53 protein-coding genes (1 of these 53 running past the window's edge) are annotated in these 57,671 nt (G+C 54.3%); 28 read left to right on the forward strand and 25 right to left on the reverse strand.

The window, feature by feature from the left end:
• Positions 1–162 precede the first annotated feature (162 nt).
• The 9 genes from MIB40_RS12390 to MIB40_RS12430 form a co-directional block, all read right to left on the reverse strand.
• A complete protein-coding gene (locus MIB40_RS12390) occupies positions 163–2,484 on the reverse strand; it encodes a tetratricopeptide repeat protein (RefSeq protein ID WP_249694658.1) in 2,322 nt (773 codons plus the stop codon).
• A gap of 48 nt (positions 2,485–2,532) precedes the next feature.
• A complete protein-coding gene (locus tag MIB40_RS12395; RefSeq protein ID WP_249694660.1) occupies positions 2,533–3,924 on the reverse strand; it encodes a BatD family protein in 1,392 nt (463 codons plus the stop codon).
• On the reverse strand, positions 3,921–5,579 hold the full coding sequence (locus MIB40_RS12400) for a VWA domain-containing protein (protein WP_249694662.1): 1,659 nt from the start codon (positions 5,577–5,579) through the stop codon (positions 3,921–3,923). Before MIB40_RS12400 ends, MIB40_RS12395 begins: the two co-directional genes overlap by 4 nt.
• A complete protein-coding gene (locus MIB40_RS12405; RefSeq protein WP_249694664.1) occupies positions 5,572–6,567 on the reverse strand; it encodes a vWA domain-containing protein in 996 nt (331 codons plus the stop codon). Before MIB40_RS12405 ends, MIB40_RS12400 begins: the two co-directional genes overlap by 8 nt.
• Entirely contained in the window at positions 6,560–7,099 is a 540-nt protein-coding gene (locus tag MIB40_RS12410; RefSeq protein ID WP_249694666.1) for a DUF4381 domain-containing protein, read from the reverse strand. Before MIB40_RS12410 ends, MIB40_RS12405 begins: the two co-directional genes overlap by 8 nt.
• Before the next feature lie 15 nt (positions 7,100–7,114).
• Positions 7,115–8,062 carry a DUF58 domain-containing protein gene (locus MIB40_RS12415; protein WP_249694668.1) on the reverse strand — a complete coding sequence of 316 codons (948 nt, stop codon included), beginning with the start codon at positions 8,060–8,062 and terminating at the stop codon, positions 7,115–7,117.
• A gap of 13 nt (positions 8,063–8,075) precedes the next feature.
• Positions 8,076–9,044, reverse strand: a complete 969-nt coding sequence (locus MIB40_RS12420) for an AAA family ATPase (RefSeq protein WP_249694670.1) — start codon at positions 9,042–9,044, stop codon at positions 8,076–8,078.
• 136 nt (positions 9,045–9,180) lie between these two features.
• Positions 9,181–10,713 carry an arylsulfatase gene (locus MIB40_RS12425; protein WP_249694672.1) on the reverse strand — a complete coding sequence of 511 codons (1,533 nt, stop codon included), beginning with the start codon at positions 10,711–10,713 and terminating at the stop codon, positions 9,181–9,183.
• A gap of 269 nt (positions 10,714–10,982) precedes the next feature.
• On the reverse strand, positions 10,983–11,273 hold the full coding sequence (locus tag MIB40_RS12430) for a DUF1330 domain-containing protein (protein ID WP_249694674.1): 291 nt from the start codon (positions 11,271–11,273) through the stop codon (positions 10,983–10,985).
• A 450-nt stretch (positions 11,274–11,723) separates the two neighbouring features.
• On the opposite strand from MIB40_RS12430, the gene MIB40_RS12435 reads away from it, so the two are divergent.
• The 3 genes from MIB40_RS12435 (at position 11,724) to MIB40_RS12445 (ending at position 14,824) form a co-directional block, all read left to right on the forward strand.
• A complete protein-coding gene (locus MIB40_RS12435) occupies positions 11,724–13,055 on the forward strand; it encodes an NAD(P)/FAD-dependent oxidoreductase (RefSeq protein WP_249694676.1) in 1,332 nt (443 codons plus the stop codon).
• Between the two features lie 58 nt (positions 13,056–13,113).
• A complete protein-coding gene (locus MIB40_RS12440) occupies positions 13,114–13,809 on the forward strand; it encodes an aspartate/glutamate racemase family protein (protein ID WP_249694678.1) in 696 nt (231 codons plus the stop codon).
• A gap of 154 nt (positions 13,810–13,963) precedes the next feature.
• The gene (locus MIB40_RS12445; RefSeq protein ID WP_249694680.1) at positions 13,964–14,824 is read left to right on the forward strand and encodes a substrate-binding periplasmic protein; all 861 of its coding nucleotides are present in this window, start codon (positions 13,964–13,966) and stop codon (positions 14,822–14,824) included.
• Between the two features lie 86 nt (positions 14,825–14,910).
• Here MIB40_RS12445 and pyrI read toward each other — a convergent pair whose 3' ends face one another.
• The 8 genes from pyrI to MIB40_RS12485 form a co-directional block, all read right to left on the reverse strand.
• The gene (gene pyrI / locus MIB40_RS12450; RefSeq protein ID WP_249694682.1) at positions 14,911–15,366 is read right to left on the reverse strand and encodes an aspartate carbamoyltransferase regulatory subunit; all 456 of its coding nucleotides are present in this window, start codon (positions 15,364–15,366) and stop codon (positions 14,911–14,913) included.
• A gap of 12 nt (positions 15,367–15,378) precedes the next feature.
• Positions 15,379–16,302, reverse strand: coding sequence for an aspartate carbamoyltransferase (gene pyrB / locus MIB40_RS12455; protein WP_249694684.1), 924 nt, complete (start codon positions 16,300–16,302; stop codon positions 15,379–15,381).
• Positions 16,303–16,586: 284 nt separating this feature from the next.
• The gene (locus tag MIB40_RS12460; protein ID WP_249694686.1) at positions 16,587–17,141 is read right to left on the reverse strand and encodes a TMEM165/GDT1 family protein; all 555 of its coding nucleotides are present in this window, start codon (positions 17,139–17,141) and stop codon (positions 16,587–16,589) included.
• 130 nt (positions 17,142–17,271) lie between these two features.
• A complete protein-coding gene (locus MIB40_RS12465; protein WP_249694689.1) occupies positions 17,272–19,038 on the reverse strand; it encodes an adenylate/guanylate cyclase domain-containing protein in 1,767 nt (588 codons plus the stop codon).
• A gap of 141 nt (positions 19,039–19,179) precedes the next feature.
• A complete protein-coding gene (locus MIB40_RS12470) occupies positions 19,180–22,029 on the reverse strand; it encodes an FAD-binding and (Fe-S)-binding domain-containing protein (RefSeq protein ID WP_249694691.1) in 2,850 nt (949 codons plus the stop codon).
• A gap of 3 nt (positions 22,030–22,032) precedes the next feature.
• Positions 22,033–22,722 carry a LutC/YkgG family protein gene (locus MIB40_RS12475; RefSeq protein WP_249694693.1) on the reverse strand — a complete coding sequence of 230 codons (690 nt, stop codon included), beginning with the start codon at positions 22,720–22,722 and terminating at the stop codon, positions 22,033–22,035.
• The gene (locus MIB40_RS12480) at positions 22,719–24,158 is read right to left on the reverse strand and encodes a LutB/LldF family L-lactate oxidation iron-sulfur protein (RefSeq protein WP_249694695.1); all 1,440 of its coding nucleotides are present in this window, start codon (positions 24,156–24,158) and stop codon (positions 22,719–22,721) included. The genes MIB40_RS12475 and MIB40_RS12480 overlap by 4 nt, the downstream gene beginning before the upstream one ends.
• A complete protein-coding gene (locus MIB40_RS12485; RefSeq protein ID WP_249694704.1) occupies positions 24,155–24,991 on the reverse strand; it encodes a (Fe-S)-binding protein in 837 nt (278 codons plus the stop codon). Before MIB40_RS12485 ends, MIB40_RS12480 begins: the two co-directional genes overlap by 4 nt.
• A gap of 576 nt (positions 24,992–25,567) precedes the next feature.
• Here MIB40_RS12485 and MIB40_RS12490 point away from each other — a divergent pair.
• Both MIB40_RS12490 and MIB40_RS12495 read left to right on the forward strand, forming a co-directional pair.
• Positions 25,568–26,308: an FCD domain-containing protein gene (locus MIB40_RS12490; RefSeq protein WP_249694706.1), complete on the forward strand. Its 741-nt coding sequence runs from the start codon at positions 25,568–25,570 to the stop codon at positions 26,306–26,308.
• A gap of 447 nt (positions 26,309–26,755) precedes the next feature.
• A complete protein-coding gene (locus tag MIB40_RS12495) occupies positions 26,756–28,738 on the forward strand; it encodes a VacB/RNase II family 3'-5' exoribonuclease (RefSeq protein WP_249694708.1) in 1,983 nt (660 codons plus the stop codon).
• Positions 28,739–28,829: 91 nt separating this feature from the next.
• Here the strand turns inward: MIB40_RS12495 and MIB40_RS12500 are convergent, their stop codons facing one another.
• Together MIB40_RS12500 and MIB40_RS12505 are read right to left on the reverse strand one after the other, a co-directional pair.
• A complete protein-coding gene (locus tag MIB40_RS12500; RefSeq protein WP_249694710.1) occupies positions 28,830–29,867 on the reverse strand; it encodes a DUF2860 family protein in 1,038 nt (345 codons plus the stop codon).
• A 174-nt stretch (positions 29,868–30,041) separates the two neighbouring features.
• A complete protein-coding gene (locus tag MIB40_RS12505; RefSeq protein WP_249694712.1) occupies positions 30,042–31,082 on the reverse strand; it encodes an AraC family transcriptional regulator in 1,041 nt (346 codons plus the stop codon).
• Positions 31,083–31,315: 233 nt separating this feature from the next.
• Here MIB40_RS12505 and MIB40_RS12510 point away from each other — a divergent pair, with 233 nt between their 5' ends.
• From MIB40_RS12510 to MIB40_RS12530, 5 genes are all read left to right on the forward strand, one after another.
• A complete protein-coding gene (locus tag MIB40_RS12510; protein WP_249694714.1) occupies positions 31,316–32,074 on the forward strand; it encodes an SDR family oxidoreductase in 759 nt (252 codons plus the stop codon).
• A 1-nt stretch (position 32,075) separates the two neighbouring features.
• Positions 32,076–33,065: an alpha/beta hydrolase gene (locus tag MIB40_RS12515; protein WP_249694717.1), complete on the forward strand. Its 990-nt coding sequence runs from the start codon at positions 32,076–32,078 to the stop codon at positions 33,063–33,065.
• A gap of 5 nt (positions 33,066–33,070) precedes the next feature.
• Positions 33,071–33,334: a hypothetical protein gene (locus tag MIB40_RS12520; protein WP_249694719.1), complete on the forward strand. Its 264-nt coding sequence runs from the start codon at positions 33,071–33,073 to the stop codon at positions 33,332–33,334.
• A gap of 97 nt (positions 33,335–33,431) precedes the next feature.
• Positions 33,432–34,898 carry a flavin-containing monooxygenase gene (locus tag MIB40_RS12525; RefSeq protein WP_249694722.1) on the forward strand — a complete coding sequence of 489 codons (1,467 nt, stop codon included), beginning with the start codon at positions 33,432–33,434 and terminating at the stop codon, positions 34,896–34,898.
• A 698-nt stretch (positions 34,899–35,596) separates the two neighbouring features.
• Complete coding sequence (locus MIB40_RS12530; RefSeq protein WP_249694724.1) at positions 35,597–35,797, forward strand: hypothetical protein; 201 nt, start codon at positions 35,597–35,599, stop codon at positions 35,795–35,797.
• A gap of 37 nt (positions 35,798–35,834) precedes the next feature.
• Here the strand turns inward: MIB40_RS12530 and MIB40_RS12535 are convergent, their stop codons facing one another.
• Positions 35,835–36,632, reverse strand: coding sequence for a substrate-binding periplasmic protein (locus MIB40_RS12535; protein ID WP_249694726.1), 798 nt, complete (start codon positions 36,630–36,632; stop codon positions 35,835–35,837).
• Between the two features lie 1,068 nt (positions 36,633–37,700).
• On the opposite strand from MIB40_RS12535, the gene MIB40_RS12540 reads away from it, so the two are divergent.
• From MIB40_RS12540 to MIB40_RS12555, 4 genes are all read left to right on the forward strand, one after another.
• Positions 37,701–38,270, forward strand: a complete 570-nt coding sequence (locus tag MIB40_RS12540) for a metal-dependent hydrolase (RefSeq protein ID WP_249694728.1) — start codon at positions 37,701–37,703, stop codon at positions 38,268–38,270.
• 16 nt (positions 38,271–38,286) lie between these two features.
• On the forward strand, positions 38,287–39,531 hold the full coding sequence (locus tag MIB40_RS12545) for a hypothetical protein (protein WP_249694730.1): 1,245 nt from the start codon (positions 38,287–38,289) through the stop codon (positions 39,529–39,531).
• 76 nt (positions 39,532–39,607) lie between these two features.
• Positions 39,608–39,937, forward strand: coding sequence for a hypothetical protein (locus MIB40_RS12550; RefSeq protein ID WP_249694732.1), 330 nt, complete (start codon positions 39,608–39,610; stop codon positions 39,935–39,937).
• 34 nt (positions 39,938–39,971) lie between these two features.
• A complete protein-coding gene (locus MIB40_RS12555; protein WP_249694735.1) occupies positions 39,972–40,799 on the forward strand; it encodes a class I SAM-dependent DNA methyltransferase in 828 nt (275 codons plus the stop codon).
• Positions 40,800–40,917: 118 nt separating this feature from the next.
• On the opposite strand, the gene MIB40_RS12560 is transcribed toward MIB40_RS12555, so the two are convergent.
• A complete protein-coding gene (locus tag MIB40_RS12560) occupies positions 40,918–42,198 on the reverse strand; it encodes a diguanylate cyclase (protein ID WP_264758557.1) in 1,281 nt (426 codons plus the stop codon).
• A 393-nt stretch (positions 42,199–42,591) separates the two neighbouring features.
• Between MIB40_RS12560 and MIB40_RS12565 the strand changes: the two genes are divergently transcribed.
• From MIB40_RS12565 to MIB40_RS12600, 8 genes are all read left to right on the forward strand, one after another.
• A complete protein-coding gene (locus MIB40_RS12565) occupies positions 42,592–43,029 on the forward strand; it encodes a hypothetical protein (protein ID WP_249694739.1) in 438 nt (145 codons plus the stop codon).
• A 109-nt stretch (positions 43,030–43,138) separates the two neighbouring features.
• The gene (locus MIB40_RS12570; protein ID WP_249694747.1) at positions 43,139–44,398 is read left to right on the forward strand and encodes a lysozyme inhibitor LprI family protein; all 1,260 of its coding nucleotides are present in this window, start codon (positions 43,139–43,141) and stop codon (positions 44,396–44,398) included.
• A gap of 77 nt (positions 44,399–44,475) precedes the next feature.
• The gene (locus tag MIB40_RS12575; RefSeq protein WP_249694750.1) at positions 44,476–44,850 is read left to right on the forward strand and encodes a hypothetical protein; all 375 of its coding nucleotides are present in this window, start codon (positions 44,476–44,478) and stop codon (positions 44,848–44,850) included.
• Between the two features lie 27 nt (positions 44,851–44,877).
• The gene (locus MIB40_RS12580; RefSeq protein WP_249694752.1) at positions 44,878–45,201 is read left to right on the forward strand and encodes a hypothetical protein; all 324 of its coding nucleotides are present in this window, start codon (positions 44,878–44,880) and stop codon (positions 45,199–45,201) included.
• A gap of 68 nt (positions 45,202–45,269) precedes the next feature.
• Positions 45,270–45,701 carry a GFA family protein gene (locus MIB40_RS12585; RefSeq protein ID WP_249694753.1) on the forward strand — a complete coding sequence of 144 codons (432 nt, stop codon included), beginning with the start codon at positions 45,270–45,272 and terminating at the stop codon, positions 45,699–45,701.
• 70 nt (positions 45,702–45,771) lie between these two features.
• On the forward strand, positions 45,772–46,191 hold the full coding sequence (locus tag MIB40_RS12590; RefSeq protein ID WP_319941664.1) for a YeeE/YedE family protein: 420 nt from the start codon (positions 45,772–45,774) through the stop codon (positions 46,189–46,191).
• Positions 46,188–46,607, forward strand: a complete 420-nt coding sequence (locus tag MIB40_RS12595) for a DUF6691 family protein (protein ID WP_249694758.1) — start codon at positions 46,188–46,190, stop codon at positions 46,605–46,607. The genes MIB40_RS12590 and MIB40_RS12595 overlap by 4 nt, the downstream gene beginning before the upstream one ends.
• A gap of 19 nt (positions 46,608–46,626) precedes the next feature.
• Positions 46,627–46,932, forward strand: coding sequence for an NIPSNAP family protein (locus tag MIB40_RS12600; protein ID WP_249694761.1), 306 nt, complete (start codon positions 46,627–46,629; stop codon positions 46,930–46,932).
• A gap of 96 nt (positions 46,933–47,028) precedes the next feature.
• On the opposite strand, the gene MIB40_RS12605 is transcribed toward MIB40_RS12600, so the two are convergent.
• Positions 47,029–47,289, reverse strand: a complete 261-nt coding sequence (locus MIB40_RS12605; protein WP_249694763.1) for a DUF1127 domain-containing protein — start codon at positions 47,287–47,289, stop codon at positions 47,029–47,031.
• A 218-nt stretch (positions 47,290–47,507) separates the two neighbouring features.
• Here MIB40_RS12605 and MIB40_RS12610 point away from each other — a divergent pair, with 218 nt between their 5' ends.
• On the forward strand, positions 47,508–48,926 hold the full coding sequence (locus tag MIB40_RS12610) for an aminotransferase-like domain-containing protein (protein ID WP_249694765.1): 1,419 nt from the start codon (positions 47,508–47,510) through the stop codon (positions 48,924–48,926).
• Between the two features lie 602 nt (positions 48,927–49,528).
• Here MIB40_RS12610 and MIB40_RS12615 read toward each other — a convergent pair.
• Both MIB40_RS12615 and MIB40_RS12620 read right to left on the reverse strand, forming a co-directional pair.
• Positions 49,529–50,200, reverse strand: a complete 672-nt coding sequence (locus MIB40_RS12615; protein ID WP_249694767.1) for a tellurite resistance TerB family protein — start codon at positions 50,198–50,200, stop codon at positions 49,529–49,531.
• A 135-nt stretch (positions 50,201–50,335) separates the two neighbouring features.
• The gene (locus MIB40_RS12620; protein ID WP_249694769.1) at positions 50,336–50,743 is read right to left on the reverse strand and encodes a helix-turn-helix domain-containing protein; all 408 of its coding nucleotides are present in this window, start codon (positions 50,741–50,743) and stop codon (positions 50,336–50,338) included.
• Positions 50,744–50,894: 151 nt separating this feature from the next.
• On the opposite strand from MIB40_RS12620, the gene tmpT reads away from it, so the two are divergent.
• From tmpT to MIB40_RS12640, 4 genes are all read left to right on the forward strand, one after another.
• A complete protein-coding gene (tmpT, locus tag MIB40_RS12625; protein WP_249694771.1) occupies positions 50,895–51,542 on the forward strand; it encodes a thiopurine S-methyltransferase in 648 nt (215 codons plus the stop codon).
• Positions 51,539–52,048 carry a DUF2938 domain-containing protein gene (locus tag MIB40_RS12630; protein ID WP_249694773.1) on the forward strand — a complete coding sequence of 170 codons (510 nt, stop codon included), beginning with the start codon at positions 51,539–51,541 and terminating at the stop codon, positions 52,046–52,048. Before tmpT ends, MIB40_RS12630 begins: the two co-directional genes overlap by 4 nt.
• 251 nt (positions 52,049–52,299) lie before the next feature.
• Positions 52,300–53,328: a TAXI family TRAP transporter solute-binding subunit gene (locus MIB40_RS12635; protein WP_249694774.1), complete on the forward strand. Its 1,029-nt coding sequence runs from the start codon at positions 52,300–52,302 to the stop codon at positions 53,326–53,328.
• Positions 53,329–53,474: 146 nt separating this feature from the next.
• Positions 53,475–55,628 (forward strand): TRAP transporter permease, encoded by a 2,154-nt coding sequence (locus MIB40_RS12640; protein WP_249694776.1) that lies wholly within the window; start codon positions 53,475–53,477, stop codon positions 55,626–55,628.
• Positions 55,629–55,706: 78 nt separating this feature from the next.
• Here the strand turns inward: MIB40_RS12640 and MIB40_RS12645 are convergent, their stop codons facing one another.
• The gene (locus tag MIB40_RS12645) at positions 55,707–56,570 is read right to left on the reverse strand and encodes a DMT family transporter (protein WP_249694777.1); all 864 of its coding nucleotides are present in this window, start codon (positions 56,568–56,570) and stop codon (positions 55,707–55,709) included.
• 631 nt (positions 56,571–57,201) lie between these two features.
• On the opposite strand from MIB40_RS12645, the gene MIB40_RS12650 reads away from it, so the two are divergent.
• Positions 57,202–57,671 carry the 5' portion of a HEPN domain-containing protein gene (locus tag MIB40_RS12650; protein ID WP_249694779.1) on the forward strand. Its footprint extends 22 nt past the window's final position, so only the first 470 of its 492 coding nucleotides appear in the window; the start codon lies at positions 57,202–57,204; the stop codon falls past the right edge of the window.

A 57,671-nucleotide genomic window follows, 5' to 3' on the forward strand; every position in this document is an offset into this window, starting at 1 on the left:
TGAAAGGTCTGGACCTTACTGCAAAGACGTGCCGCGATTCTGGATTCGCCTGAAAGCCAGAGTTCATCTGAATTAATCAGAGGTGCCTTAAGGCAACTCCGAATTAATCGCAGATGCCCGGGACCTGTCCTGGATGAATCAATCGGCAGGGTCGCAAGCGTTTCAGAGTTGGTTCTGCAACCGTTTCAGATAGGCTTTGACCTGCGGCGAGTTGGGGGCAATCGCGCTCAACTGACTAAGGTAGGGGGCGGCTTCGGTCAGTCCCTGTTCCTGATCCAGGTACAGAACCAGGGTCATCAGAATATCGTACTGGTTTGGCCAGCGTTGGTTGGCATGTTTCAGTAAGCTAATCGCTTGCTGGCGCTGGCCGCTGTTTTCGACAGCGACGGCATGCAGATACGCATGGCGAGGCTGTGCGTTATCGGCGTTGACCGCTTTGGCCAGATAACTTGAGGCCTGATCGTACTGTTTGCTCCGCACCAGATACAGGCCATAGGCATGCAGGACATTGGCGTCATCGGGGGCTTGTACAAGGGCCTTTTGCAGCACGGTCTGCTCTTTTTCCGGTTGCTGCGAGGTTTGATAAAGATAAGCCAGGTTCAGGCTGGCGGCGGTATAACCGGGCTGAATCTTCAGCGCTTGTTGCAGGTGTTGTCTGGCGATGCTGGCGTTACCCAGGTCCAGCGCCAGATTGCTCAGTTGCAACAAGGAAGACGGGTGGTCCATGGTCGCGCGCAACGAGGTTTGATAGGCATCCAGTTCGCGCTGTAGCGATGTCGATTGAGCCTCGGGTAGCTGCGATAGCTGGGAAGCTAGCAAGACCGCCGCTGCAAAACGAACGCTGCGTACCGGGTCTTCCAGTAAAGGGGCGGCGATACGCCAGCGCTGATCGGGGTTCAGCCCCGCCAGGCTTTCCAGCGCGGCGCGGCGCACTATGGGGTCAGCATCGTCAAGCTGGCTGAGCGCCGCTTGCAGGGAAACCCGCGATGGCACCGTGGACATGGCCACGACCAATGAGCCCCTACCAATGGCGGAGGCCTTTGGATCGGTCAGGGCTTGCTCGGCGGCTCGTACCGACAAGGGGTCCCGGTTTCTCAAGCCAGCGATGGCCAGGGCCGCAGCATCGGCTGTCGGATCACCAAACCGTCGTTGGTAAGCGTTTCGCGACCATTGCGCGTCTTTCTCCTGATGGCAGCTCAGGCAGGTATCGGGGCTGGAGGTGCTTTGCGCGGTGACCGGGTTGGGAATGTGGAAGCCATGGTCCCGTCGCCGATCGACCTGCATATAGGTGCGCTCGGGCATATGGCAGTTGACGCACTGGCTGCCTGTGGAGTCAGCTTTGTGCTGGTGATGTGATGAGTTGTCATATTGTGTTGGCAGGTGGCACTGGCTACAAAGCGCGTTGCCAGCCAGCTTGAGCCGAGTCGAATGGGGATCATGACAATTGTTGCAGGTAACGCCGGCGCGATACATTTTCGATTGCAGGAAAGAGCCCAGCACGAAGACTTCATCCTCAATCTGACCATCGGGATAATAGAGACCATCACGCAGCAGGGCGATGGAATAATTATCGTGGTAGTTATTCCCCTGCATTGGGGACAGCTGGCTTCGTCTCGAATGGCAGCCCCCGCATTGATCGATCTGTTGATTGATGTTTTTCAAGCGGTCATGGCGGTTAACCGGTTGGGCGATCGGGTTGTTGGGCTTGAACTGCCACGGCAACGCCGGCGAGCCGGATTGAGCAAACCCTGAAACCGTCGCTGCAGGGTTTTGCTGCATCTGCTCGACATGTTGCGAGGCGGGTCCGTGACAGGCCTCGCAAGCGACATTGACCTCGGCCCATTGGGTATCGTAACTGTGGTCGGCCGGGTTGTATTTTTTTTGCAGCCCGGTGGAGTGACAATCGGCGCAGCGGGCGTTCCAGTTTTGAAAATAGCGGTCCCAGAAAAAAGGGTGTTCGGCATCGATGGCGGTATCCGCTTGCAGATGAAACCAGCGTTGTCCGCCGTCGACTTTCGGGCGACTGTCCCAGGCGACATTGAGGGCCTGCAGGTGCCCGTTGTCGGTCTCCACCAGATATTGCTGCAAGGGACTGAAGCCAAAGGTAAATAACACCGGATAGGTTTTTATCTTGCCGTGACGGTTGCGGGTGCTCACCCAGTAGCGCTGGTCCCGCTTGAAGTAACGGGTTTCGAGCCCATGAAATTCCAGCACCTGACCGGAAAAATCCCCCAGCACCGATGCCTCGTTGGCCGGCAACATGGAACGAAAGTGATGGGAATTTTGCCAGTCGGCGTACTGCGACTGATGACATTGTTGGCACGAGGCAGCGCCTACGTAGCTTGCCTCGTCGCCGACAGAGGAGCGGACACCTGCGCTGGCATGGACCACAGTCACGCTGACCGAAAAGAAGGCGCAGAGCACCATCGCCAGCGAGTAAGCGCGCGCAAGTAGCGGGCGGATCAATCGATAAAGCAGGGGCATGGCAATCCTTGTGGGCGAATAACGAGTGCGAAGGCGGTAGCCGGCATCCTAACGGGGGTTCAGTGTAAGAGGGGAGCGGCTGGGTTGCCAGGGCCGATGAGAATCCTTGGCAACATGCTTCGACAACAGGTGAATAAATGAGGGGGCATCAAATTCTGTGTTGTTCTGGTCGGCAAAGGTGCGTGTCATCAGTTGCTCGAACAGCGCTTGCAGCTCGCGTGAGGAGCATTGCTGCAGCTGACTGCGCAGGGTCCGGGGCACCTCGTATGGGCCCTGATCGGCATGATCGAGCCAGTGGTAGAGCAGACGGGTGGCCAGCCGGTAGTCTTCGGCCCGGCAGGCGTTGACACATTGCCGCAACAGCCTAGCGCGCGATGGCCGGCGAGCTGCGCGGCGGTATCGTCGGTAAAGGATTATGACGATGGATGTGATCAGGGCCAGGATCGCCAAAGTCGCGGCTGGCAATGCATAACCCCTGAATAAGGCATCGGGTGGTGATGTGTCTGGTGAGGCTGCGGTGCCGGTTTGCAGGTGCTGGGCCGGTAGTTCAATCCGTTCGGCTTGCCCGCGTTGAGTATTCCACCAATAAAAACTGAGCGCGGGAACCTCGAAGCGGCCGTCACGCTCGATCAGGTAATCGATGGTTTCTACCCGTTCGGCCAGATATTCGCCCCGGTTAACCCGGTCAGTAAGGCGTGGTGCCCGGGGATAGTTGGCGACCCCTTCGACCCGCAGGGTGGATGCCGGCAGGAGCATCATGGCGGCGGTGTCCTCGGCGCGAATGCGCAGGGTGCGGCGCACGGCATCGCCCGGTTGCAGATCGCTCAGCTCGCGGTCAAAACGGTCATCGATGCTCAGGCTCGGTACCGCAATCCAGGCGGCACGATCAGCCATGGCATCCGGGGTGACCGCCAGAAAATTCAGCGGTTGGGTCTGTATTACTCCCTCGATGCGCTGCTGGTTTTCCCCTGCGATACTGATATTCACGGCGATGGCTGGAACCTGAAAACGGCCTTCGCGCTGGGGATACAGAGTGATGGCCCACTGCTGCACGGCCCAGCTTGCGCCATCGACCTGGCGGCTGGAATTGACCGCGAATTTTTCCCGTTGCAAGACCACCGCACCATCGACCTCGATCGTGCCGATACGGGTACCGCCGGCGAACCAGCGATTGGTGCTGATCTCGATGGTCAGGGTCAGCTGTTGGGAAACGGCGATGCGGTCGGCCGGATCGATCCAGCGGCGCAGCTGCACGTGGCCCTGTTGGTAGAGCTGTGCAAAATCCGGGGCGCTTGCATGAGTCGCCTCATCGTCGCTGGCTCGTGCGGTCGTGCTCAGCAGCAGTGCCGTCAGCATCATAGCAATCAACCCGGAGGCACCTGTGGCGATGCGCGGTGGTTGAGTGATCGGGAGGCGGCCAGTGGGTGCGAGGTTATTCATTCGGTTCCCTCTTGCTGCAGAGCCCGCTCCAGCTGCATCTGGAATTTCAGATGCAGAAAGCGCGAAGGGTCGGTCTGTACCTGGCGCATCCATTGCTCTTGAATTCGCTGGTCGCTGAGGATCTGCTCGGCGCTGAGCTGGGCGGTGTCTGAGGTACCGTATTCCTGTTTCTCTGCGCCGTCGGCGCGCTGGGGCTGGTCCCCCAGCTCTCTGATCGCCTTGCCGGTTTCCGGTTGCTGGCTTTCGCTCATGCGATTGATGTCGTCGATGATCTCCTGCACCCGGGCCCGATTGTGACGGGCGGCAGCGTGGTTCGGGTCGCGAGCCAGCAAGCGGTCATAAGTGGCGACGGCGAGCAGGTAATGCTGGGCCTGAGCCTGGGCCGTGGCGAGATTAAACAGCCCCCGATCGCTGTCTGTCTGGCCAAGCAGCGCAATGGCCTTGTCGAAGGATTCGTTGTAGTAATGGGCCATGGCTTGCCATTGTGGGTCATTAAAGCGTTGCGCTGCGGTCTGGAAATCGCCCTGCTCGAAGTAGTAGCGGCCCTGTTGGTCCGGGGTAAGCCACAGCTCGAGCCACCAGTGGGTGAAGGTTTGGGTGGCATGGCTGGACTCGGGCGGGTGAGCGTCAGAGGTGCCGTCGGCCAGAGCCGAAGGCGGGGCCGACAGCAGGGGCAGCACCAGTAACAGCAGGGACCATTGCAAGGTCCAGCCCTTACGAAACCAGAACAGAAACAGGGCGGCGAAGGGAAACAGCAGGTAGTAACCGGCATCTACCCAGGGATGGGTCCTGTCCTGCACCGAACGCAGGTGGCGGTCGATCAGGCGCGCTATGTGGCCCACATCCCGATCGTCCAGGGTCAGGGTCTGGTAGTGGCCACCGGCGGCATCCGCCAGTGCCTGCAACTGGTCGCGTTGCAGGGCTTGCACCGGGCTGTCGCTGGGCAGTTGGTCGGCCTCCTTGCCCATTCCCCAGACCAGTAATTGATGACCGCTGTCCTGAGTAAAGCGGGCAAAGCGGGTGGCGGTTTGGGGGCTGGCACCATCGCCCATCAGCAGCAGGGTGCCCGGGACTCTGGCATCGTGGAGCATTCGAGCAATCACCGGAATGCTGGCTTCGGGCAGTTTGCCCGGGCGGGGCATCATATCGCTGACCAGGGCATCGAGGAAGTTGCGGATAATCTCGGCGTCGTTGGTCAGGGGGATCACGCTGTGGGCACTGCCGGCGTAGACAATCAATCCGGTGCGGGCGCCCTGACGCTGTTGTAACAGGTCGCCGATCTTCTGCTTGGCGCGACTCAGGCGGCTGGGCTGGATGTCGGTCTGGTTCATGGTCTGCGACAGATCCAGGACGATCACCAGCGCGCTTTCATCCTGCACCAGGGGGCTCGTCTGACGCTGCCAGCTGGGGCCGGCCATTGCCAGTACGCCGATCAGGCTGGTGAGTATGGCCAGATTGAGCGGATTGAATCGGCGCTGCTGGTCATCCCCCTGCACCAGTGCTTGCAGCAGGTGCGGGGCGATAATGGTGCGCCATTGGGCACCGTTATCCCGATGCTGGCGCAGAAACAAGAGCAGCCAAAAGAGAGGCGGCAGGGCCAGCAGCCACCAGGGGCGTAGCAGGTGAAAGTCGCTCAGGGCGGCCAGATCAAGCATGGGATTGGGCTCGTTGCTGGCGCCACAGACGCCAGCGCTGGCTGCTAAAAAACACCAGATAGAGCACCAGTACGGCGCCCATCGGGTACTGGTGCAAAGCCTGACGTGGCCGGTAACTCAGTGATTCGAAACGCTGGGGCTCGAGCTGATTGATGCGCTGGTAAACCCGCGCCAGCTGGTGGCGGTCCAGGGCCTGAAAATACTCGCCGCCGGTGAGCGCTGACATGCGCTCCAGAGTCTCGATATCCAGCGCTTTTTCGCCCACTGTGGCGGGATCGCCGATGGCGATGGTGTAGAGGGTGATCTCGTAAGCAGCGGCCACTTTGGCTGCGTCGATCGGTGGTACCTTGCTGCCAGTGTCGTTGCCATCGGTGAGCAGAATCAACACCCGGTCCGGGCTATCGCTATTGGCGAAGCGCTTTAACGCCAGGCCGATGGCATCGCCGAGCCCGGTACTCAATCCGGCCATGCCGATATCGGTCTCCTCCAGCAGTTGCAGCCAGGTGGTCAAATCCTCGGTAAAGGGGGTCTGCAGGAAAGGGCGGTCGCCGAACACGATCAGCCCCAGGCGATCGCCGCTGCGCTGGCGGACGAAATCTCGCAGCACTGACTTGACCGCGCTGAGGCGGTCGATGCGCTTGCCCTGGGCGTCGGTAAAGTCGTCGGCCTGCATCGAGCCCGACAGATCCACCGCCACCATCAGGTCGCGCCCCGCTTTGTGCTGGACCACCGGCTCGCCCACGTATTCGGGTTTGGCCAGGGCGATCACCAGCAGCGACCAGGCGACGATCAACATCAGTCGCTGGATACGCCGTCGCTGCAGTACCACCGCGCCCTGGCTGGGTTGCTGGCGGGTGAGCTCGACCAGGCGCTGGAAGAAAGGCACCTGCAGCGAACTCTGACGTTCTTTGTGCGGGCGAAACAGGCGGTTGACCAGCGGTGGCAACAGCAGGGCAAGAAACATCCAGGGGGCCGCAAATTCAATCATGATGATGGGGTCCGCCGGGTGGACGCTGGTGGGTACGAATCCAGTGTCGGGCCATCTCGCTCAGTTGCCGGGCCTGTTGGGCGTCGATGGTCTGGTGGCTGGGCGGGGCGTAGTCGAGGGTGAGCATAAGCCGGCCCAGGTCACCGCAAAAGGGCGGGCCCGGGTACTGGGCGTCGAGAAACTCAAGCCAGCGTTCTCCGCTCAGAGAAGCCACCTGTGCCCTGGGAAAGGCCTGCAGGGCCGTGGCTTTCAATAGCAACGGAATCTGTCTGGCCAATGCTCGGGGGGACTCGGTGTGCCGGCGACACTGTTTAAGCTGGTGCAGCGCCTGTCGGCGATAACGATTGCACCACCAGTGTCGAAGCCCTTTATAGGCCAGATAACCGAGCAACAGCACTAACAGGCCGGCGAGCAGGGCCCAGCCACCGGTCTGAGGGGCCCAGGAAACCGGTGGCGGTAGCTGAACCTCCTCGATGCCGTGCAGCAGATAGTTGCCGAAGGTGGCCGGGTCTACGGGCGCTTGGTTATCCATCGCCGGTCTCCATGGTCAACGGCCTCCCAATGCCTGGCGCAGTTGCTGCTGGACTGGAGCCAGGGTATCGACGGCAATCACCGGTACGGCGTAGTGTTCGAGTTCGGCGCGCAACCGGTCCAGATGACCGGCAAAATCATCACTATAGCGTTGCTGTAGTTGGCGCTGGGCCGCGTCGACCTCCAGTTGCCAACGACCATCGCCAACCACCAGACGTTGTGCGGGCAGCTGCTGCTCAAGGGGGTCGAAAATCAGCGGAACGATCAGGTCGTTGTGGCGGGTCAGGCCTTTGATGTGTTTGACGCTGGTGGGGCTCCAGCCGCACATATCGCTGATGATCACCACCAGATAGTCGTGGCCGCAACGCCGTGCGGCGGTGAGCAGTACGGTATCCAGCTGGCTGGTGTTGATACCGGATTGGGGCTGGGCGCGGTTAGGGCGGACGGCGCTGAGGGCGTGATTCATCCGCAACCCCTGATGCAGCAGTTGCATCACCGCCCGCTGGCTACGCTGGGGGCGCACCTCGCGAATTTCATGGTCGTTAAACAGCAGCGCGCCGACCCGGTCGCCACTGGCCAGGGTGCGCCAGGCGGCGAGGGCGGCGACCTCCAGCGCTGTTACCGATTTCATGCGCTCGCGAGAGCCGAAAAACATCGAGCGCCGCTGGTCGATCAGTAACAAGATATTGCGCTCGCGTTCCTCGGTATAGGTTCGCACATGAGGGGTTTGGGTGCGGTTGGTCACCTTCCAGTCGAGGTTGCGGATGTCGTCACCCGGACGATACTGGCGCAGCTCTTCAAAATTCAGCCCCCGGCCCCGCAGGCGCGAACTGTGTCGCCCGGCGAGCACGCTGGAGAGGGGCTGGGTGGGAAGCAGGCTGAAACCATGGGCCTGGTGTTGCAGTGCGACCAGCTGTTTCAGGTTGGCGTAAATTCGGTGGTCAGCGTGCGCAGGGTTCGCCATGGTTGGAACTCGCCTAGGCCACGGCAACCTGGCGCACCAGTTCGGCAATGACCCGGTCGCTGTCGATGCCTTCGGCCAGGGCCTCGTAACTGAGCCGGATGCGGTGGCGCAGCACCGGTGCCACCACGGCGCGCACATCGTCGGGGTCGACAAACTCCCGGCCCTGCAACCAGGCCTGGGCGCGGGCGGTGCGGTCGAGCGCGATGGTTGCCCGTGGGCTGGCGCCGGTATCTATCCAGCTGGCCATGGGGGAATCGGTATAGCGCTGGGGGTGTCGAGTGGCCATCACCAGCGCCACCATATAATCCTCGACGCTCTCGGCCACATGCAGTTGGCGAATGGCCTCGCGAGCCGCGAGAATGGTTTGCGGTTCGATCTCAGGCCGAGTCTGGTCGCTCGTTGGTTGCTCTTCGGCGCGCACCAGGCGCATGATGGTGCGCTCGGCATCATCGTCGGGGTAGTCGATGGCCACCTTCATCAGGAATCGATCCATCTGGGCTTCGGGCAAAGGGTAGGTGCCCTCCTGCTCTATGGGGTTCTGGGTCGCGAGCACCATAAAGAGCTCGGGCAGCGGGTAACTGGTGCCTGCCACCGTAACCTGACGCTCTTCCATAGCCTCGAGTAGTGCCGACTGCACCTTGGCCGGTGCCCGGTTGATCTCATCGGCCAGTACCAGACTGGCGAAGATGGGGCCTGGGGCAAAGGTGAGGGTCTGGTGTTCGCCATCCTGGTGGTAGATCTCGGTACCGGTCACATCCGAGGGCAGCAGGTCGGGGGTAAACTGGATACGACCGAGTTCGACATTGAGAGCTGTGGCCAGGGTTTTGATGGCCCGGGTCTTGGCCGTACCGGGCAAGCCTTCCAGCAGCAGATTGCCGTTGCAGAGCAGGGCCAGCAGGAGTTTGTCCACCAGGTCGGACTGACCAATCAGGGCGGCGTTCATTTGTTGTTGAATCTGTTTCAGTTGAGCATGCAGTTCCATTCCATCGATCCTTGTCGATATTCAAGCCACGATCGACGCACAAATCAGTGACGCGGGTCGAGTGGCTGCACAGGCCGGGTACAGACGGTTGGAGAAAATCAAAGGGCCCGCAGGGTTGACCTGCGAGCCTTGGGTTTTACTTGCCGTCTGACTTGTTCAGGAAATGCTTGTACACCGCTTCTATCGACCAGGAACCTGTGGGCTGGCTCGGGGGGTACTGTTTGAAGGTAGCGAGGAACTGTGCCGTAGTTGCCAGCCCGCGATAGATCTGCGGTGCCTTATCGATCATCCAGTCGTAATAAGAGTTGGAGTTATACTCGGCCCGCCCCCAGGGGTCACGACGAAGATGAGCTATCTTGGGCAATCGTAGCACGGTGAAGGGTTCGGCCCAGAGCGCAAGGGTCTTGCCGCGGTTTTCGGCGTAAATCAGCTTCCAGTCGCCGATGCGCACGCCAACCGGGAAGCCCTCATCATTGAGATAGTGAAATACCTGGCGGGGGGATTGCTTCTCCTCACCGGTTAGATGAGGCAGCAGGTTGTAGCCATCGAGGTGCAGTTTGGCGGTCTTGTTGCCGACGCGTTTACCCTTGAGCAGTTCCTGTTTCAGGTTAGGCTCGCCCACCGCGGCGGCGATGGTTGGCATCCAGTCAAGGTGCGATATGATCTCGTTGGAGATAGTGCCGGCGGGAATTTTGCCGGGCCAGCGTACCATGGCCGGTACTCGATAGGCGCCTTCCCAGTTGCTGTTTTTCTCACCGCGGAAGGGGGTGATGCCGGCGTCTGGCCAGGTATTGAAGTGCACGCCGTTGTCGGTGGAGTAGAACACCAGAGTATTGTCGGCGATCTTCAGCTCGTCGAGTTGGGTCAGCATTTCACCTACCAGCTCATCATGGGCAACCATGACATCGTTGTAGAAACCCTGACCAGACTTGCCGAGGTGTTTGGCCGCCGGGTGAGTGCGAAAATGCATGCCGGTGGTGTTGAGCCAGACAAAGAAAGGGGTGTCGCTTTTGACCGACTTGTCGATAAATCTTTTCGCCGCCGCGACAAACTCTTCATCGCTGGTTTCCATGCGCTTACGGGTCAGAGGGCCGGTATCTTCGATTTTGCCATCGGCAAAAGAGTGCAACACGCCACGGGGGCCGAAGCGCTTTTTAAAGGCAGGATCCTGAGGGTAATCCGGGTCTTCCGGTTCCTCTTCGGCGTTAAGGTGGTAAAGGTTGCCGAAAAACTCGTCGAAACCATGGTTGGTGGGCAGGTGTTCATCCCGATCCCCCAAATGGTTCTTGCCAAACTGGCCTGTGGCATAGCCCTTGGTTTTAAGGAACTCGGCGATGGTGATGTCGCGGTCCTGAATACCCTCTTTGGCCCCGGGCAGGCCAACCTTGGTCAGTCCGGTACGTAAACCGGATTGTCCGGTGATAAAGGAAGATCGGCCCGCGGTGCAGCTCTGGTCGCCATAATAGTCGGTGAAGCGAACACCCTCGTTGGCGATGCGATCGATATTGGGGGTGTGGTAACCCATGATACCGTCGCTGTAGGCGCTGATATTGGTGATGCCAATGTCATCGCCCCAGATGACCAATACATTGGGCTGTTCGTCGGCGGTTACCTGAGTGCTGGCTAACGCCAGACTGAGTGCTGCCAGGGTGTATTTGATGGGTAACATAGAGTCGTCCTTTTGCTGAATCCTCAGGCAGGCGTCTTATTTTTATAGCCCACCGAGTGTCATGCTGCATCGATATTGACTCACCGATACAAACCATAGTTAGAGTAAAGGCTCTAACTATGGTTGTCGTCACTCTTCCGGTTGATCTTGTCCTTCAGGTCATTCTTGTCGTTGGTGTTAATTAAACGGAGTCGACCATGTCAATGCGATGAAACCTGGTCGAGCTATTTGGTTGCCTCTGAGGGGGGCAATCGGGCGCAACTGGGAGCTTACACCCCTTCCAGAATAAACAATGTGCACTCGGCATTGGCCTGGCGCATCAGCTTGGCCGGGGCGTACTCCTCCGAGTCCAGTAAAGCCTGTGCGCTTTGGACATCGGGAAACTCGATAATCACGATGCGGGTTGGATCCCATAGCTTGTTCTCTTGCACGTCCATGGCGCCACCCCGGGCGCGATAGATACCGCCAAATTTTTCCACAATGGGCTTGGCTCGTAACTTATATTCCTCATAAGCCGTGGGGTTATTGATTTTGGTATCCACAATCAGATAAGCGCTCATCACTGGGTCTCCGGGTTGGTCGGGGGCTAACAGAAGCGATGGATCATCGCTGTCGCAATAAAGAAGCAAAAGCCACGGTATGTCGCCACCGATCAGGAAGCAAGAAGACTAATGACATATTTATCCCAGCTTCGTAAGATAGCCCCATGCGATTTTTACATCTGCTCACAGGACTCGACCGGCCATGGAGTTGGTACCTTTTGTTTGGCCTTACAAGCAGTGGCTATAGCCGCCGGTTTCTGACGAAAAGCGATTGTTTGTTATTTTTTATGTTCTGTGCTTTTTCCTGCCGGGCTGTTATTGAGTTTTGGACTCTTCCCTTGATACGACGGTATTCATTGCAGAGCGATCGTCCCCTTTTCTATTTCGTTGATTGTGGTGCTGAAGCTGTGGTGCAGCTCAGATCTGATGGACGAAACCTGTTTAAAAAAACTTTAGGATCCTATTCTTATGCAACATATCGTCGTAGTCGGTGGAGGTGCCGGGGGACTTGAGCTGGTTACCCGATTGGGAAGAGCGCTAGGTCATCGAAAAGGCAAGCAGGCCCGGGCACGGGTAACCCTGATCGATCGCCACCATACCCATCTGTGGAAACCCCTGTTGCACGAAGTGGCGGCGGGAACCCTGGACTCGGGTATCGATGAAGTCAGCTACAGTGCCCATGGCTACAAACATGGTTTTGATTTTAAATTGGGCCGGGTGTGTGACCTGAATCGTCAGACCAAAACATTGCAGCTGTCGCCGCTGTACGATGAGCAGAGCCAGCAGCTGATTCTGCCAGCGCGAGAGGTGCAATACGATATTCTGGTGATGGCGGTGGGCAGTGTCAGTAATGATTTTGGCATTCCGGGTATCGCCGATCATTGTGTTTTTCTCGATTCCCCCCAGCAAGCCCAGGGCTTCCACCGGCAATTTCTCGCCAAGGCGCTGCAACTGGATTCTCGTTTGCAAACCCATGACAGGGCCGCCGAAACGCCCGCCGATCGAATCGACGTTGCGATTGTCGGCGGCGGTGCCACGGGCGTTGAGCTGTCGGCAGAGCTGATCAACGCCCTGGAGTTGCTCAATGTGTACGGCCATCGCTGCCTGAAACCCGAGCACCTGCGTATTCGATTAATCGAGGCCGGTCCTCGGTTGTTGCCTGCCCTTTCGCCGCGTATCTCTTCAGCCGTTAAAACCACGCTTGAGCAGTTAGGTGTGGAAGTTTTGCTGGACACCCCGGTGGTTCGTGCCGACGCTAATCAGTTGGTGCGTAAAGAGGGTGAACCGGTACGTGCCGATCTGATGGTTTGGGCGGCGGGGGTAAAAGCCCCCGAGTTTCTCTCGCAGTTGGACGGTTTGGAGAATGAGCGTGGTAACCAGCTAAAGGTGAAGGCGACGCTGCAAACCACCCTGGACGATTCTGTTTATGCCCTGGGGGATTGCGCTGCCTTTGCGCTGGGCGATGGCCGTTTCGTGCCACCGAGAGCCCAGTCTGCGCATCAGATGGCCACGGTTGTTTATGGCAATATCCTCAGGCAACTGGAGGGTAAAGCGCTCAAGGCATTCAAGTATCAGGACCGGGGCTCGTTGGTATCGATCAGCCGGTTCAGTGCGGTAGGCACCCTGATGGGCAATCTGACCAGGGGCTCTCTGTTTGTCGAAGGGCGTATGGCTCGTTTGATGTATCTGTCATTATATCGCCTGCATCAGCTCGCTTTGCACGGCTGGTTTCGTACCGCCTTATTGTCTTTGTCGGGACGAATTAATCGTGCGTTGCGACCGCGTTTGAAATTGCATTAATCATCGGTTATCGATCGAGACAGAGTAGCAGGCGGTTAAACCCGTCAGGGAGAAATAGGTGAAGCGACTAGGGATTATCGGTGGCATGAGCTGGGAGTCGACCCAGAGCTATTACCGTTTGTTGAATCAGGGGGTAAAGGCACAGTTGGGCGGTCTGCATTCGGCCGACCTGCTACTGCACAGCGTGGATTTTTCACCGATCGCCGAACTTCAGGCGCAGGGCGCCTGGGAAACGCTCGGCCAGCAGTTGTGTGAGAGTGCTTCACTTTTGCAGGCGGCTGGGGCTGCAGGCGTGTTGATCGCAACCAACACCATGCATCGGGTGGCCGATCAGGTGGAGCAGGTACTGGACGTGCCTTTGTTGCACATTGCCGATGCCACAGGCCAGGCTCTGCAAGAAGCCGGGATTCAGCGGGTTGGTTTACTGGGCACCGCCTTCACCATGGAGCAGCAGTTTTATCGAGGGCGATTGGAGCAACGTTTTGGTCTGGAGGTTCTGGTGCCGCAGGAGAACGATCGTGCTCTGGTGCATCGGGTAATTTATGACGAGCTCTGTCAGGGGGTAATGAACGACGGTTCACGTCAGCAGTACCAGCAAGTGATTGGGGGGCTGCAAGAGGTGGGAGCGGAAGCGATTATTCTCGGCTGTACTGAAATAGGGCTATTGATTAAGTCGGGTGATGTGGATTTGCCGCTGTTCGATACTACGGCGATTCATTGCCAACAGGCGGTGGAGTTTATGTTGGCATCATGAGGGCTCTTAGGTTGCGGATCAAGAGACTATGAGTTCGTGCGTTGATGGCGCATAACGTTACCCAGTGCACAGTTTTTTTGCCCAAGTCAATGCCTGTAGTAGCCTCTGCTATGCTGGATAGGAGTAAGTACAGGTAAGAGAACCACTCTCTATTATGAATTGGGCTCGTTTTGTCTGGGTATTGTTCCTTCTGGTTATGCCTGGTATTGCTTTGCCAGAAAGCGCCAACGACGGCAGTGCTGAGGACCGCCCGCTGGTTATTATTGCCCATGAAAGACCGCCCTGGCATTTTGTTGATGCGACGGGAAAGGTAGTTGGTATCTGTGTCGATATCGTCGATGCTATTTTTGCCGAGATGGGGCTGGAGTATGAAGTCGTCGATGTCAATTGGGCGCGAGCCTGGCGAATGGCGGAAGAGGGCGATGGCGAAGCTATTTTCAGCACGTCGCGCAAAACGCCCAGAGAGCCCTATCTGTATTATCCCCAGACCGACATGTGGGTGTCTTCATTCAGCTTCTTTGCCTTGAAGAGCAATGCCCAACGTTTTCCCTATGGCACCTTTGAAGCGATTGCCAATAGTAAAGAAACAATAGTGATCGAGCGAGGTGCTTCTTATAATCCGGCTTTTTGGCGCTGGTTTCCCAATAACGATGGTGACGAATACTACGATCCGGATGCGTTAGTCACAGGGAACTACAACTCCAATTTGATTGCCGTAAAGGAGTTCGGTCAGGCGTTGAAGATGGTGGCCCTGGGGCGAGCGACCTTCACGTTGGAGGATCGAATAACAGGGCTTTATCTCAGTCAGCTGTCGGGGCTGGACGACATTGTTGCCTATGAGCACAGCCTGTTTTCCAAGGGTTACCCGATGCCTTTTATTCGTAACTCGAATTACCCGCAGCTGGAACAAATAGCGACGGAGTTTGAACGGCGCCTGAGGGTGCTAAAAAACGATGGCCGTTATCAGACGATAGTGAACCGCTGGTTGCCGCAAGCCGGGCAACCATCACCCTGATAACCATGTCGATTATGAGAGGGGTGGATGCCGCCGTTAAGGGACGGCATCCGTCAGCATGAAACGACGGGCAAAGGCTTGATCGCTTACAGGTCAGCGACAATGTCCTTGCTGAAACTCTTCTCGCAGTACTTGCACTTCAGCTGCACATCATTGGTTTTTTGCTTGACGGTAAAGTGACTGTTGACCGGCTCGCTGTGTGAAATGCAGTTGGAGTTGGGGCAATCGAAAGCGGCCTCGACCACATCAGGAATCGACATGGCAAACTTGTCTTTGACCACGTAGTTTTCGATCACGTTGATGGTTGCACTGGGTGCAAACAGTGACAGTTGGCTCGCTTCGCTTTCCGTGAAAAGGCGATTCTCAACCTTGATCAGGTCTTTCAGCTCAAGATCTTTACTGGGCAGGTTAAAGCCCACGGTGATCTTTTCCTTGAGTTCTACCAGTTGCAGCTGCTTGAGGATTTTGATGCCCTGACCGGCCGGGATATGATCAATCACGGTCCCGGTTTTAATTGCTTCTACCTGTAATTTATTCGCCATGATGTGACTCCCCTAGATATCTTCGTTCAGTACCAGTGCCAGCAATGCTTCGCGGGCATAGACCCCGTTTTCCGCCTGCTCGAAATAGTAGGCATAGGGGGTGCGATCCACTTCGACGGCAATCTCGTCGACCCGTGGCAGGGGGTGCAAAATTTTCAGGTTGTCTTTTGCGCCGTTCAGGGTTTCGAGGTTGAGAATGTACTTGGCAGCCATGTGTTTGAATTCGGTTTCATCGAAACGCTCTTTCTGGACTCGAGTCATATAGATGATGTCCGCATCATCCACGACGCCTTCGATACTGTCGCAGCGCTGATAGCTGATACCTTTCTCGTCCAGATCGTCGGTCAGGTACTCGGGCATGCCCAGAGCTTCGGGGGATATAAACGAGAAGCGGCAACCAAATTCGGCCAGCGCCTGGGTCAGCGAGTGAACGGTACGGCCGTATTTGAGATCGCCAACAAAAGCGATGTGCAAACCGTCCAGGGTGCCCTGGCATTCGTAGATGCTGAACAGATCGAGCAGAGTCTGGGTCGGGTGCTGGTTGGAACCGTCACCACCGTTGATCACCGGTACTGAGGAAAACTCGGAAGCTAGTCGCGCGGCACCTTCCTGAGGATGACGCATCACCAATGCATCCGCGTAGGAGCTGATCACCTTGACCGAATCGGCCAGGCTTTCGCCTTTTTTGGCCAGCGAAGTATTGCCCCCATTGTCAAAACCGATAAAGGTGCCACCGAGGCGTTGGATAGCGGTTTCGAAAGAAAGCCGGGTACGGGTTGAGGCTTCGAAGAAGCAACTGGCGATGACTCGATTCTTGAGTAAGCGGGTATCGGGTGCTTGTTTCAGCTTGGCAGCGGTTTTTACGATCAGTTCCATTTCGTCCCGGCTGAGATCGGGAATGGAGATAATGTGCTTTTTATAGAGGGGGTTGGCCATAGTGTTAACTCACTCTCGCGGGTGTATCAAAAAAGCAAAAAAAAGCCCCTGGGTAAGGGGCTTTGCTAAATAGGGTTACTACGGAAAACAACGACCTTGCGAGCGCGATTGCAGCGCTGGCAGCCTGATATGGTGTCGAGTCGGGTCATTGATTTCCTGTTTGCTGAACGTTTTGGCAAGGATAATTGCACAAAATTTGGCGCATTGTACTCCCACGCCGGTAAAGTTCAAGTCGTATCGCTGATCCATCATAGAGTATCTCCCTGGCAGCGGCCAGTTACCCACTAATCGAGCAATACATACAGCCCCATGGCGACAAACAGGCAAGCAGCAACAGCGCGGATAATATTCAGGGGCAGGCGGTCGGCGGCGAAATGACCCAGTAATACGACGGGAACGTTGGCCAGCAGCATACCCAGGGTGGTACCGGCGATTACCATCAGGGTGTCGCTGAACTGGGCGGCCAGGGCGACGGTCGCGACCTGGGTTTTGTCGCCGATCTCGGCAAGGAAAAACAACACCAGGGTGGCGACGAAGGCACCGTGGCGGTACCAGCCGGCATCTTCCTCATCCATCGAGTCGGGAACCAGAGTCCAGGCGGCGATGGCGAAGAAGGACAGGCCCAGTGTCCAGCGTAAAACCTCGGGTGAAAACTGGCTGCTGACCCAGGCACCGATGGCTGCCGCCAGTGCGTGGTTGGCAACCGTGGCCAGCAGGATACCGAATATGATTGGCCAGGGTTTGCGAAACCGGGCCGCGAGTAACAGCGCGAGTAGCTGGGTTTTATCGCCAATTTCGGCCAGGGCCACGATCAAGGTGGATAGGGACAATGCTTCCATCTGGGGTCCTTGTGAAATCCAGGGGGTTTTAGAGATGACTATCAGGCAGAGGGTACTGCCATGGTTGCCGACATTAGTACGGGTATTGACCGGGCCGGACTGACAAAAACGGGTCTCTCATTAATCCGTTTCAGGCGCCGGGCAGGGTGTAAACGCGAACGGCCTGGCTTTTACCCCGAATGCTTATTTTGCCCAGCTCGCGAAAGCGTTGATCGGGGATTTGCTGCACGCTGGATTCGGACAACATAAGACGGGTGCCGTACTCCTTGTTCAGCGCTTCCAGTCGCGAGGCGAGGTTTACTGCATCGCCGTGCACGGTGTAATTCTGGCGTTTGGGGGCGCCCACGTTACCGGCGATGACCTCGCCGCTATTGATGCCGATACGGCAATGCAGGCTTTGCTCATTGAAACGCTCCTGTTCGGTGCGCATCAATACACGCCGGGCCGCATTGAGGGCTCGAAGTGCATGGTCGGGCTGAGGGTTGGGGATATTAAAAATCGCCAGTACGGCATCCCCCTGGAACTGGGTGATGATGCCGCCCTCTCTTTCCAGCTCTTCAGCCACCATGGAAAAGAACGCATTCAGTGTGGTGATCAGTTGTTCCGGTGACAGGCGTTCGGACAGACTGGTGAAACCTTCCAGGTCGACAAAGAAAATGGTGGCCAATTCCTCCTGGGGGGCCAGCTCCCCTTCCTGTTTGACCAGGCGCCGGGCAATATCGGCGGGTACATATTGGCCAAACAGGTTACGCATTTTTTCATTTTGTCGCAGGCTGTCGGTCATACGGTTATAAGCCGTAGCGACCTGGTCAAACTCCTTGATGGAGCTCCCCTGAATGGTTTCGATATCATCAAGCTGAGATTCTTCAATCGCCTCAAAGCCCTCGGCAATACGAGTGAAGCGCTGCCCCAGGCGGCGACTGAAGCTCCAGCACAAAAACACAAACAGCAACAGCATCAAGGCACTGAAAACAACCTGCAGGATGAGCGCCCGGAACTCACTGCTCAGTGCCTGGTTGGAGACCATCATACCCAGGGTTATCGGTACCTCGGAATAGGTGCGAACTTCTGAGTAGATATAGATCCAGGGTTGATCGTTGATGTAGACCAGGTGGCTGTTCATGCCTGCCGGTAGTTGCAAATCGGTGGCATAACGCTCGCTTGACCAGATCTTGCTGATCGGATGCTCGTCGAGGCTGGCAATATCCAGTAAGGGGTTTTTCTCTGACGGCGTCACATGGGGGACGCTAAAGGAGGAAGCCAGTAATTTCTGTTTGCCCAGCAGCATGAAATACTCGGTATGCTCACCCGCATATTGCGATAGATGCTCATTAAGTTGCTGAACGTCGATGGCGGTTAATAACATGCCCTTGCGGCCATCGGGTAGATATACCATCCGGGTCACGGGGATGATGCGTATGCCATCGGAGGTGAACTCGGCATCCCCCCAAAGAACCGTCTCGATTTTGCTGGGAGTTGAAAAGAAAGGTTCAAGGGATGTCGTTTGCTGCCAGTTATGGGTGAAAAACAGGGCGTTTTCGCGCTCATATATCTGCATTTCGTACTGGTCATTGATATAGGCCATGCCATAAACCTGGGGCAGTGCCGACAGCGAACCGGAAAGGCTGGCTTCCATTTTGATCGGCTCGTCAGGAGAGATATGGCCCTCTTGCATCAATTGGGCGATATAGTCGAGCTGGGCATTGATCGGCTGCAGGTAGTTTTTAATCTCACTTTGCAAGTTGCCCAGGGCCGAATTGGCGAGCTGGCTGACGAGATTAAAGGTGTTCGATCGGGTGGTATTAACCCCGATGACGGAGACGGTAATAACCGCCACGATCATCAGAAAACCGAAGCCAACGCTGAGCAAGGTGGTGATCGATATTTGGCGGGGCATGATTGTCCGTAATTCAACTCGGGTCCGTGATGCAAGCGCTGATCCCGCTCGTAACCTGGATACTAAAGCATACCCAAACGAGAAGGCGTCCTGCGCTTATTATAGGCACAGAAGCTTTCGGGAATCATCGCCGCCCCCGGATTAATTGATCGTTTTGCTGACCCGGTCAAGCAAGTAAACCACCGAGTGATAGGGAATGCCGCTATGATGGGAGAGCCCTATTTCGCAGGTTCTGCTGGTGGACACCCCCTCGACGCAATCGGCGGGCAGTTGCCCCTTAAGGGTTGAAAGGGCGGCCTGGTTGAGTTCGGGGAGCGAAAAGCCTTTGTCGCCGGCGAAACCGCAACAGGTGATCTCTTCGGGTACGAACGCTCGCTTGGCACAGCGTTGAACCAACTCGGTCAGCAGAGTTCCATGGCCCAGGCGTTGGGTGCTGCAGGTAATGTGCACGGCGATGGTTTCATCGACCGGAGTAATCTGCAGGCGTTCGAGCAGGTAACGATGGATAAACTGCAGCGGCTCGAACAGTTGCAGTCGTGAATCCAACGGGCCGTTTTTGGCTCTTAGTACGCAAGGGCTGGTGTCGCAATAGATCGGATATTCGCCCTGCTTGCTGGCCTCGAGCATGGCGCTTTGCCAGCGTTCGAGCATCTGCTGTGCCTGTTGTGCCATGCCTTTGCTGGCGAAGGGTTGGCCGCAGCACAGGTCGCTGAGTTGCTCGGGGATGATGACAAAAAAACCGGCCTTGTTGAGCAACTCGATGGTTTTCTGACTCAGAGGTGTGCGTTCCTGTTCGCCTCTGGCCGGGCCCATGACCTGGCTGGCGCAGCTGGGCAGATAAACCACGCGGGGCGCGTTGTCAGCCAGCCCAAGGTTAAAAGCGGGTTGCTTGCGAATCGCGGGGGCGGCCGATGGCATGGAGGGGGTCCATTGTTGCACGGCACCGCCACTGAGTTTGTGGGCGGCTTTGGTAACCCGGCTCATCAAAGTCGTGCCCAGTACCCGGTGGGTGCCATCGGCAATCGCCAGGGTAGTGCGTGTGGTGTTACTCAGGGTGCTGAAATGGTCAGCCATCCATTGTGCCTTGCCCTGATGACGCTCGTTACGTTGTTGACGAAGCTTTAACGTGAGGTCCCCGGTATTGATGCCGACCGGGCAACGCAGCGAACAGAGTCCGTCGACGGCGCAGCTGTCGATGCCCTGGTATTGATAATCCTTGAGCAGTTCTGCCAGCCGCTCGGGGTCGCTGTTGTCGCGCTGCAAATGCTGGATCTCACGCCACAGAACAATGCGTTGGCGCGGCGTGATGGAGAGTTTGGCCGCCGGGCAAACCGACTCGCAAAAGCCGCACTCGATGCATTTATCCACCAGTTCGTCAGCCGCCGGTAGCTGCTTGAGATTCTCCAGGTGGGCCTGGGGGTTGTCGTTGATAATGACGCCCGGATTCAGCAAGCCTTCGGGGTCGAACAGCTGCTTGAGCCGTTGCATCAGTTGGTAGGCGTCGCTGCCCCATTCGAGTTCTACGTAAGGTGCCATATTGCGGCCGGTGCCGTGTTCGGCTTTTAGCGAGCCGCCAAACTCGACTGCGACCAGTTGCGATACTTCGTCCATAAAATCGCTGTAACGAGTGACTTCCTCATCGGTAGAAAAATCCTGGGTGAAGACGAAGTGCAGGTTACCTTCCAGCGCATGGCCAAAAATAATCGCCTCGCTGTAATGATATTTTTCGAACAGGGCTTCCAGCTTGCGAACCCCTTCGGCCAGGTGCTCGATCGGAAATGCCACGTCTTCGATGATCACTGTGGTGCCGGTTTCCCGTACCGCGCCGACGGCCGGGAACAGGCCCTTGCGAATCGCCCAGAGTTTGCCGTACTGCTCGGGATCGTCGGTGAAGTCGATCGATTGCAACGGGGCAAATTCTTTTAGAACTTCATTGATGATCGTGATCTGTTGTTGCAGTTCTTTGGAACACCCGGCGCCGGTTTCAATCAGCAGGGCGGTCGCATCGGGGCCCAGGTTGGCAATAAAGTCGGGCATGCCCGGTTGGCCTTCGACACTGGCCAGGGCGCGTCGATCCATCAGCTCCACGGCAGACACCGGGGCGGATTTTACCGCGGTTACGGCCTTGCATGCGGTTTCAATATCCGCCAGGAGAATCAGGCAGGAGGCTTTGCAAGAGGGTTCTTCGACGGTTCGGTAACTGATTTCGGTCATGCAGCCCAGGGTGCCTTCGGAGCCGATCATCAGGTGTTGCAGAATGTCGATGGGATCGTCGAAATCGAGCAGGGCGTTAAGGCTGTAGCCGGTCGTGTTTTTCAGTCGATATTTATGCCGAATGCGCTCGGACAGCTCCCGGTTATCGGCGGTTTGTTGGGCCAGCTTTTTAAGTTCCTCAAGCAGTGGCACATGGCTCGCTCGGAAGGCATCGCGACTGAGTGCATTGCGAGAATCCAGCAAGGCGCCATCGCTGAGGATCACTCGCATGCCGGCCAGGGTATGGTAACTGTTGTTGGCGGTACCACAGCACATGCCACTGGCATTGTTGGCCGCAATGCCGCCGATCTTGCAGCTGTTAATGGAAGCGGGGTCGGGGCCGATTTTACGCCCCAGTGGTGCTAGCCAGGCATTGGCCTGAGCGCCGATCACGCCCGGTTGTAAATGGATAAGCCGGCCGTCGTCTTCGATGCGGTGTCCTTGCCACTGTTGGCCCAATCGGACCAGAATCGAATCACTGATGGCTTGTCCCGACAGGCTGGTACCCGCGGCCCTGAAGGTAACCGGCAAATGGTGCTCGCGGGCATGGTTAAGTACCGACTGAATCTCCTCCTCGCTAGCGGCTTCCACCACAATACGCGGGGTCAAGCGATAGAAGCTGGCGTCGGTGCCAAACGCCAGGGTTCGCAGAGGATCGGTAATTAATCGATCTGCGGGAATGGATGCGTTGATTTGTTGATAAAACCGCTGGTAGGCGAGGGGTAATGATTTGTGCATGGTTCAGGCGGTTTCCAAATCGTTGATCAAAAGCACCACCAGTTCCTTGGGCCCGTGGGCACCGTAGGCGAGTGTTTGTTGTATATCGGCGGTTTTTGATGGGCCGGATATCAGCAGGGCGTTGGTCGGCAGCTGGTTGTGCCACTGCTCCTCGGCCATCACTTCGGCGAAGCTGTTATGAATGGTCGAAGCGCGCAGCAGAATAAAATGTACGGGCGGCACCAGGGAAGTCAGGCGAGGTTCTTCGGGAGTCGGCCAGACAATAATCGAACCGGTGGCCGCAATGCCGCCTCTCGAACCGGTCAGCGAGGCGTCGGTATGATGAAACAGATCGAACTTGTAGTCTTCGACCGGTCGCCCGGCGTCATTGAGTTCGGGTGTTTTATCCATCGCTTGCCAGTCCGTTTGAAGCTGTTTGCCATGGGCGGTGTTTGCGCCATAGAGCAGGTTGCCCAGTTGTTTTTGTTGCATCAGTTGCAGTAATAGCTGGGGCCAGCCGGTCTCGCTGGTGCTATGCACCTCGGTATGCACCGTCCGCATCATTTCACACAGGCGCTCAACCCGCTCCCGCGGACTGTATTGATACCGCTCGGTCACCACGCGGCGATCTTCATGTTGCCGATGCAACTCGGTGGTCTCGCTGTTCGTTAACGCCTGGTTGAGACGCTGGAGGATTCGATCTCGATGGCTCATGAAGAGGTATCCTTCTGCGTGCGTTGTTTGATCATCTGGTGCAACGATTTTGCCGCGGGTTGGGGCAATGTGCGTGCCTTTCCCCAGGGCGTTATGCGCCTGGGTAACAAGCGACCAAAGGTGGTCGCCATGGCCGTAAAGGCACGATACAAAGCCGGTTGTGTGTAGATGGCGGCCCAGCCGCGCCATAACAGCTTTTCCCGTCGGCTGTATTTTGCGCCCTGTCCGCGCAGCCCCGGATGGTCTGCCGTCGGTGGATGCACCGACTCCTGCCTCAGTCGCAGAAGAATCTCGGGAATGGGAATCTGCACCGGGCAGACCTCACCGCAGGCACCGCACAAGGAAGATGCGCTGGGCAGTTCCCGGGTTTCTTCCAGGCCCAACAGATGCGGAGAGATGATCTTGCCAATCGGGCCCGGGTAGACCGTGCCATAGGCGTGCCCCCCGACGCGGGTATAGACCGGGCAATGATTGATGCAGGCGCCGCAGCGAATGCAGTTGAGGGTGTCTCGTAATTGCTCGTCGGCGTAAGCCTGGGAACGGCCGTTATCGAGCAACACCAGATGCACTTCCCGGGGGCCGTCCTGTTCGCCTTCCTTGCGCGGTGAACTGATCATATTGAAATAGGTGGTCACCGCCTGGCCGGTGGCCGAACGGGTTAACAGGCTCAGCAGAGGCGGAACATCGTCCAATAGCTCGACCACTTTTTCGATGCCGGTGATAGCAATATGTACATCGGGCACGGTGGTGCTCATGCGCCCGTTGCCCTCGTTTTCGACCAGACACAGGGTTCCGGTTTCGGCAACGGCAAAGTTGACCCCGGAGACACCGATGTCGGCGTTATAAAAGGCTTCCCGAAGCACCTTGCGACCGGTCTGGATCAGGAAGTCGACATCCTCGTTATAGTCGGTGCCCGGAATATTTTTGGCAAAGGTTTTGGCTACATCTCTGGCGCTTTTGTGGATGGCGGGCATGATGATATGTGACGGCTTTTCATTATCAAGCTGGATAATGTATTCGCCCATATCTGATTCCAGGCAATCGATCTGGCGCTGCCCGAGATAATCGTTCATCTCGATCTCTTCGCTGACCATTGACTTGCCTTTAATCACCTTGCTGGCGTTATGGGACGACACCAGGTGATGAATAATACGATTGGCTTCGTCACTGGTTTCTGCCCAGTGCACCTGAATACCGTTGGCTTGCAGGTTGGTTTCCAGCTGTTCGAGCAACCTGGGCAACTTGGACAGTGCTCGGCTGCGAATGCGATTGCCCAGGCGGCGTAACTGAGCCAGTTCGGTGGCATCGTCGAACACGCTGAGACGTTTTTCGATCAGGAAATCCATGGCGCCGCGAAAGCTTTTGCGCAGTTCGGGATTGTTGACCGCCTCGGTGGTGCGTTCGGTAAAACTGCTGGTGGCGATAAGGTCGCTCATAACTGGCCCCCGCAGCGTTGTTTGAGATAACTGGCCAGGTGAATGCCCTGTAATCGGCTGCGTTTGGCCTCCAGGGCGCCGTTAATATTCATCAAGCAGCCATAATCTGCGCTCACCAGTTGTGCCGCCTCGGTGTTTTCCAGTGAGCGTGCTTTATCTTCCACCATGGCACCGGATATTTGTGGGTGGCGAACCGAGAAGGCGCCACCAAAACCGCAGCACTCGGCCTCGTGATCCTGTTGCGCGACCTCCACCGCAGACAACTGATCGAGCAAGGCTCGACCGCTCAGGTGAGTGTTCATCTCCCGGCGGGCGGTGCAGGAGGTGTGCAGCACCACGCGCTCGGGAGCGCCGCTATCGGCCAGTCGAATATTCAACACATGCAGCAGGAATTCGCTGAACTCAAAGGTGCGCTCCGCCAGCTGGAAAGCTTTCTGGGATTCGGGCTGAGCTTTAAACAAGCTCGGATAATGGTGACGAATCATGCCGCCACAGGATCCCGATAGCACAACTAGAGGCCAGGGCTGGTCGAACAGTTTCAGTTGGCTGCGGGCCACATCCAGCGCCTGTTCGGTATAGCCGGAAGTATAAGCAGGCTGTCCGCAGCAACTCTGTTGCTGCACGAAGATGACCTCAACACCCTGGGACTCGATGAGTTCAATCGCATCGATGCCCGCTTGAGGCGCCAGCAGATCGACTACGCAGGTGCCGTAAAAATAGACCTTGTCAGGTTTTGCCGGGTAGTGACGCTGCTCGGAGCTTGCAGGAGCAGGGGCGGGTGAAGCGCTCGGGGTATCGCCCATGGCATTGTGGAACTGGTTCTCGGCACTCATAGTGACGACCTCGGTTTATTGTTGTGTTCGGTGCGGGTGGTCGTTGATTAAATGGTATTACCAGTTGACCTTGGATTCGTGTTCACTCTACGCCCCGCCTCAAAAAACTGTCAATAAGACCTCTGTCGCGGCGCCTCCGGGTTTCGCTTCTAAATCAGGAGTTATGATGTGAAAGATTTAATAGCTGAATTAAATCAATAAGATAGAGTTTTTCTGGAGGTGGCTATGGTTTCCGCATGCTGGAAGCATGATGGATCTAACCACTGTCAGGAAGCTCTCCCTGTTCTTTGGTAAGACCAAACAAGCTTGTTGAATCGATTCCGTGTCGGATAAATCCTGATCGAGCAAAGCGAGCAGAAGGTCTACCGAAAACGACCCCTTGCCCTGCTCCAGAGGCTGGATTGGCAAGCTCTGCGATACTAATCAAGGCATTGGTGTGACCAATTATTATGCGCCTTGGGTGGCCTGAATCTGGTGTATCAGGGATGGTCATTGCTGGAGAATGTTGATCCGGGCTTGGGCTTTGCTTTAAGGTATGACCAATTCGTAGCGTAAGCCAAGCCGAGGCTGTAATTTATGGAATCTACCCTCAAGCGCCCCAAGCTGTCGGACAAGATCGTCGAGAAGCTGGAAACCCTGATCCTGCAAGGCTCCATCAAGGCGGGTGAGCGCTTACCCCCCGAACGCGAGCTGGCGCGGGAGTTTGGTGTCTCCCGGCCCTCGTTGCGGGAAGCAATTCAAAAGCTGGGAGCCAGAGGCCTGGTTCGGAGTCGCCAGGGTGGTGGTACCTATGTGGTGAATAATATTGGCACCTCGTTTAGCGACCCGCTATTGGCGTTGCTCGACTCCCATCCCGAAGTGCATTTTGACCTGCTCGAATACCGCCATACCATCGAAGGCGATTGTGCCTACTACGCGGCAATGCGCGCCACCGATGAAGATAAGGCACGCATCCGCAAGGCTTACGTTGAATTGCAGAGCTCCTATGAAGAGAAAGAGCTGGAACGGGAAGCCGCAGCGGATGCGCGTTTCCACCTGAGCATCGCTGAAGCCAGCCACAATATGGTGCTGTTTCACACGGTTAAAGGCTTGTTCGGCCTGTTAAAACACAACGTCATTACCAATATTGGCGGCATGTACGGACGTCGGGAAACTCGCTATAACCTGAAAAAACAACACGATGCGATTTTTGAGGCGGTGATGGCGAGTGATCCCGATCGCGCCCGTGAAGCGATTCAGATCCACCTCAGTTATGTCGAACGCACATTGGCGGATCTCAAGCGTGAGGAGCAACGATTGCAGTTTGGTCAGCGCTAAGGCACCTCTGATTATTTCAGATGAACTCTGGCTTTCAGGCGAATTCAGAATCGCGACACGCCTTTGCCGTAAGGTCGAGACCTTTAAAAAAGGCGTAACAAAGAGGCTGGATTCGCCCGAAAGCCCCGTAGGGCGGTCCTGAAAATGGTTTTTCTCGATGTTGAAGCCCTTGTCCAGGTCTCGACATGAACGGCGAGCTTCGCCTTGATAAAAACCATTTTTAGGATCCGCAGAGATCTATCCGATTTAATCAGAGGTGCCCTAAGTAGTCCCGTAGACCATCGTTCCACTGATCAAGGCGCTTTTGTCGAGCGCTTCTCACAAGATCTGCTCTGGCGTCACAGTCAAGGGTATTGCACCGATGGTCATTGTTTTGTCACTGGCTCTCATGGGGCGGATTGATTAAAATCCGCCTCCTTTCCTTTTTTACTTCTGGCACCCCTCTTCATGCTCGATAAAAGCGCGCTGCAACAGCTACAGCAACTCAAGGCTGAGATCCACGACAGTAAAGAAACCTTTGATGGCGTTGTGATCGGTAGTCACGGCCGTTTTGGTTTTGTTCAACTCGATGATGGTCAGCGACTGTTCCTGCCCCCGGAGGAGATGAATCGGGTTTTCCCCGGTGATCGGGTTCGAGTCAGCAAGGAACCTTCGGCCAAGAAGCAGGATAACGCCGTGCTCGAGGAGTTGTTGTCGTCAGAGCTGGAGCAGTTTTGCGGCATCTATGTGATCAAGGGGGAAGCCCATTTTGTGCAACCCGACCTGTCGCGCTTCAATCGACTGTTGTTTGTGCCCCCCAAGGATCGCGGTGAACGGCAAGCCGGTGATCTGGTGCGCTGTTCCGTAAAGCGTCACCCTTTCAAGAATGGTAAGGCCCAGGCGAGCATCCTCAAATGCATCGGCCGACCGGGTGATACGGGAGTCGAAGAGCGCTTTATTCTGGAAAAGTACAACTACCAGCCAGAGTGGTCGGCCGAGGTTCAGCAACAGCAGGAAAGTATTACGGTTGAGAAGCTTCGGGAGCTTGTTGCCGGGCGTAATGACCTCAGCCATACCCCTTTTGTCACCATCGATTCGGCCAGTACCCAGGATATGGATGATGCGCTCTGGGCCGAGGCGACGCAGCAGGGCTGGAATCTTTGGGTGGCGATTGCCGATCCGGACGCCTTGATTGAAGCTGGCAGCGCCATTGATCAAGAGGCAGCGTCGCGAGCGACCTCGGTGTACCTGCCGGGCTTTGGTATTCCCATGTTGCCCCCAGCCTTGTCCCGAGAACTCTGTTCCCTGCGCGAAGCCGTTGATCGGCCGGCGCTGCTGTGCCGCATGCAGATCAGCCCTGAAGGTGAAATACTCTCGCACGAGTTTGAACAGGTTGCTATCCGCTCCCACGGCAAGCTCAGTTATGACCGGGTGAGTGCCTTTTTTGCGACCGGTGAATACGATTCCGGTACGGAGACAGCGTTGCCCGAGGCGGTGCTGGAATCCCTGCGCACATTAAAAGCGGTGACCTCTGCACTGAATCAGCACCGTGAAAAGCACGCCGTGCTGTTCGAAGACAAACCGGACTATCATCTCGAGCTGGACAGTGACAAGCGCTGCGTAGCCATTCACCGTGTGGATCGCTCACCGGCGCACCAGTTGGTAGAGGAGGCCATGGTGGCCGCCAACCGTTGTGCGGCTGATTTTATTGCCGCGGCCAAGGTCGATGGTGTGTTTGTGTCCCACGCGGGCATTCGTACCGACCGCCATGAATCGCTTGCCAACTTGCTCAAGCAGGCGTTGCCAGCCCTGGCCGATCTCGACCTGAGCCGCCCCGAGGCGTTCAAGACTCTGGTGAATGCAGCCCGGGAGAGCGATCAGCCGATACGTACCCTGGTCAGCCGAATGTTGGAGCGCAGCCTGCTGGTTCGCCGCGATGCGCCCCACAGTGGTATGGGACTGGCGCGTTACATGACCTTTACTTCACCGATCCGTAAATACAATGACCTGGTGGTGCACCGCCAGATCAAGGCCGTGCTGGCCAATACACCGGCAGCGGAGCTCAGTGACGAGATGCTGCAGGGCTGGCAAGAACAGCATAAGCGGGCTCGCGGGGCCAGTAATGAACTCGAACACTGGTATATGTGCCTGTATATGGAACAGCAGATGGCGGCGGGTAAAATCGACTATGATGGCACCGTTGTCCAGGTACATTCGGCGGGCATGACGGTTCGCCTTAACGAGCTGGGCGTGGAAGGTCAGATTGATTTGCGCAAGCGCAAGGTCAAATACAGTTTCGATCCCTTGCTTCAGGTGCTGGAAAAGGGTGACGAGCGCTACCAGTTGGGTGACACGATTGCCGTTACATTGCAGCGCTGCGTGCTGGATGAGTGCAAAGTCTATTTTGAACCGGTCGTGAAAGAGGCCGCGCAAGCAACGCAAGCGAACTAAGCGCAACGACCTGCTCGCAAACAAAAACAGCGGCCTTGGCCGCTGTTTTTGTTGATAACGCCACAAGTTGACGTTTGGGGCAGAGCCTTGGTTAAAAGGCGTAGAACATACCCAACGAGAAGTTACGTACTTCGCTGTCGTAGAAGCTGATGTTGGAATCGCCTTCATAGTACGCCGCGGAGGCCATGACGCGCCAATCTTTCCAGCCCATTGGCTCGTTATAGAACGCGGTAAAGCTGCCCCCGAGAATATCGTCGTCGCGCTTCTTGTTGTTGAACGCGGGAATCGGGCTGCGCTTGTCGTAGTCATCGTTGGCGGCATACAGGTTGGCGCTGAAATTCCACTTTTGGGAGCCGCTGTACAGGTAGCTCAGCTGGAAGCCGGTCTCTTCACTGCGCATGGCGCCACCGTCACGGTCGCGATCGATGTAACGAATCGCCGGGGCAATGGTGTGGCCTTTAGCGACGTTCCAGCGATACAGCAGTTCGAAGGTGGAATCGTCACCGTCTCGCTCGAGCAGGCGACGGTCGGCGGCGCTTAAACCCAGGGCAGTACCACTGAATTCATCATCAACGTCCACTTCGCGGAAGGACATCATGGCATCGAAGTTACTGCCGATAATGCCATCCCAGGTGATGCGGAAACCGTTGCTGGTCTGGTCGGTATCGGAGCGTTTTACGCCGGTCTGGTAAGGGTCTTTAAAGACCTGGGTGGGGAAAGCGGAGAACAGGTAGGAGATGCCCACCACGCCGCTGTTGCCAAACTCCTGGCGCACGCCAATCTGGGTGGCCAGGTCGTAACGCAGGGCATCGACCATATCGTTGCCCAGTACAACCTGGGTACGGCTGTTGGCCCAGGTGTAACGCACTTCGCCGTTGATAAAACCGGAGCTTTCGGTTTCAGAGGAAGGGGATTTGGTCAGGCTACTGGTGCGCTCGTTATCAAAATCGCCCAGGCTCGTGCCCGTGACCATATTACTTTCGAGCTTGTTGGAGGCGGCGCCGAAGGCAACGTAGCCGCTAAAGCCGGTGTCCTGTGGGATGGCGTCAAGCGGAGATACATCAGCAACTGCGCCTGTGGATGCCATCATAACCGCGCTGGCTAAAGGGGCCAGTAGATATCGTTTCATAGAACCTTCCTTTGTCGTGTCGTTAGCGTGCTGGAAACGCTGATAGCGTGAGTCCAACAATAGAAAATTGGCTTATCTACCTTATCTGCCTTATCCAATAATCATACCCCCCCGTCCGGTGCAAGCCAACCGGGATCAGTACTCGGCCAGTATAGTTCAGTTGTGAACAAAGGGTTATGGAGGGGGGGCTTGGTCAGCGGTCGGTTGTGTGTTTTTGTGCTGGAAGTCACTGGGCGTGGTGTTACTCCAGCGTTTGAAGGCGTGGGTGAAATTGGCGGTTTCGCTGTAATCGAGCAGGGCGGCCACCTCGGCTACGCGCAGTCCGCCCTTGAGATAATCCCGCGCCAGCTGGTAACGAATCTCGTCGAGCAATCGGCGAAAACTGGTTTCCTGTTCGGCCAGTCGGCGGCGCAGGGTGCGCACCGAGGTATTGAGCCGCTGGGCGACCACTTCGATGTCGGGAAAATGCCCGGGGGTTTCCATCAGCGTTTGGCGAACCCGGTCAATAAACGGACTTTGCCGGCTGAGTTGGGCGATCATGCGCTGACATTGGGTGAGAAAGTACTGGGATGTTTCAGGATCGGGGCAGGGCATGGGGGTATCGAGCAAGGAGCTTTCGAAACAGAGCTCTGCCCAGGGCGCATCGAAACCCACCGGACACCCAAAGCGCTGCTCATAGGTTTTGCGCGCTGAGTGCTGGTCGTGCATCAGGGAGATCGAATGCAGGGGGATGGTTTTGCCCAGGGCGGTGCTTACGCCCTGCCAGCAGGCCATCAGGTCGCGATCACAATGAAAGGCCAGAAGATCCGGCGCAATGGGGTGCAGGGGGTGAAACTGAAGCCGGGCCCAGCCCTCCTGCTCGATAAAGCGAATACGAAACAGGCTGAATGCGAGCGCGCTGAAGCGAGAACCCAGCTCGGCGCACTCACGCAGGTTATTGGTGCTGAGCATGGCGTAGCCAAACATGCCGTAATGCTCCAGTCGATAAGCTCGGCCCAGCTCCAGACCTAATAATGGGTTGCCACTAAGCTGCAACAGGTGACGATAAAACTGCTCCTGTTGCAACAGGGTGATCTGCTGCCCGGGCGCGCTTAGCGTCTCCGGTTCGAGGCCGCTGCCGGCAAAGCATTGTTCGGGGGAAAATCCCAGGGTTTGCATCGCGTTGAGTGCGGGGCCAATGCCTTTGATGTGGTGCGCAATAGGGTTACGGGTCATGGCGATCTTGTCTGGAAACGGAGCCTAACGGGAATTCTGAGCCTCACTATAAACAGTGGTGGAAAGGCTCGCAATGGCCGAAATTCACAATACATTGACCGATAACACCATTGGGAGATTCGAGGGGCTGGCGTACAGTGGTTATCAAGTTGATATTTATCAACGGCGATAGATGGTGTCGTCACAAGAAAAAGCCGTTCACCTAATAACAAACCATCAACAGGAGAGACAGTATGCGATCCATTGTGATTACCGGGGCAGCCTCGGGGATCGGTCGAGCCAGCGCCGAGCGGTTGCACCGGGCCGGTTGGTTTGTCGGTTTGTTTGACCGTGACCAGCAAGCCCTCAAGGCCTTCCAACAACAACTGCCTGAACGCAGTCACGCCGAGGCGTTTGATGTTACCGATGCGGGCGCTTTTGGCGCGGCCCTGGAGCGCTTTGTGGCCAGCGCCGGGCAACTGAACGCCATCGTCAATTGTGCCGGTGTGCTGGCGGTGGGGGATTTTGAATCGATTCCCCTGGAGCGTCAGCAGCAGATGCTGGCGATCAATACCCAGGGCGTACTGAACGGTTGCTATCAGGCGTTTCCCTATTTGCGCCAGCAGAGCGGCGCCAGGGTGATCAACCTCAGTTCGGCATCAGCGGTGTATGGGGTGCCGGGGTTTGCCACCTATTCAGCCAGCAAATTTTTTGTACGCGGTCTTAGCGAAGCTCTGCACATCGAGTGGCGTCGCCACGATATTCATGTCTGCGACATCATGCCGCCCTTTGTCAAAACCCCCATGTTGGACAATGCGCCACCGCTGCCCATTATCGACCGTATGGGGGTGAGCCTGAACGCTGAGGATATCGCCCGGGCCATCGAGCAGGCGCTGGAGAACAAGCGTATTCACCATCCATTGACGCTCAAGTTCCGCCTGCTGCGGAACCTGTCGCGACTGTTTCCAAGCGTTGTGCAAACGCGTATCTACGGACTGCTGGCGGGGTATTGATGTGGCGGTATTAGATCTTATTCGAGTATTTATCAGCAGCTTGCTGGGTATGTTGATCCATTCGTCCCGCTTGCCAGGACGCAGCTGGCGCAGCGATTTAATGTGCCGTTTCACCCGCAAGCTGGTGCACGAGTCCATAGCGCACGACGTTAGCTGGATGCGTAAACGCCAGGATCTGTTAAAACTCTATCACCCGGCGTTAAAGCAGGTCCGCTTTCGTAAGGAGGTACTGGCTAACGTACCTTGCCAGTGGTGCGAAGCCAAAGGCCTGTCGCAAACGGCAGCTCAGGAATCTCCCCTGATGCTTTACTTTCATGGCGGCGGTTATGTGATTGGTAACGTCCAGGGGTATCGAACCGAAATAGCGGCGATGGCGGTCGCCGGTAACTGTACAGTATTGGGCGTGGATTATCGGCTGGCTCCGGAGCATCCGTTGCCGGCCGCGCAGCAAGATTGCCTGGCGGTGACCCGGCACATACTCGAACGTTTTCCGAATAGGAAAATTCTGCTGGCTGGCGATTCCGCCGGCGGGGCGTTGTGCCTAGCAACCATTATGGCGCTGCGTGAGCAAGGGCAAAATGTTAAGGGGGCGGTGTTGCTTTCCCCCTGGTGCGAGCCCGGAGTGCGAGATCGTTCCATGCAGGAAAATGCCGGCAGCGATATTTTAAGCCAGCAACTGACGGAACACTGGTTTAACTACGCCCTGGCCGACGTCCCTCTGGAGCAGGTAAAACCCCAGGTGGATTTTTCCGAAACCAATTTTACCGGCTTTCCTCCCCTTTATATTCAGGCCGCCAGTGGTGAAGTGTTGCTGGATCAGATCGAGCGGATGGTGCAACGGGCACGAGAGCAGGGCGTCGATGTGGAATACAGCCGGGAAGAAGGGCAGTTCCATGTGTTTCAGATATTTGCCCCCATTGTCCCTGAAGCAAATGATGCGATAGAGCGTCTGGGTACTGCCATCAAAACCATAATAAATAAAAGAGGTTAACGAGCATGTTTCAACTTTTTATTCGAATCAGTCAACTGGGGGTGTTGGGGTTATGGGCGATCTACGCCGCGAGTTTTGTACTGGACTATGCGTCGCCCTGGAACGATATCGTCTTTTGGGGCGGAATTGTCCTGTTTCTTGTGCACCTGAGCGAGTACATCGTATTGCGCAATCGTATTGCTGCTGCCGCAGGTGAGGGTAGCAGCGGAATCATTGGCACGATGATCTTTGGCTACGGTTACTGGTTGCCGCTGCTGCGAAAATCCTGAGGGTTTCGATGCTGATTTTTTTGGTAAAAGCATGGGACAAAAATAAAACGGTAAAAGTTAGGCAATAGGTTGCCAGTAAGATGATAAAGGTAAAACAATGAACAACGCGACGAAAAGAGACCCCAGGGTAGTGATCATAGGCGCCGGCATGAGCGGCATTCTCGCCACCATCAAGCTGCGTGAAGCGGGTATCAAGGATGTAACCGTATTGGAGAAAGCCGACAGCGTGGGCGGTACCTGGCGCGAGAACCGGTACCCCGGTCTGGCTTGTGATATTCCTGCGCATATGTACACCTATGAGTTTGAACCCAATCCGGAATGGGAACATCGTTTTGCCAAGGGGCCGGAGATTCGCCGTTACTTCGAAAAGGTGGCTGACAAATACGAGGTGGTGAAGGATGTACGTTTTAACGAAGCGGTTGAGCAGTGCATCTACCGCGATCGGCAATGGCATCTGACAACCAGCAAGGGGGAATCCCTGGTGGCAGATATAGTGATCAGCGCCACCGGCATCCTGCACCACCCGGCGTATCCGAATATCGAGGGGCTGGATAGTTTTGGTGGCGAGCAGTTTCATACCTCACGTTGGCCCGAATCGCTGGACCTCAAAGGCAAGCGAGTGGGTATTATTGGCACCGGTTCCACCTCGGCACAGATTATTCCCGAGCTGGTGAAAGAAGCCGACCAGGTGGTGGTGTTCCAGCGCACACCGCAGTGGATCTACCCGGCACCGGATCGGGAATATAACGAGAAACTGCGCAACAAGGTGCGGCGCAATCCAGAGTTGGCCAGGCGTGCTTACCGTTGGTATACCAAGGCCATCGAATTCTTTTTCTCGCGTGCGGTCATCGGGCAAAAAATCCCCCATGGGTTGATGAGCTGGATGTGTAAGCGTCATTTAAAGAACAGCGTTAAAGATCCCGAGTTGCGGCGCAAACTCACGCCGGATTACACCGTGGGCTGCAAACGCGTCATCGCTTCTACCAAGTTTTATGACGCCATTCAGCAACCCAATTGCCAGCTGGTCACCGAAGGCATTGAGCGTGTCAGTGAAGCGGGGGTAGTCACCGCCGACGGCAAAGAGCATGGTCTGGATATTTTGATTCTGGCGACCGGTTTTAAACCTTTTAATTTTATGCGCCCGATGGAACTGGTCGGCCGCGATGGTTTACACATCGACCAGGCCTGGGAGAAAAAAGTTCAGGCCTACCGCTCGCTATTGATTCCGGGCTTTCCCAATTTCTTTTTGATGCTGGGCCCCAATACCCCCATCGGAAATTTTTCGGTGATCGCCATGAGCGAAGTGCAAAACCGATATCTGCTGAAACTGATCAACCGTTGGCGGGCGGGTGAAATGCAGGAGATCGAAGCCACACCCAAGGCCACCCAGGAGTTTAATGCTTACCTGAAACAGGGCATGGCCAAAACTGTTTGGGTGGGGGGCTGCAACAGCTGGTACCTTGACCCCGATGGCGATCCAGCGATGTGGCCCTACACCTGGGGACAATGGGTGGAGGAGATGACCACGCCCAATCTTTCGGACTTTACCGAAGGTGCTGCGTAAGAGGTAATCTAAAACGATTGGCATTGGCCAGCAGATTGATTTTGGTTAATGCTTTTTGAGATCATTGACATTGATTTCGCTGATATAAATTACGGATTAGACGCATCCTGACGGCTGTCTTAAGAGGGTGGCTCCCTTAAGGCAGCGCTCGATCGTCGATGGTCGTCGCTGCAATAGAGCATCCCTGTTCGTCATCGTTCCCCCACAAAACTTATCTTAGGCTTCGCAGGCTCCCCCTTCAGGATTCGAGCTTGCCAATGGGCTTCGTCCCACGATAAACCGTTTTCGACTCCTGACTGAGGAGGTTGTCGGTTTACAGGGGGAAGTAAGTTGATGCAAGTTGCAGTTTCAGTAGCCATCTTAAAGTGATCTAGTGGAGGTCAACTCGGTATTTTCAGAATTTATGTCTAATGAGTAGGAGTGGGATAAAGGTAAATTATTGATTTTATTAAAGGCCTGGAGGCTGTTTCTGAATTAAAAAGCCGAAATAATATATAGGAATAGGCTTATAAATAAGTTTTAGGGGTATTTATGGAAATATCAAAAAAGATTTGGCTGTAAGGTATGGATCAAAATCAGACGAGGAACTCTTTGATTTGTTCCTGGGAGGAGATTTGATTGAAGATGCTTTTGATTGTCTTTATTCTTAGCTAAACGCACGGTCGCTTTTTTTATATCAGTTATACCAGTAGATAAACTTGTCTGATTGGAAAAATAGGAAAGTTTGCTTAGAGCAAAATGTGTCAGCTCTAAAAAGTGAAAAATCAAGACTGATATCTGAAATCGAAAAGCTCAGAAAACCAAAAAAGAAGGGGTTTTTTGCACTTTCTCTTGAAAGACGAAAGCTTGAGGAAGAAGCTAAAATTAGATCCCTGAGGCAGAGGGACGAAGAGTCTTAGCACAATTAAAGGGATTAGAAGTCTTTTAACTTGATTTCTAGTTGGGTACCGATTCGCTCTTGCGGATGTTGAGTTTGTAGGTAACTAAGTACTTAGTCAGTATTTTATCGTACAGGCCATTTGTCTTGATTATCGCTAACCCCGCATTGAAATCGTCACGAACCTTCTTGTCCCAAACGGCATTATGAAAGCCGAATTTATTTCCGAATATTTTAGCTACAACGTAGTTTGAATCGCTATCAGATAGATCGATCCGGCTTTTGTAGTATATAAAAATCTCATGTGCCAAAACAATGATATCTACGCGCTTTTTAAAAAGCATTGCAACCTGTGCGAGTTGGTTGGCTGTTTCCTGATATTGCTTGTTGTGACCGTTTTGTTCAGCTATGCGCTTGTATTCATCGCCGTAGAATAGGTTTGCTCGTTGATGGGCTAGTATGGAGTGCGACTGTAAATCGCTGATGCTTTTGATCTGGAAGTTATTTTCTTTCAAGTACACCGCGACGGTTTGGTATTCAGGTAACACGATATCGGAGTAAAAGACCGGAATATCCTTGAAATTTTTCAGCGTTACGATGATGGCATCAACCCGCTTGCTGCGAAAGCTGAAGGGTAAACGCCCGTAGGGATAGTTCACCAACTCTACTCTATAGCCCATAACCTCTAGGCTCTGCTGTACTATTTCCACTTCCACGCCGGAAAATCTGTTGCTCTCGACAATGCTGTAGGGCGGAAATTCGGCTACACCTATCTTTACGGTATTGCCACCTGCCGCACAATTAAGAGGAAGCAGTAAAAGCATTAATAATGCTATGTTATAGCGTTGAGCAATCATAGAGTGAATATAGCAGATTCAGTCCCAGGACGAATGCAGTAGTTGCTGCAACGTCTGGCAATTAAGGTAATCGATAGTTAAGAGCGTTGTGCTGCCAGTATCAGCACCCTGAAAATCGCATTTTATTAGCAATAGAGGCATCAATGAATTTTTTGTTCGGATCTTCCTGGGGCTTAATGCTACTTGTCGTTACTGCCTTTCTATGCTTTATCCTTTTATTAAAAAGGTATGTTGGCTTTACCAAATACCCAATAAAAATAATTCTGGCGATATTAGCTGCTCAAGTAGTATTTTCTTTGTCCGGTGCCTTCGTTACTGATGCTTACTCAATACATGCCTATGCTTGTCTTGTTGGCATATTTGGATTGTATAGCACGCCAGTCACGGTCTTGTTACATATTTCAATAGCTATCTACTTTTATTTTGTACACTTACGGCGCGTCGAGATAATGATGAATGGTTGTGTTTGGGTGATCACCTCCTGGGCCATACTTAGTGCACTGATTGCATTCACTTTTGCACGATCAGCTTTTTTATGTACCGTTTGATTGGATAATTCTTGATCTGCCATTAGGGTAAGGTGTTAGGTTTTATGATTGAAACCGATTCTTATAAGAAAGAAAAAAATTTCCATCTATCAAATAAAAGTCAACGGGAAAATACCCTAATAAGCTGTCTTTATTCAGAAATCATATTGCACTTCATCTTCGAATACAGGGAGATGAAGTGAAGGTTCAAAACTATCTGAATCAGCTTGCAAATAATAAATTTATTCAGATAAATGGAAGAGTATTTAATGCATCATATTCTCGTCTATTCAGACAGTCTTTCCTGGGGAATCATAGAGAACGGTTACCCTTTCACCAGCGCTGGCCCGGGGTGTTTTAAAACGCGTATAATGAATTCAATTTGAATGTTCGGGTGATTGAGAGCTGTCTTAATGGCCGTAGAACTTCAATTAGATGTGCTGAGTGGCATATCAGAAAATAGAGAGTTTAATCCCATTTGGCATAGCTATCTCGTGGTATTCTTTGCATTGACTACTATTGGCCAACAACAAGGATGGTTATGGCTTCAGCCTTTGCTCATATTGTGGTTCCTGCCGTGGCCTATGCGGCGTTTAAGGGACGTTTTATTTCTGCGCGACTGTTTGTCCTGGCGGCTATGTTGTCGGTGGCGCCCGATATCGATGTGTTAGCGTTCAAATTTGGCATTCCCTATGAATCCCAATGGGGGCATCGAGGCTTTACCCATTCATTGTTTTTTGCCGGGCTGGTCGCGCTGTTTTGCACGTTGTTTTGGCGCGCAATGAAATCTCACCCGATCGCGGTCTTTCTGATTTGCTTTATTGCCTGCTCATCCCATGCCTTGCTGGATGGCCTGACCAATGGCGGGCTTGGTGTGGCGCTTTTTTGGCCTTTCGATAATACGCGCTATTTTTTACCTCACAGACCCGTTGAAGTATCACCGATAGGCATAATGGCGTTCTTTACGGAACGGGGTCTTAACGTGCTCTGGTCAGAATTTATCTGGATTTTTCTTCCTGGTCTTTTCCTTGCGGTGACGGCCATCATGGCCCGGCATAAATATAAAGCCTCCATTGACGAACGTATTAAATCCCCAGCGGTATCTGAATAGGTAGCAGGCAGTTTTTATGAAAAAGGTGTTAAGTGTTGTTGTTCTGGCGGTGTTGTCACTCCTGTTACTGACTCAAATTGATGATGATCTCAGCGAAGATTCAAAAAAACTTATCAGTCGTTTGAATGAAAGTGCCAGGAGCGAATCCTACCTGTATCTTTACGGAATATTTGCGCAAGCAGGTGAGAACCCAACGGAGGTAGGTCGATCTCTTTTGCAAGAGAATCGGAAGCTCGATGCCGATGAGCATTACCAGGTTATCGATTACCCTGATTCAAACAAGCTGCCCTTACCTAAGGGTGATGAATTCTGCCGCTTGCGGGAAGCGGGATGCCTGGAATATCTGTTTTCCAGCAAGGTGAATGCTCAAGAGTTGCTGCGCGAGCATTCTGTGTTGGTTTCTCGTTCCAACAGGTTTCTTCAGTTTGATGAATATACGACCCTGTCAAAACCGACAGCTCACGAACGGATCCCCCCCTATCATTACCTCAGCGCTGCCGAACGCATTAAGCTCCTTCAAGCAATATCTATCTATCAAAATGGCAGTGCCGGGCTCGCGATGGAATCCCTTGCACTACAGTTTAAAAAAATCCGGCAGTCCATGGCGCTGCAGGATAATCTGATTGGGAAACTGATTTTCCTGATCAAACTGTCCGACATACTCGATGTGTACAGCGTTATATTATCTCGTGAAGGTGAAACCGCCTACCCTATTCCTGGTTTGCGTGAGTCGGAAAAAAGCTTCCGTATGATCGCCGCCAGAGAGTTTGGTATGTCGTATTATCTGTTCAAAAGTCTGGATAGGGATCCGGAACTCTTTACCAAGGAGGGTAATCTACCGGGTTGGCTCACGCGCATGCTGTATAAACCCAATATGACCATAAATGCCGCGAGCTACGAGTATTATCGACTTGAGCGCTTGGCCCAGTTGTCACCCGCTGATTTCGCTCAACAGGTTGCCCTTGGTAATCAAGAGCAGCCTTCGACCTCAAAAGTCAGAAATTATGTCGGGGGTACATTGCTGTCGATATCATCGGACTTTGATAGCTATGTGGCCAGTTTTGCCGATTTTGATGCCAAGCTGGCGCTGTTTAATCAGCTTTATCACTCCAGGCTAACGCCTGCCAATATGACAAATCCCTACTATGGCCAGGAAACACCGCAGGAGACTAAGGGGCGCCTATGCTTTAGCGGCCCATTAGAAGATGCCCGATCCTTGCGCTGTCTGAAGGTGAAATTAGAGGCACCGCTGCCTGAATAAGCCGTGACAGTTAACTCTTGATCTCGACCGTTGCTCTGGGCAAAACCGGCGAGCAGGATTACTCTGGCTAGGTCAGATGATACTTCGGATCATTTCCAGGTCATCGATACCAGTCGCGAGAGATGCACAGACAATCCCAACCGCTGGTGACACTGCTTGTGAGCTTAACACTGCTGGTTGGCGTATTGCCCGGGCCGATGCGCGGTTGTCGAATTCGCTGCTCTCCTCGAATGAAGGAAAAGCCAAGCAGTCTATTATTGAATTTGTGATAAAAGTAACCGAGGTGGGTTCTGGCGATTATGTGCCAGTTGAGGAGCGTATCGCGGTATTCGACAATGATGGCACGCTCTGGGTCGAACAGCCGCTCTATGTTCACCACACCGACGCACAAGGTGAGTGGCGATAGAGCGTCTCATATCGGTTGTCTGGAAAAAAACTGGATGAGGCCGAGTAAAAGGCTGGACGGTTGTGGATATAAAACAGGACTGGAAGCGGATCTACCCGCCGGTGAAGAAGTAGCGCCAGGAGGCTTTGTTGTGTCGAACTCAATGTATACCGACTATGCCGATGAATATGAGGCTGCGATTCAAGAGAATATTTTCAATGGCAAATTTGAACGCCCTTCATTGTTGGGTTTATTGCCCGCCTTAAATGGCAAGCAGGTGCTGGACCTTGGCTGCGGCCCCGGTGTGTACGCTGCAGAACTTGTCGCGCGGGGAGCCATTGTTACCGGTATCGATGTTTCCGAGAAGATGATTGAGATCACGCGATCAAAAATGGGGGATGCCTGTCGCTGTTATGTTCAGGATATCTCGATAGGCTTGCCGGATGAGCCGTCGGAGCAGTTCGATATCGTGATTTGCCCCCTTGTGATTCATTATTTGGCTGATTTGAACCGGTTGTTCTCTGATGTTCATCGGGTGTTGAAAGCAGGCGGGCTGTTCGTTTTCTCGACCCATCATCCTTATCCGGATTTTGAGCGTTCACCCTCGGCAAACTATTTTGCAACAGAAGCGGTGGTTGAGGAGTGGGATACGCTGGGCAGGCCAGTTCCCGTCACCTTTTACAGAAGGCCGATCAGCGCCATTGCCAATGCCATTGCCGAGGCGCAGATGTTTATTGCCAATATCTCGGAGGGGAAGGTGAGCAAAGCGTTAAAACAGGCTTCACCAGAACTTTATTCCAGGCTGTCCACCTCCCCCCATTTTATGTTTTACCAGTGCAAACCCCTCAGAGGTTTGCCTGAAAGCCCCGTAGGGCAGTCCTAAAATGGTTTTTCTCGGTGTTGAAGCTCTTGTTCAGGTCTCGACATGAATGGCGAGCTTCGCCTTGATAAAAACCATTTCTAGGATCCGCAGAGCTCTATCTGAAGTAATCAGAGGTGCCTTAAATCATATAGCGATTGATCTTGGCGATCAGGTTACGCTCGTCGAAGGGCTTTTCCAGATAGTCATTAGCGCCAACCTCTTTACCCGTGGCTTCCAGCTCGGCGTTTTCCTGTTCGGCGATCAGCAGGATGGGGATTGAGCGGGTCTCCGGTTGGCTGCGCAGTTGGCGACAGACTTCGAGGCCATCGATATCCGGCATTTCAATGTCGAGTAACAGCAGGTCGGGTGAAATAGATTTAGCGAGTGCGATGCAGTCAGAACCGTTGTCAGCGGTGACAATATTGCAATGACTGCTCAACTGACTGGTTAACAAGTTGAGTGTCTCGGCATCATCGTCAGCAACCAAAATGGTTTTCTGGCTGTCGGTTTCCTGGTATGAAATGCGATTGCGCCCTTCTTTCTTGGAGCGGTAGAGCAAGTTGTCCGACTGTTCTATCAGATTATCGAAAGACCGCCCGGTAGTGTGGGTGCAGGTAGCAACGCCAATGCTGGCGGTCACCACTTTTTCTGTGGTGGATTTGTCGTGGGGGATCTGCAAATCGACAATGCTTTGACGAATATTCTCGCCAACTTGTCTGGCGCCAGAAATATCGGTGTCTGGCAGCAGGACAATAAACTCTTCACCGCCATAGCGGGCGACAATGTCCGTGGGACGTCGTACCGATTTCTGTAGCGCTTCGGCAACCTGTTGCAGGCAAGTGTCGCCCATCTGATGGCCGTAGTGATCGTTAAACAGTTTGAAATGATCAATATCCAGCATGATCACCGAAATGGGAGAGTGAGTACGTTTTGCCACCGCCCACTGTTGCTTCGATAACTCATTGAAGGTGCGACGGTTGTATAGCTTGGTGAGACCGTCACGTTGGCTCAGCCGTTCCAGTTCGTCGTACATCTCATTGAGCTGATTTCGCATATCGATGATACGTTCCATCGCGCGTATTTTGGCTTTGAGAATGATCGAACTGACCGGTTTGTTGAGATAGTCATCACCGCCGGCTTCGATGCCTTCCTCGACGCTTTTTTCGTCGGTTTTGCCGGTGGCAAAGATAATGGGTATCCAGCGATCCCCTAGCCATTCGCGCATCAACCGGGTGGTTTCAAAGCCATCCAGTCCTGGCATCTCCACATCCATAATGATCAGGTCAAAAGCGCTGTGTTCCAGCATCTGCAGAGCTTCTTCGCCACTCTGGGCTGCCGACGGCTCGTGCCCGGCATCACGAATATAGCTGCTCATGGTGTGCCTTATGGTGGCGCTGTCTTCGACCAATAGTATCTGCATGGCGGTGAGGGCTGAATCCTGTAGAGTTATGATGAGGCGTTTCGATTGCTCATGTCGGTACTGCCAGCCAAATCAAAGGATTGGTTGCTGCTCTGGCAACGGATGCGCGGTTTTGCGCCTCCGGGCGCGTACGGCAAAACGCCAAGAGTATATGCGTTATGGCGGTCTGAATTAAAGAGGTGAGAGGCCTCAAAGATCACTTTTGTTTTATCGATTGCTGGGAATGATGTATCTGTCCATGGTACGGCGCCCGGGTGCAGATGAAAAAGGTGCGACGAAATGTGGTGATTTGTTCTTAAAATGCACAAAACGGGCTGGGCAGGACCTTTTTAATCCAACGTATTCGCGGCATAGTTATGACCTGTTTTTTCTGACGCACAGTAGGGGTGTTTTTTGTCTGAATCCAGTCTGAGCTTCCACTCAAGGGGCTACCGTATTGCGTCCTGGGTCGGGGCGGTTTTTGTGATCGCCGTGGGGGTCTATTTGTCACGGATCGAGTATATGAACACCGAATGGCTGAGCCGGGCGGGCTGCGTGGTGGTGATGCTGGGGGTCTGGTCCGGCGTCGGGGGCATCTTTCAGGAGCGTTTGTTGTACAGTCGTGCCAAGTGGCGCCGTAAAAGTGCTCTACGGGCGGCCCGGGCGCGTTTAAAAGCCGAGCAAAGCGATGAGGAAAAGTCGGAAAAAGTCTTGGCTGAAATCAATAAGGCTTTCGATAATCACGTTAAGGATGCGGCACAAAGAATCAGGCTGTCGATTGGGGTACTGGAGGTCTCCCTGCTGATGACCGGTACCTTCCTCTGGGGCTTTGGCGACCTTATGATGGGTTGACCTAAAACTGCCATTCTTACCCCTGTTGTTCAGTTGTGTCGATGCTGCCTGCAGAACCGGTTTGTATTATTCAAGGCCATAGATGGCCCTTAAGAAAAGGATATTTTCTATGATGAGAATTGCGTTGCTGCTCCTGATGTTTTTATCGAATGTTGCTGTCGCGGCCAGCTTTGATTGCCAGCAAGCTGAACGTGATTTGGATAAAGCGATTTGCTCAGATCTGAAGCTCAGTACGCTTGATGAGACTATGTCAACTTACTATTCAGAGCTTAAAGCAACACTTGCAAGCGAGGATGGGAATCAACTGTTGCAAGAGCAACGGGCCTGGTTAAAGCTCAGAGAAACGGAATGCGGCGCGGGTAATACTGAGTGCTTGCTTGACCTCTACGAAGCGCGCATATTGGCCCTGCGGAAACAGTCTGAAAACCTTGTGCCGTACGAGTACAAGCATAAGCTCAGCGTTGAAGGCTCTGACAACCCAAGCGCTCACCCTCAGGTCAAGCCAATGTGTGGTTTTGCCCCCGGAGTGATCACGGACGATACCCTGATCTATGCGGGAGGAGCCTACAGCGGCCAGAAAATCGATTATCAAATCGACCAAAGTGGTCACCAGGCCACCCAGTTTGAGGTGGTGGTTAATTCGCCGGATAAACCGGTAGCACTGCTTTTAGGGGCCTATGAACCCTCTATCTGGAATATTGCCTGGACTCAGGGCACTCGCATAGCTGCCGTTGTTGCTACCGGTTATCATCGGCAAGCCGTGGCAGGCTTGCCTGGCAATATCCCGGTGCTGATCAGTTCATACGACAACCAGGGGCCTTGTGGTTATACCTATGTGGGCAAGCGTGAATTAAAAACCCTCAACCCCATATCCAAAATGGCTTTTAACAAAACGGTGGCCCTGGTGCATTTTGCCAAACAGGGCGAGCTGTTGATGGGGGAGCCGGTTCAACCTTCGGAGCCGTTATTTACTTCCCAGGATACACCACCGACCAGTTTTGTTGATAAAACCAAGCCATTGGCTGGCGAAGCGGGTTTGCGGGACCTGGTTCGGCAAGGGTTGATTCGCAAAGCGACTCGCCAGGATGCCCTGCGCTGGGCTCAAATGAAAGCCGCCAGCTATCAACAGGAGGAAGACCTGCCGCCGGTGGCCGGTGGTTCCAGTTTGCCTTCCTTTATGCCCGGTAGTATTCATAACGGTTACGTTATTCTGGCACCTATCACTATTCCGGCTGGATTGTATGGTGGCCATTCCGCCGCCTTCTTTTTGGAAAAAGGTGTGCCTTATCCCAAGGGTGAGCTCGGCCACTCAGAACTGTACGATTTTAATAACCAGTCTTGCACTGGACCGGGCTGCGGAATGCATTAAAGAGCAAGCGTCTTGTTCGTGGTGTGAATCGCTGAAGGGTGTAGTAGGGATTTTGATTGTTGTTAAAAGGAGACGAAATGAAGAATCAGCAGCTAACAGAAATGCTGGTGGGCAGTCTAGCCGACGTCGAATCTAAATCGGAAGAATCCGTTTCGATATCACAGGAGCTTTCCGATATTGACGGGTTTGATACTGTTAAAGTGACCCAAAAAATCAGTTTGTCTCCTATGGATCCAGGCTCTGATAACCCGGGTGATCTTCCGCGATTTCCCGATATCAGGAACCCTGATGACCTGGTTCCCGATCTGGTTCGGCGCCTGAGATCATTGGATGACATTGGCAAGGAAAGGTGCACAAAAACCCGGGAGTGCTGGTATGAAGGTGTGTACGGAACCGGAGGTGTCAGGAAGGTATGTCGCACGATTACTGTGTGTGTCAGTACCGGAGATTAACTCGGGAATGCAAGGGGGATGGGGAGTATGTCTGAATTCGTTTTCGTCAGTGTATTTCTGTTCCTGATACCTTTATGTGTTCCAGGCAGGAAAGGGTTTTGGCTTAGCGGACTGCTTATTGGCACGCCCATCGCTTGTGTCTGGTTGCTGTATTTTTATCAGTTGTCACAGCCTGGTTATCAAAGCTCGCCAGGCACAGCGCTGGGGCTGGCGATAGTTGGTGTGCCAACCTGCGCTTTTCTGTTTGGTCTGTTCGCTCGTTATTGTCGATGGCTGGTGCAACTGAAAATGGCTGAACGAACGGGTGCTCCCCAAGCTCAGAAAAGGACAAGGGATGAGATTAATACATAGAGGACAACATGGTCCTGTCGGCGTGTTCAGTGGCTTTGACGTTGGCTTGACTTCAATAAGGATGATTGATGAAAGGTGAATGTTTGTGCGGTAGCGTCCAGTTTTCCGTGAACGGTGAGTTACCCAATCTCTATCAGTGTCATTGCTCGCTTTGCCGAAAAACAACGGGGGCGGCGTCCAACGCGGCGACCTTGGTCGATGCGAAGCAATTTCAATGGTTGTCCGGGCAGGATGGCATTGCTTCCTATAGTAAACCTTCGGGTTATCGAAGTGATTTCTGCAGTCACTGTGGCAGCCCTGTCCCCAATATGATCAACGAAGATCAGCAGGTCTGGCTGCCCGTAGGTTTGTTACAGGATTCAACGGAGGTAGCCGTAAACGTTCATTTGCACATGGCTTCTGCGGCACGTTGGGAGAGAGACGCCGAGAGCTGTCAGCGTCTTGAGGCGGGACCGGATAGTTTGGCCACCCTGAACAGGTTGCTGGAGCGGAAGCCTTAAGCGGGATGCAGGTTTTTATATTCACCGCAGCGAGCCGAGTTATGCCAATGGCTAAAAGAGGGAAATGAGTATGTCGATGTTGCAGCCTTTAGCGGGCGGTTTGATGATTGGCTTGGCAGCAGTGCTGCTATTGAAATTCAACGGTCGCCTCATGGGGGTGAGCGGTATCTTTTTCAGTGCGCTCACCGACTCGGCCGAGGGCAGTTGGCGGTGGCTGTTTCTGATCGGCATGGTGGCGGGCGCCTGGGTCCTGCACGCCGTGTCAGGCTTACCGGTTCCAGCACCGAGTGACTCTGGTTCGCTGGTCGCCATCGTGGCCGGTTTGATAGTTGGCTTTGGTACTCGCCTGGGGGGCGGTTGTACCAGTGGTCATGGTGTCTGCGGTATTGGCCGTCTGTCTGTGCGCAGTATTACCGCTACGCTGGTCTTTATGGCGGTGGGCATATTAACAGTGTTTGTGGTGCGCCACCTGTTAGGAGGCCTGTTATGAAAAAGGCAATGATGGCGTTGCTGTGCGGCGGGATTTTTGGCGCCGGACTGGCCTTGAGTGGCATGACCAACACAGAGAAAGTACTGGGCTTTCTTGATCTGTTTGGTCACTGGGATTATGACTTGATGCTGGTGATGGGCGGTGCGGTGGCCGTCACGCTATTGCTGTTTAGGCCTGTCCTGAAAGCGAAGGCGCCGGTGTTTGCCGATCGTTTCTTTCTGCCGGAACAGAGCCTCGTGACCCGACGTTTACTGGTGGGTGCGGCTCTGTTTGGTTTGGGTTGGGGGTTATACGGTTATTGCCCGGGACCGGCGGTAGTAGCGATGGGCTATTTGCATCAGGATGCCATCCTGTTTGTGATTGCCATGGCTGCAGGCATGTTTTTGGCCAATACCCGGATGTTCCAAAAAATCTAATCTACAGCAGAGAATAAATATGATTACCTGTTATTTACGCTATGTTATCGACCCCTACAAGATTGATGCGTTCGAAACCTACGCAAAAATGTGGATACCCCTGGTGGCCAAGTTTGGTGGCAGTCATAATGGGTATTTTCTGCCGTCCGAAGGGGCCAACAATATTGCCCTGGCCCTCTTTACCTTTCCCAGTCTGGCCGCCTACGAGCAGTACCGCAAAGATTCGTTCAATGACCCGGAATGCCTATCGGCTTTTAAATACGCGGAAGAAACCCGCTGTATTATCAGTTACGAACGCAGCTTTTTTCGGCCGGTGTTTGAGTAGTACTCTGGAAAAAGGGACTAAGGGCGGGGACGCTCCTTAGCCCAAGGCTCGGATAGATTGGCTCGAAAAATAGTGCGGATAGACCGGTTCTGATGGTCAGGCGCGGTCGATATCCAGCAAGGGGGATTCAATCATCGGTTGGGTCGGTTGCGCTTTGACCCTGTATTGCATCGACTGCCAGGGAGGGCGATGGGCTTCCTGCATGGCCTGATCATAGGTCAGTCCCAGGTCTTTCAGTAAATGCGGCTGCTGCGCCAACTCGGCCAGATAGCGTCGGCTGCGGGCTCGTTGATGGTATCGGGCCAGGGTCGCCCGGGCTCCGTTAACCGCGCGCTGTAGAGGGGTAAAGATATCCATGTCCGGTCTCCTGTACGTTCGCTGATGGAAGATCAGTTTAGGTGCAGGGCGCATACCATTACAGATTCAGAGAAAAACTATTTTTACAGTACAGATTGATGCAATAGGCCATCTGTACCGCTATTTGAACGCTTATCTGTACTGTTTGTTGCGGAAAATTTTGCATCTGTCATGAAAGCTGGTATTTCTAGCCCTGTCATATCAATGAAATCGGTCTTATGAATTTATACAAACGGGTGGCGGGTGAGCTTAAACAGCATATCGAGCAGGGCTTCTACATAGAGGGGCAGAAGTTGCCATCTATTCGAGCGATGAGTCAGGAGCGCGGCGTTAGTATCTCCACGGTGCAGGAAAGCTATCGCTGGTTGGAAGACATTGGCTTGATCGCCAGTCGCCATAAGTCAGGTTACTACGTACAAGCCCAGCAACGGGCAGTCTGCCAGCCCGAGGCGAGCCAGCCGGCCCAGCAGCCGGTCGAGGTGCCCGACTGGGAGGCCGCACTGACTCTGACATTAACCAGTAATACCGATCAGTTTGTCGCGCTGGGCAGTGGCACACCTCACACGGAATTTCCCACCTTACGTCCCTTGCAGCGGTTGATGGGGCAAGCCTTGAAGATGAACATCCAGGAGGTCTACGCGCCAGCCAAGGGCCTGGGTTGGTTTCCCCTGCGTGAGCAGATTGCCCGGGTGATGCAGGCGTCCGGCTGCTTTGTTCATCCGGATGATATTCTGATTACCACCGGGTGCCAGGAAGCCCTGTCCCTGAGCCTGAGGGCGCTGACTCAGCCGGGGGATATTGTCGCCATCGACTCTCCCAGCTTTTATGGTTCGATGCAGGCGCTGCGAGCGAATCACCTGAAGGCGCTGGAAATCCCGACCCACCCGCAAACCGGTATCAGTTTGCCGGCGTTGGAGTTGGCGCTGGAGCAGTGGCCGATCAAGGTGCTGCAGCTGATTCCTACCACTAATAACCCCCTGGGTTATGTGATGCCCGACAGCCATAAGGCCAAGCTGTTAGCCCTGGCCGAAAAGCATGATTTTGCCATTATCGAAGACGATATTATTGGCGATCTCAGCTATCAGTCACCGCGGCCTCGCACCCTGAAATCGATGGATACCCAGGGGCGGGTGTTGATGTGTTCCTCCTTTTCCAAAACCGTAGCACCGGGCTTGCGCATCGGCTGGGTGGCGCCGGGCCGTTATTCCAAGCGACTCAATCACTACAAATTTATTACCTCCATGTGCTCGACCAGTCTGCCGCAGATCGCGATGGCCGAGTTTATTGCTCAGGGTTTTTACAACAAGCATTTGCATCAGGCCAAGCACTATTATCAGGTCAACAAACAGCAGGCCTTGCGCCAGGTCGAGGAGTACTTCCCGGAGGGGACAAAGATGACGGATCCTCAGGGTGGCTATTGGCTCTGGATCGAATTGCCCGGTTCCATCAAGGCCAAAGCGCTTAATGACAAGCTGGCCGCCTTTAATATAGGTATCGCTCCCGGCGAGTTGTTTTCAGCCTCGCGCAAGTACCAAAACTGTCTGCGGATTAATTTTGCGGAGGCCAAAGATGCCCGATTTATGGATGCGGTAAAAACCGTGGGTGAGCAGGCGAAACATCTGTTAATGCAACGTTAGCGACCCAGGCGATAATCTTGAGTGCTTTCTGTGCAAAGGTTGCGTGAATTTTATGGAGGGGTGCGTTGAAAAAATGGCTGTTGAGTATGGTTACTTATATCGTAGCACTGGTTAGGGCACCTCTGATTAATTCAGATAGATCTCTGCGGACCCTAAAAATGGTTTTTATCAAGGCGAAGCTCGCCGTTCATTTCGAGACCTGGACAAGGGCTTCAACACCGAGAAAAAGCATTTTTAGGGCCGCCCTACGGGGCTTTCGGGTGAATCCAGCCTCTTTGTTACGCCTTTTTGAAAGGTCTTGACCTTACTGCAAAGGCGTGTCGCGATTCTGGATTCGCCTGAAAGCCAGAGTTCATCTGAATTAATCAGAGGTGCCTTAGTTGTGGCTTTGTTTGCTTTTACGCGGTGCTGATTCTCGCCGGCCCGCATTCTTCAATTCTGCCTGGCTGGGCTCAGAGTGGCGTGCTGCTACTAGGGTGGGGGATTACGCTGGGTGTCCCTATCTTGATGGCAAGGAAAGTGTATTTAAGACAACTCTGAATACAGAAACAGGCACTCGATGGTGCCTGTTTCTTTGGCTGCAAAGTATTGTAGTAATGCTGTCAGACAGCGTTTTTTTGCGCCTCGACCTGAGCATCCAGTTCACTGACCAGACCGGGTGGCAGCTGCAAGCGTGCAGCCAGCATCGACAGATAGGCGCGTTCGGCGGCCGAGTCCACTTCAATGGCGAGCAACGAGGCAATATAGATCTCGGCCGCGACTTCGGGGCAGGTGGCGCTGTTGACGATGGCATCGACATCGGCGGGGTGACCCATCTCCTGAACCAGAATGTTTTGGCTCTCGGCGTCCAGTCCCAGAGCTTCGATGCGTTGGAAAATGGCCTGGCTTTCCTGGGCGTCGAGTCTGCCATCGGACCGGGCGGCGGCAATCATGGCGCGAATCAGGGTTAAGCCCAGGGCCTCATTCGCCGCCTGGTTTTCGATCGCTGGCATAAAAGCGGAGCCGGCGGGGGCTGGAGTGATCTCGGCGACTGGCGGCGGAGTGGCTGCGGGCGCCGTGCCGGCGTTCTGATTATCGCTGTAACGTTTGTAAGCGGTATAAGCAAGGGCTCCGACGGCAGCAACCCCGCCCACTTTTAGCGCGCTCTTGCCCAGCTTTCTACCCGATTTGCTGGTCAGCAGGCTGCTGGCCAAGCCTCCGGCCAAACCACCGGCAAAGCCACCCGCGGCGCCGCTGCCCAGTAGTTGTCCCAGCAGTTTATTCATATCCGTCATACGCGCAGTTCTCCTTGTTTGATCAGACAGCAAAGTGATATGGCAATAACAGGGTAAGACCCTGGGCACTTCGGTTAAGTTCAGCAAAAAGTGGCGGCGCTGCCCTAGGATGGCTTGGAGGTTGAGTATTCCCGACTAGAGCGCGCCTTTACGCGGCGCGCGTTTTTTACCGACCACTTTCAACAACCGTAGAAATTTCGGGCATTCGAAATGATTGGGCGCCGTGCAGGCGGCGGCATGACGGAGGCCGTCTCGCATGGCGCTCAGTTCCCTGATCTGCTTGTCCAGTTGGTCGGCTTTGTTGAGCAGTGCCGGGCGGTTAATTTCGGTTTCTCCGGGTGTCATCAGCTGACCAATTTCATCCAGTGAGAAGCCGGCGTTGCGGGCCAGGGAGATCAGAGCCAGGCGCTCGATGATATTGGCTGCGAACTGGCGGCGTAAACCATGGCGGCCGGTGGATTGAATGAGCCCTTTTTCTTCGTAATAGCGCAACGTGGAGGCGGCTAGCCCCGAAGCTTTGGCGACCTGAGCAATGTCCATCATCTGTCCTTGTGGTGCTGGCTTTGACTTGGGTTTGATCTGGAGTTGACTTAAAGCCGACTTGAGCTTGTATCCTAGTCTCGAGACAAGCGCTAGGGCAACTCTGGTTATCAAGCCTTGCTTGGAGCGCAGTTAACAGATTCAGGAGGCGAAGATGAACGCAGACTTTTGGCATCAACGGTGGGCGAAGGGCGAGATAGCTTTTCATGAGAGCGAGGTGAACCCTTACTTACAGCAACACATCGGCCTGCTTAACCTGGTTCCGGGCAGCCGGGTGTTTGTGCCTCTGTGTGGCAAAACACAGGATATTGGCTGGTTGTTGAGCAAAGGTTATCGGGTGGTCGGGGTGGAGTTGAGCGAACTGGCCGTTGAGCAGCTATTTCAGGCGTTGGATATCCTGCCCGAGATCTCCAGCTGCGGCGACCTTGTGCTTTATCGTGGAGAGAGCATCGATATCTTTGTCGGTGATCTGTTTCACCTGTCCCGGTCAGTTCTGGGTCCGGTGGATGCCATCTACGACCGGGCGGCGTTGGTGGCGCTCACTTCGTCAGACCGGGTGCGTTACTGCCAGCACCTGATGGAAACCACAAATCGGGCGCCGCAGTTGTTGGTCTGTTACGAATACCAGCAAGCGTTGCTTGCCGGACCTCCATTTTCCATAACGGTGTCTGAGATTGAGCGGCATTACGGCCGGCATTACCAGCTGACCCAGGTCGAGAAAAATCGCGTCAAGGCTGGTCTGAAGGGGCTCGATGAGGTGCAGGAAACCCTGTGGTGGTTAGACCAGCGAGGTGATGCGTGAGCGTTTTGCTAGTGCTGGCTGCGGTTGGGGTCGGTTTGGGGGCGACCCTGCTGATGGATCTGTGGGCCTGGTTGCTCAGGCGGGCTTTCAACATTGCCTCACTGGATTATTGCCTGTTAGGGCGTTGGATAAGTTATATGCCCAGCGGTGTATTCACCCATGGGAGTATTGCCGAGGCTCCCCGAAAAGGTCGGGAATGTCGATTGGGCTGGTTTGCCCATTATCAGATCGGCGTGCTGTTTGCTCTGGTACTGTTGCTGCCAGCATTCGAGGGTTGGTTCTTTGCGCCGACCTTAGCTCCTGCGATGGCGATTGGGCTGGTGACCGCACTTATACCCTTCTGTCTGATGCAGCCGGCGCTGGGCTTTGGGCTGGCGTCGTCCAAAGCCCCCAGACCCTGGTTCGCTCGCTTGAAAACCCTGACGACCCATGCCGTTTTTGGGTTGGGTTTGTATCTGGGCGCGTTGCCCGTCAGCTATCTGTTGGTTGCCTTCGCCTCGACATAAGCAAGATTACGCCTAGCCATTTTTTGCCTATCAGCAAGATCTTGCCGATGAGGTGCTGTAGGTGTTTGTGTGAATTTAAAAAATGCTTATTTATTAATTGGTTATGGAGAGTGCTCGATTTTGGCACTGCCTTTGCTTTGTTTCCCGGGATTGTTTTGCGACAGTTTGACGACTGTACAATCACTGCTTCGGCAGCGTGGAATAGAAAAACAGCTAACAACAAAAATGGATAAAAAAGGGATAGCATGACAATGAAATTCAGCAAACGTACGCTTATCAAAGGTATTGGTCTGGCTCTGGCTATGACTGGCGCCAGCACATTGGGGCTCACTGCCCAGGCCGCCGAAAAACGCTCTTACATTCTCGCTACGGCTTCTACCGGTGGCACCTACTATCCGGTAGGTGTTGCGATTGCGACCCTGACCAAGGTTAAGCTTGAGCCCAAGCAAAAGATCTCTATGTCGGCGATTAACTCGGCCGGCTCTGGTGAAAACGTCAAACTGCTGCGTGAAAACGAAGCCCAGTTCGCCATTCTTCAGGGGCTTTACGGTGCCTGGGCCTGGGCGGGTGAAGGTAAGCTGAAGTCTGAAGGTCCACAAAAGAACCTGCGTTCGGTGTCCATGTTGTGGCAAAACGTCGAGCAGTTCGTGGTTGATAAGTCGATGGCCAAATCGGGTACCATCGATGACCTCAAAGGCTTCGCCGGCAAGAAATTCTCCATTGGTAAGAAAAACTCCGGTACCGAAGGTTCCGGTCGCCAGATTCTGGGTGGCCTGGGTATCGATGCCGACGGCATGGATCTGGCCTACATGGGCTACGGCCCCAGCGCGGACGCTCTGCAAAACGGTACCGTGGTGGGTATGAATACACCGTCTGGCGTGCCAACCAGTGCCGTGACCCGTGCTTATGCCGCCATGGGCGACAAGATCACTCACCTGGATTTCAGCGATGAGCAGATGAAGCAGGCCAACGGCAACTATCAGCTGTGGACCCGTTACGAGATTCCTGCCAACACCTATCCGGGCCAGACCAAGGCGGTCAATACCATTGCTCAGCCAAACTTCCTCGCGGTGCGCGATGATCTGCCCGAGCAGGATGTGTACCTGATCACCAAGACCATCTACGAGAACCTGGGTTTCCTCAACGGTATCCATAAGGCCACCAAGGCCATGGCGATCGAAAAAGCCATCGCCGGTCTGCCTGTGCCTCTGCACCCCGGTGCGGCGCGTTACTACAAGGAAGTGGGCATTGATATTCCTGCTCACCTGATGACCAAGTAAGACAACACCTCTGCGGTTCCCGCGGTCCTGACGACTGCGGGAGCCGTCTTGATACCGATATACTCTTTTTTCGGGGCTGGCATTTTTTGCCATTCCCTGTTGCTGTACGGCCGTAAATTAAGGCAGCCAATGCCTGGAGAATAATAATGAGCAAAGACGCCATCGATCTCGATCAGGACGTATCCGAAAAGCTGCAAAGCCTTGAGCTAACTAAACGCTCCGAAGACTCTCTGGCCGGCAAGCTGATCTATTGGATCGGCATCGGGTTTGCGTTGGCGCATATCTACTTTAATACCCTGGGCACGCTGTCCGAACTTTGGGTCTCGGCGATTCACTTTGGCGGTTTTGCACTGATCTGTGCCCTGATGGTACCGGCGGTATCCACTCGCAGTCGCGCGGGGGGTAATCTGGTATTGCTGTTGGACATTTTGCTGGGGCTGGCCTCTATCGCCTGCGCGGCCTATCTGATCGGTTTCGAAGATGCGTTGTACGATCGCGGCGTGAAATTTGTTAACGCCGATTGGGTCGCTTCGGCCGCCGCTATCTTTATTGCCCTGGAGATGGTGCGTCGCAGTACCGGCTGGTTTATTCCGGTGATGACGGTGCTCGCCCTGACCTATGTGTTCTGGTGGGGCCCCTATATTGACGGTGTTTTTGGTTTTGCCGGGTTGAGCCTGGAAACGGTGATGTTTCGTAGCTTTTTCTCCCCGGAAGGTATGTTTGGCTCCATCGCCCGCATCTCCTGGACCTATGTCTTTATGTTTATTCTGTTCGGCGCCTTTCTGGTGAAGTCGGGGGCCGGCGATTTTATTATTGAGCTGTCGCGATGCGCGGCAGGGCGCTTTGTTGGCGGCCCGGGATTTGTGGCCGTACTGGGCTCTGGATTGATGGGGTCGGTGTCGGGCTCGGCCGTGGCCAATACGGTCTCTACCGGCGTCATTACCATTCCGCTGATGCGGCGCGCCGGGTTTCCCGCACGTTTTGCTGCCGGTGTTGAGGCGGCGGCCTCAACCGGTGGCCAGTTGATGCCACCCGTGATGGGGGCCGGTGCCTTTATCATGGCGTCTTACACCCAGATCTCCTACGTGCAGATCATCGGTATTGCGGCCCTGCCGGCACTGCTCTATTTCCTCTCGGTGGGCTTTTTTGTGCGGGTCGAAGCCCAGCGCAGCCATGCCGATTCGGTTGAGATTGATACCCGTCCCCTGCGTGAAGTACTCAAGGAAGGCTGGCACTACGCCCTGCCATTGGTGGTGCTGGTCGGCATGCTGATCAAGGGCTTTACTCCCACCTACGCCGCCGGGGTGGCGATTATCTCGGTAGTGGCCAGCTCCTGGCTATCCAGGCATCCGATGGGTCTGCGCGATGTGCTGGACTCCCTGGCCCAGGGCTCGAAAAATATGGCCACCACCGCCATGCTGCTGATCACGGTGGGGCTGGTCGTCAACGTCGTAGCGATGACCGGCATCGGTAATACCTTCTCCCTGATGGTGACCGAATGGGCCGGTGGCAGTTTGTTTATCACCATCTTCCTGGTGGCCCTGGCCTCGTTGATTCTAGGTATGGGCTTACCGGTTACCGCCTCCTATATTGTACTGGCGACCCTGTCGGCGCCCGCACTCTATAACCTGATTGCCGAGCAACAGCTACTGGAGCTGATCGCCAGTGGTCAATTGCCGGAGATGGCCCGAAGCATCTTTATGCTGGTGGATATGGACAAAGCTGCCCTGTTGAGCCAGCCGATGGCGATGGCCGATGCCCAGGCATTGCTGGCAGTGGTGCCGCCCGATTTCAAGGGCCAGTTGCTGGAGATGGCGATCGACCCGGCCACATTGTCGATGGCGCTATTGGCCGCCCATATGATCATCTTCTGGTTGTCCCAGGACAGTAACGTGACGCCTCCGGTGTGCCTGACTGCCTTTGCCGCGGCCGCCATCGCTCGAACTCCCGCCATGGCGACGGGACTGACCGCCTGGAAGGTGGCCAAAGGCTTGTACGTGGTGCCGTTGCTGTTCGCCTATACGCCATTGATTGGCGGTAGCTGGGACGAGGTTATCACAGTGTTTGCCTTCTCCGTGGTGGGGCTGTATGCCTTCGTCGGTGTGATGGAGGGTTATCTGGAAGGGCCGTTGAAACTCTGGATGCGTGCGCTCTGCGCGGTCGCCGCACTGGCTCTGTTGTGGCCCCATGAATTACTGGTACTGAATCTGTTAGGGCTGGGATTGTTTGTGGCGATGTTCTGGCTCAGTCGCCGCCCCAATGGCAATGGGGCACCCAGCGCCGTTGCAGCAACGTCGTAAAACTTAGCGCGTTAAATTGAGGCTTCATCAGGTGATCAAGAAGCCTCTGCGTAGTTGAAAACACTTCACCTGGCGGTGTTAACGCTTACGGGCAAACAGCTCCCAGGAACCGACCACCGCGCTGGCAATAATCAACAGCATAGCCAGCAAGGTGGTGGAGCGTACCGGGCTGTCAGTAAACAGGATTAATAACCCGGTAGAGGCCATCGGCGCAGTATAAGCCAGGGCGCCGACGATACGGGTATCGCCGCGTTTAATGGCCATATCCCAGGTAAAAAATGCGATACCCAAAGGCCCGGCACCCAGGGCAATCATCAGCATCCAGTCACTGCCTGTCAGTGCAACGGTGGTTGGTGAGATGACCTGTTCAGCGCCGAACAGAGCCAACGCCAGCAAGCCTGACCAGAAACAAAATCCACCCACGGCGGCGCTGGGGAAAGCGCCAATGCGCCCGCAGGCGAGGGAGTAATTGCTCCAGGCTAACGCAGCGGCAAAGGCCAGCAGGTATCCGCTCAGGTGATTGCTATCCAGTGCCAGCTTGCCGCCACTGACTATCAGGAAGGCGCCGCCAAAACCCAGCAATGCTCCCAATACATGATAGAAACGTAAGGGTTTATCACGAAAATAGAGCGGCGTGAGCACCACGATCAACAGTGGCCAGAGGTAGTTGATCAGGTTGGCCTCTATCACCGGCGCGTACCGGTACGACATAAACAGCAGATAGTGATATCCAAAAATACCGCCGACACCGACCAGCAATGTACGCAGATTCACCCGCCAGTAGCGCCATTTCACCAGACTGATAAGACCGCAACTGGTGAGGGCCACACCCAGTTGCAGAAACGCAGGAATGTGCACCAGATAGCTCGCCAGCAGCGCCAATGTGCTCCAGAGTAAAATGGTAATCAGTGCGAAAAGTATCGATTGGGTTTGCGAGGACATGCCATGGCCGTGGAAGAATAGTAAAGGTATGAAAGCATCCAGTGTAGGGGATCAATCGTTGCCCGGGTAGAGGGGGAAGTCTTCTGCGGTGCAACTTTGATGCTAAGTAGTTATCAGCGGGTTGGAGTGGTGTAGAGACATCCCGTGTTCAGCAGCCTCAGGCTATTGAACAAAAAGCTCGGCATGTAACTAATTGATTTATTTGTATTTTTAAACTCTCATTCCGAGTTAACAAGCCAAGAACACATAACCCCCAGGCTTGTTAATTCAGGAGAGACTTTTTAAGTAGTTCTGGTAGCATATTGAAAACTAAACCATTTTGCCTTTAGCAATTATCAAGGCTCAGTAATTAACAAGCCAAAGTGATATAAAGCCAAAGGCTTATGAATAAGCTGTTAGGTTGTGAGGGAGCATGAACATAAAGAAGAATAAAGTTGACCCTCCTCATGTAGAAAAATTGCGTTCAAACCTTGAGGAAATACAAAGGCTTCTTGACATTCGGCATGAAATTTCTGTGTCATCCCCTGGTTATAGACCAGATGTTGAAGTCCTTAATAAGAGCGCAATTGTTTTGCTCGTTGCTATGTGGTAAGCATTCGTTGAGGACCTGGCTGAGGCGTCATTTGACTTCATGTTTAAGGAGGCAGATACGCCAGATGTATTTCCCTCAAAAGTGTTGGTTTGTGCCTCGGAGAAGTTATTAAACAGCGCAAACAAAAAGGATATTTGGGCTCTTTCCGGCGATGGTTGGAAATCCGTACTAGCAGACCATAGAAAAGAAGTAATTAGTCGTTTTATAGGGAAACTAAACACTCCTAGGCAATCACAAGTTGACGAGCTATTTTTGCAACTCATAGGTCTAAAAAGTATTTCTTCGAGCTGGCACTGGAAAGGAAAGACTAAAAAGAAAGCGGTAGAGTCTCTTAGTAATTTGATTACACTAAGAGGAAGTATCGCTCACCGAGTGAAAACGAGCAAAAGTGTTACGAAATCAGAAGTTGAGCGCAATATTCAGATTTGTATGCGACTTTCAGTTTTATCAAGTAATGCATGCGCTATATACTTACAAAAAAGTACCGGAAAATATCCTTGGAATCGTTT

The sequence above is a fragment of the Aestuariirhabdus haliotis genome, assembly GCF_023509475.1.
In the GTDB taxonomy this organism is placed as follows: Bacteria; Pseudomonadota; Gammaproteobacteria; order Pseudomonadales; family Aestuariirhabdaceae; genus Aestuariirhabdus; species Aestuariirhabdus haliotis.

Coding starts and splice junctions, on each gene's coding strand:
- MIB40_RS12475 (WP_249694693.1), bottom strand. CDS start 22,722: ATGAGCCATCGAGATCGAATCCTCCAGCGTCTCAACCAGGCGTTAACG.
- MIB40_RS12525 (WP_249694722.1), top strand. CDS start 33,432: ATGAACAACGCGACGAAAAGAGACCCCAGGGTAGTGATCATAGGCGCC.
- MIB40_RS12495 (WP_249694708.1), top strand. CDS start 26,756: ATGCTCGATAAAAGCGCGCTGCAACAGCTACAGCAACTCAAGGCTGAG.
- MIB40_RS12540 (WP_249694728.1), top strand. CDS start 37,701: ATGGCTTCAGCCTTTGCTCATATTGTGGTTCCTGCCGTGGCCTATGCG.
- MIB40_RS12585 (WP_249694753.1), top strand. CDS start 45,270: ATGAAAGGTGAATGTTTGTGCGGTAGCGTCCAGTTTTCCGTGAACGGT.
- MIB40_RS12470 (WP_249694691.1), bottom strand. CDS start 22,029: ATGCACAAATCATTACCCCTCGCCTACCAGCGGTTTTATCAACAAATC.
- MIB40_RS12500 (WP_249694710.1), bottom strand. CDS start 29,867: ATGAAACGATATCTACTGGCCCCTTTAGCCAGCGCGGTTATGATGGCA.
- MIB40_RS12595 (WP_249694758.1), top strand. CDS start 46,188: ATGAAAAAGGCAATGATGGCGTTGCTGTGCGGCGGGATTTTTGGCGCC.
- MIB40_RS12510 (WP_249694714.1), top strand. CDS start 31,316: ATGCGATCCATTGTGATTACCGGGGCAGCCTCGGGGATCGGTCGAGCC.
- MIB40_RS12480 (WP_249694695.1), bottom strand. CDS start 24,158: ATGAGCGACCTTATCGCCACCAGCAGTTTTACCGAACGCACCACCGAG.
- MIB40_RS12410 (WP_249694666.1), bottom strand. CDS start 7,099: ATGGATAACCAAGCGCCCGTAGACCCGGCCACCTTCGGCAACTATCTG.
- MIB40_RS12465 (WP_249694689.1), bottom strand. CDS start 19,038: ATGCCCCGCCAAATATCGATCACCACCTTGCTCAGCGTTGGCTTCGGT.
- MIB40_RS12445 (WP_249694680.1), top strand. CDS start 13,964: ATGAATTGGGCTCGTTTTGTCTGGGTATTGTTCCTTCTGGTTATGCCT.
- MIB40_RS12405 (WP_249694664.1), bottom strand. CDS start 6,567: ATGATTGAATTTGCGGCCCCCTGGATGTTTCTTGCCCTGCTGTTGCCA.
- MIB40_RS12460 (WP_249694686.1), bottom strand. CDS start 17,141: ATGGAAGCATTGTCCCTATCCACCTTGATCGTGGCCCTGGCCGAAATT.
- MIB40_RS12605 (WP_249694763.1), bottom strand. CDS start 47,289: ATGGATATCTTTACCCCTCTACAGCGCGCGGTTAACGGAGCCCGGGCG.
- MIB40_RS12555 (WP_249694735.1), top strand. CDS start 39,972: ATGAGGCCGAGTAAAAGGCTGGACGGTTGTGGATATAAAACAGGACTG.
- MIB40_RS12545 (WP_249694730.1), top strand. CDS start 38,287: ATGAAAAAGGTGTTAAGTGTTGTTGTTCTGGCGGTGTTGTCACTCCTG.
- MIB40_RS12550 (WP_249694732.1), top strand. CDS start 39,608: ATGATACTTCGGATCATTTCCAGGTCATCGATACCAGTCGCGAGAGAT.
- MIB40_RS12425 (WP_249694672.1), bottom strand. CDS start 10,713: ATGTTACCCATCAAATACACCCTGGCAGCACTCAGTCTGGCGTTAGCC.
- MIB40_RS12610 (WP_249694765.1), top strand. CDS start 47,508: ATGAATTTATACAAACGGGTGGCGGGTGAGCTTAAACAGCATATCGAG.
- MIB40_RS12535 (WP_249694726.1), bottom strand. CDS start 36,632: ATGATTGCTCAACGCTATAACATAGCATTATTAATGCTTTTACTGCTT.
- tmpT (WP_249694771.1), top strand. CDS start 50,895: ATGAACGCAGACTTTTGGCATCAACGGTGGGCGAAGGGCGAGATAGCT.
- MIB40_RS12400 (WP_249694662.1), bottom strand. CDS start 5,579: ATGCTTGATCTGGCCGCCCTGAGCGACTTTCACCTGCTACGCCCCTGG.
- MIB40_RS12645 (WP_249694777.1), bottom strand. CDS start 56,570: ATGTCCTCGCAAACCCAATCGATACTTTTCGCACTGATTACCATTTTA.
- MIB40_RS12635 (WP_249694774.1), top strand. CDS start 52,300: ATGAAATTCAGCAAACGTACGCTTATCAAAGGTATTGGTCTGGCTCTG.
- MIB40_RS12600 (WP_249694761.1), top strand. CDS start 46,627: ATGATTACCTGTTATTTACGCTATGTTATCGACCCCTACAAGATTGAT.
- MIB40_RS12620 (WP_249694769.1), bottom strand. CDS start 50,743: ATGATGGACATTGCTCAGGTCGCCAAAGCTTCGGGGCTAGCCGCCTCC.
- MIB40_RS12430 (WP_249694674.1), bottom strand. CDS start 11,273: ATGAGCGCTTATCTGATTGTGGATACCAAAATCAATAACCCCACGGCT.
- MIB40_RS12420 (WP_249694670.1), bottom strand. CDS start 9,044: ATGGAACTGCATGCTCAACTGAAACAGATTCAACAACAAATGAACGCC.
- pyrB (WP_249694684.1), bottom strand. CDS start 16,302: ATGGCCAACCCCCTCTATAAAAAGCACATTATCTCCATTCCCGATCTC.
- MIB40_RS12435 (WP_249694676.1), top strand. CDS start 11,724: ATGCAACATATCGTCGTAGTCGGTGGAGGTGCCGGGGGACTTGAGCTG.
- MIB40_RS12505 (WP_249694712.1), bottom strand. CDS start 31,082: ATGACCCGTAACCCTATTGCGCACCACATCAAAGGCATTGGCCCCGCA.
- MIB40_RS12520 (WP_249694719.1), top strand. CDS start 33,071: ATGTTTCAACTTTTTATTCGAATCAGTCAACTGGGGGTGTTGGGGTTA.
- MIB40_RS12615 (WP_249694767.1), bottom strand. CDS start 50,200: ATGACGGATATGAATAAACTGCTGGGACAACTACTGGGCAGCGGCGCC.
- MIB40_RS12390 (WP_249694658.1), bottom strand. CDS start 2,484: ATGCCCCTGCTTTATCGATTGATCCGCCCGCTACTTGCGCGCGCTTAC.
- MIB40_RS12575 (WP_249694750.1), top strand. CDS start 44,476: ATGAAGAATCAGCAGCTAACAGAAATGCTGGTGGGCAGTCTAGCCGAC.
- MIB40_RS12485 (WP_249694704.1), bottom strand. CDS start 24,991: ATGAGTGCCGAGAACCAGTTCCACAATGCCATGGGCGATACCCCGAGC.
- MIB40_RS12490 (WP_249694706.1), top strand. CDS start 25,568: ATGGAATCTACCCTCAAGCGCCCCAAGCTGTCGGACAAGATCGTCGAG.
- MIB40_RS12640 (WP_249694776.1), top strand. CDS start 53,475: ATGAGCAAAGACGCCATCGATCTCGATCAGGACGTATCCGAAAAGCTG.
- pyrI (WP_249694682.1), bottom strand. CDS start 15,366: ATGGCGAATAAATTACAGGTAGAAGCAATTAAAACCGGGACCGTGATT.
- MIB40_RS12415 (WP_249694668.1), bottom strand. CDS start 8,062: ATGGCGAACCCTGCGCACGCTGACCACCGAATTTACGCCAACCTGAAA.
- MIB40_RS12560 (WP_264758557.1), bottom strand. CDS start 42,198: ATGCAGATACTATTGGTCGAAGACAGCGCCACCATAAGGCACACCATG.
- MIB40_RS12580 (WP_249694752.1), top strand. CDS start 44,878: ATGTCTGAATTCGTTTTCGTCAGTGTATTTCTGTTCCTGATACCTTTA.
- MIB40_RS12590 (WP_319941664.1), top strand. CDS start 45,772: ATGTCGATGTTGCAGCCTTTAGCGGGCGGTTTGATGATTGGCTTGGCA.
- MIB40_RS12395 (WP_249694660.1), bottom strand. CDS start 3,924: ATGAATAACCTCGCACCCACTGGCCGCCTCCCGATCACTCAACCACCG.
- MIB40_RS12570 (WP_249694747.1), top strand. CDS start 43,139: ATGATGAGAATTGCGTTGCTGCTCCTGATGTTTTTATCGAATGTTGCT.